Origin of the sequence: Actinoplanes sp. NPDC048988, from assembly GCF_043197815.1 — a bacterium.
Lineage (GTDB): Bacteria > Actinomycetota > Actinomycetes > Mycobacteriales > Micromonosporaceae > Actinoplanes.
This window is the reverse complement of the sequence record NZ_JBICTW010000001.1, coordinates 345926-403123: the sequence shown is the minus strand read 5'-3', so window position 1 is coordinate 403123 and position 57198 is coordinate 345926. Positions and strand designations below refer to the sequence as shown.

Annotated in this window: 51 protein-coding genes and 1 pseudogene (2 of these 52 only partly in view); 36 read left to right on the top strand and 16 right to left on the bottom strand. The window is 71.8% G+C overall.

All coding sequences use genetic code 11. From position 1 onward, the window contains the following. Positions 1–980, top strand: the 3' portion of a protein-coding gene (locus ACGFJ7_RS01945) for a SpoIIE family protein phosphatase (RefSeq protein ID WP_360243555.1). Its footprint begins 2527 nt before the window's first position; 980 of the gene's 3507 nt are visible here — the last part of the coding sequence; its start codon lies beyond the left edge, outside the window; it ends in the stop codon at positions 978–980. A 51-nt stretch (positions 981–1031) separates the two neighbouring features. Here ACGFJ7_RS01945 and ACGFJ7_RS01940 read toward each other — a convergent pair whose 3' ends face one another. Beyond that, a complete protein-coding gene (locus ACGFJ7_RS01940; RefSeq protein ID WP_360241878.1) occupies positions 1032–1346 on the bottom strand; it encodes an STAS domain-containing protein in 315 nt (104 codons plus the stop codon). Between the two features lie 121 nt (positions 1347–1467). On the opposite strand from ACGFJ7_RS01940, the gene map reads away from it, so the two are divergent. Then, positions 1468–2325 (top strand): type I methionyl aminopeptidase, encoded by an 858-nt coding sequence (gene map, locus ACGFJ7_RS01935; protein WP_360241875.1) that lies wholly within the window; start codon positions 1468–1470, stop codon positions 2323–2325. Here the strand turns inward: map and ACGFJ7_RS01930 are convergent. From ACGFJ7_RS01930 to ACGFJ7_RS01920, 3 genes are all read right to left on the bottom strand, one after another. Next, positions 2322–3029 carry a nucleotidyltransferase domain-containing protein gene (locus ACGFJ7_RS01930; RefSeq protein ID WP_392640262.1) on the bottom strand — a complete coding sequence of 236 codons (708 nt, stop codon included), beginning with the start codon at positions 3027–3029 and terminating at the stop codon, positions 2322–2324. The genes map and ACGFJ7_RS01930 overlap by 4 nt on opposite strands. 62 nt (positions 3030–3091) lie before the next feature. Beyond that, positions 3092–3517: a ferritin-like domain-containing protein gene (locus tag ACGFJ7_RS01925; RefSeq protein ID WP_392640259.1), complete on the bottom strand. Its 426-nt coding sequence runs from the start codon at positions 3515–3517 to the stop codon at positions 3092–3094. After that, positions 3514–4002: a hypothetical protein gene (locus ACGFJ7_RS01920; RefSeq protein WP_360241866.1), complete on the bottom strand. Its 489-nt coding sequence runs from the start codon at positions 4000–4002 to the stop codon at positions 3514–3516. The genes ACGFJ7_RS01925 and ACGFJ7_RS01920 overlap by 4 nt, the downstream gene beginning before the upstream one ends. A gap of 152 nt (positions 4003–4154) precedes the next feature. On the opposite strand from ACGFJ7_RS01920, the gene rimP reads away from it, so the two are divergent. From rimP to ACGFJ7_RS01830, 18 genes are all read left to right on the top strand, one after another. Continuing rightward, entirely contained in the window at positions 4155–4763 is a 609-nt protein-coding gene (gene rimP / locus ACGFJ7_RS01915; protein WP_360241863.1) for a ribosome maturation factor RimP, read from the top strand. Continuing rightward, positions 4760–5776: a transcription termination factor NusA gene (gene nusA / locus ACGFJ7_RS01910; protein ID WP_360241860.1), complete on the top strand. Its 1017-nt coding sequence runs from the start codon at positions 4760–4762 to the stop codon at positions 5774–5776. The genes rimP and nusA overlap by 4 nt, the downstream gene beginning before the upstream one ends. 40 nt (positions 5777–5816) lie before the next feature. Then, positions 5817–6125 carry a YlxR family protein gene (locus ACGFJ7_RS01905; RefSeq protein WP_392640254.1) on the top strand — a complete coding sequence of 103 codons (309 nt, stop codon included), beginning with the start codon at positions 5817–5819 and terminating at the stop codon, positions 6123–6125. A 119-nt stretch (positions 6126–6244) separates the two neighbouring features. Continuing rightward, complete coding sequence (gene infB, locus ACGFJ7_RS01900) at positions 6245–9334, top strand: translation initiation factor IF-2 (RefSeq protein ID WP_360241854.1); 3090 nt, start codon at positions 6245–6247, stop codon at positions 9332–9334. Positions 9335–9478: 144 nt separating this feature from the next. Further along, positions 9479–10501, top strand: a complete 1023-nt coding sequence (locus ACGFJ7_RS01895; RefSeq protein ID WP_392640251.1) for a TRM11 family SAM-dependent methyltransferase — start codon at positions 9479–9481, stop codon at positions 10499–10501. Positions 10502–10535: 34 nt separating this feature from the next. Then, on the top strand, positions 10536–10829 hold the full coding sequence (locus ACGFJ7_RS01890; protein WP_392640248.1) for a DUF503 domain-containing protein: 294 nt from the start codon (positions 10536–10538) through the stop codon (positions 10827–10829). An 84-nt stretch (positions 10830–10913) separates the two neighbouring features. Beyond that, a complete protein-coding gene (rbfA, locus tag ACGFJ7_RS01885) occupies positions 10914–11378 on the top strand; it encodes a 30S ribosome-binding factor RbfA (protein ID WP_097318531.1) in 465 nt (154 codons plus the stop codon). Further along, a complete protein-coding gene (locus ACGFJ7_RS01880; protein ID WP_392640245.1) occupies positions 11375–12529 on the top strand; it encodes a bifunctional oligoribonuclease/PAP phosphatase NrnA in 1155 nt (384 codons plus the stop codon). Before rbfA ends, ACGFJ7_RS01880 begins: the two co-directional genes overlap by 4 nt. A gap of 990 nt (positions 12530–13519) precedes the next feature. Beyond that, positions 13520–14803 (top strand): MATE family efflux transporter, encoded by a 1284-nt coding sequence (locus ACGFJ7_RS01875; protein ID WP_392640242.1) that lies wholly within the window; start codon positions 13520–13522, stop codon positions 14801–14803. A 527-nt stretch (positions 14804–15330) separates the two neighbouring features. Further along, a complete protein-coding gene (gene truB, locus ACGFJ7_RS01870; protein ID WP_360241841.1) occupies positions 15331–16212 on the top strand; it encodes a tRNA pseudouridine(55) synthase TruB in 882 nt (293 codons plus the stop codon). Between the two features lie 60 nt (positions 16213–16272). Then, entirely contained in the window at positions 16273–17199 is a 927-nt protein-coding gene (locus ACGFJ7_RS01865; protein WP_360241837.1) for a bifunctional riboflavin kinase/FAD synthetase, read from the top strand. Between the two features lie 113 nt (positions 17200–17312). After that, positions 17313–17582: a 30S ribosomal protein S15 gene (rpsO, locus tag ACGFJ7_RS01860; RefSeq protein WP_360241834.1), complete on the top strand. Its 270-nt coding sequence runs from the start codon at positions 17313–17315 to the stop codon at positions 17580–17582. A 199-nt stretch (positions 17583–17781) separates the two neighbouring features. Continuing rightward, positions 17782–20121, top strand: a complete 2340-nt coding sequence (locus ACGFJ7_RS01855; protein WP_360241831.1) for a polyribonucleotide nucleotidyltransferase — start codon at positions 17782–17784, stop codon at positions 20119–20121. 6 nt (positions 20122–20127) lie between these two features. Next, positions 20128–21462 carry a M16 family metallopeptidase gene (locus tag ACGFJ7_RS01850; RefSeq protein WP_392640236.1) on the top strand — a complete coding sequence of 445 codons (1335 nt, stop codon included), beginning with the start codon at positions 20128–20130 and terminating at the stop codon, positions 21460–21462. An 83-nt stretch (positions 21463–21545) separates the two neighbouring features. Continuing rightward, complete coding sequence (locus ACGFJ7_RS01845; RefSeq protein ID WP_392641270.1) at positions 21546–22421, top strand: phosphatase PAP2 family protein; 876 nt, start codon at positions 21546–21548, stop codon at positions 22419–22421. After that, positions 22409–23161, top strand: coding sequence for a 4-hydroxy-tetrahydrodipicolinate reductase (dapB, locus tag ACGFJ7_RS01840; protein WP_392641268.1), 753 nt, complete (start codon positions 22409–22411; stop codon positions 23159–23161). Before ACGFJ7_RS01845 ends, dapB begins: the two co-directional genes overlap by 13 nt. A gap of 4 nt (positions 23162–23165) precedes the next feature. Next, positions 23166–23609 carry a hypothetical protein gene (locus ACGFJ7_RS01835; RefSeq protein WP_360241829.1) on the top strand — a complete coding sequence of 148 codons (444 nt, stop codon included), beginning with the start codon at positions 23166–23168 and terminating at the stop codon, positions 23607–23609. Continuing rightward, complete coding sequence (locus ACGFJ7_RS01830; RefSeq protein ID WP_360241826.1) at positions 23606–24466, top strand: MFS transporter permease; 861 nt, start codon at positions 23606–23608, stop codon at positions 24464–24466. Before ACGFJ7_RS01835 ends, ACGFJ7_RS01830 begins: the two co-directional genes overlap by 4 nt. Here the strand turns inward: ACGFJ7_RS01830 and ACGFJ7_RS01825 are convergent. The 3 genes from ACGFJ7_RS01825 to ACGFJ7_RS01815 form a co-directional block, all read right to left on the bottom strand. After that, the gene (locus tag ACGFJ7_RS01825; protein ID WP_360241823.1) at positions 24463–25215 is read right to left on the bottom strand and encodes an LPXTG cell wall anchor domain-containing protein; all 753 of its coding nucleotides are present in this window, start codon (positions 25213–25215) and stop codon (positions 24463–24465) included. The two genes, ACGFJ7_RS01830 and ACGFJ7_RS01825, sit on opposite strands and share 4 nt — an antisense overlap. Before the next feature lie 130 nt (positions 25216–25345). After that, the gene (locus ACGFJ7_RS01820) at positions 25346–25756 is read right to left on the bottom strand and encodes a DUF393 domain-containing protein (RefSeq protein WP_360241820.1); all 411 of its coding nucleotides are present in this window, start codon (positions 25754–25756) and stop codon (positions 25346–25348) included. A 4-nt stretch (positions 25757–25760) separates the two neighbouring features. Continuing rightward, entirely contained in the window at positions 25761–26324 is a 564-nt protein-coding gene (locus tag ACGFJ7_RS01815) for a GNAT family N-acetyltransferase (RefSeq protein WP_360241818.1), read from the bottom strand. 56 nt (positions 26325–26380) lie between these two features. Between ACGFJ7_RS01815 and ACGFJ7_RS01810 the strand changes: the two genes are divergently transcribed. From ACGFJ7_RS01810 to ACGFJ7_RS01790, 5 genes are all read left to right on the top strand, one after another. Then, complete coding sequence (locus ACGFJ7_RS01810) at positions 26381–27601, top strand: DNA glycosylase AlkZ-like family protein (protein ID WP_360241815.1); 1221 nt, start codon at positions 26381–26383, stop codon at positions 27599–27601. A 5-nt stretch (positions 27602–27606) separates the two neighbouring features. Then, the gene (locus ACGFJ7_RS01805) at positions 27607–28131 is read left to right on the top strand and encodes a DUF2752 domain-containing protein (RefSeq protein ID WP_360241812.1); all 525 of its coding nucleotides are present in this window, start codon (positions 27607–27609) and stop codon (positions 28129–28131) included. 26 nt (positions 28132–28157) lie between these two features. Further along, positions 28158–29051, top strand: a complete 894-nt coding sequence (gene dapA / locus ACGFJ7_RS01800; RefSeq protein ID WP_360241809.1) for a 4-hydroxy-tetrahydrodipicolinate synthase — start codon at positions 28158–28160, stop codon at positions 29049–29051. 33 nt (positions 29052–29084) lie between these two features. Next, a complete protein-coding gene (locus ACGFJ7_RS01795) occupies positions 29085–30773 on the top strand; it encodes a ribonuclease J (RefSeq protein ID WP_360241806.1) in 1689 nt (562 codons plus the stop codon). Positions 30774–30862: 89 nt separating this feature from the next. Further along, positions 30863–32377, top strand: a complete 1515-nt coding sequence (locus tag ACGFJ7_RS01790; protein ID WP_360241803.1) for a S1 family peptidase — start codon at positions 30863–30865, stop codon at positions 32375–32377. A gap of 87 nt (positions 32378–32464) precedes the next feature. Here ACGFJ7_RS01790 and ACGFJ7_RS01785 read toward each other — a convergent pair whose 3' ends face one another. Beyond that, the gene (locus tag ACGFJ7_RS01785) at positions 32465–32860 is read right to left on the bottom strand and encodes a YbjN domain-containing protein (RefSeq protein WP_360243540.1); all 396 of its coding nucleotides are present in this window, start codon (positions 32858–32860) and stop codon (positions 32465–32467) included. An 88-nt stretch (positions 32861–32948) separates the two neighbouring features. On the opposite strand from ACGFJ7_RS01785, the gene ACGFJ7_RS01780 reads away from it, so the two are divergent. Continuing rightward, positions 32949–35510: a DNA translocase FtsK 4TM domain-containing protein gene (locus ACGFJ7_RS01780; RefSeq protein ID WP_392640228.1), complete on the top strand. Its 2562-nt coding sequence runs from the start codon at positions 32949–32951 to the stop codon at positions 35508–35510. 272 nt (positions 35511–35782) lie between these two features. Here the strand turns inward: ACGFJ7_RS01780 and ACGFJ7_RS01775 are convergent. Next, a pseudogene (locus ACGFJ7_RS01775) lies at positions 35783–36553 on the bottom strand (glycosyltransferase 87 family protein); the annotation flags it as partial. A gap of 210 nt (positions 36554–36763) precedes the next feature. On the opposite strand from ACGFJ7_RS01775, the gene rimO reads away from it, so the two are divergent. From rimO to ACGFJ7_RS01745, 6 genes are all read left to right on the top strand, one after another. Next, the gene (rimO, locus tag ACGFJ7_RS01770; RefSeq protein ID WP_360241794.1) at positions 36764–38233 is read left to right on the top strand and encodes a 30S ribosomal protein S12 methylthiotransferase RimO; all 1470 of its coding nucleotides are present in this window, start codon (positions 36764–36766) and stop codon (positions 38231–38233) included. Beyond that, positions 38230–38820: a CDP-diacylglycerol--glycerol-3-phosphate 3-phosphatidyltransferase gene (gene pgsA, locus ACGFJ7_RS01765; RefSeq protein ID WP_360241791.1), complete on the top strand. Its 591-nt coding sequence runs from the start codon at positions 38230–38232 to the stop codon at positions 38818–38820. The genes rimO and pgsA overlap by 4 nt, the downstream gene beginning before the upstream one ends. A gap of 9 nt (positions 38821–38829) precedes the next feature. Beyond that, entirely contained in the window at positions 38830–39324 is a 495-nt protein-coding gene (locus ACGFJ7_RS01760) for a CinA family protein (RefSeq protein WP_392640223.1), read from the top strand. A gap of 158 nt (positions 39325–39482) precedes the next feature. Further along, positions 39483–39854, top strand: coding sequence for a helix-turn-helix domain-containing protein (locus ACGFJ7_RS01755; protein WP_097318554.1), 372 nt, complete (start codon positions 39483–39485; stop codon positions 39852–39854). A gap of 258 nt (positions 39855–40112) precedes the next feature. Further along, positions 40113–40976 (top strand): PspA/IM30 family protein, encoded by an 864-nt coding sequence (locus ACGFJ7_RS01750; protein ID WP_360241783.1) that lies wholly within the window; start codon positions 40113–40115, stop codon positions 40974–40976. 21 nt (positions 40977–40997) lie between these two features. Beyond that, positions 40998–41777 carry a hypothetical protein gene (locus ACGFJ7_RS01745; RefSeq protein WP_360241780.1) on the top strand — a complete coding sequence of 260 codons (780 nt, stop codon included), beginning with the start codon at positions 40998–41000 and terminating at the stop codon, positions 41775–41777. On the opposite strand, the gene ACGFJ7_RS01740 is transcribed toward ACGFJ7_RS01745, so the two are convergent. Then, complete coding sequence (locus ACGFJ7_RS01740; RefSeq protein ID WP_392640220.1) at positions 41734–42528, bottom strand: DNA-formamidopyrimidine glycosylase family protein; 795 nt, start codon at positions 42526–42528, stop codon at positions 41734–41736. The two genes, ACGFJ7_RS01745 and ACGFJ7_RS01740, sit on opposite strands and share 44 nt — an antisense overlap. A 115-nt stretch (positions 42529–42643) precedes the next feature. Further along, positions 42644–43438, bottom strand: coding sequence for an SAM-dependent chlorinase/fluorinase (locus tag ACGFJ7_RS01735; protein WP_360241774.1), 795 nt, complete (start codon positions 43436–43438; stop codon positions 42644–42646). Positions 43439–43496: 58 nt separating this feature from the next. Here ACGFJ7_RS01735 and ACGFJ7_RS01730 point away from each other — a divergent pair, with 58 nt between their 5' ends. Beyond that, positions 43497–44423, top strand: coding sequence for a TIGR03560 family F420-dependent LLM class oxidoreductase (locus tag ACGFJ7_RS01730; protein WP_360241771.1), 927 nt, complete (start codon positions 43497–43499; stop codon positions 44421–44423). A gap of 12 nt (positions 44424–44435) precedes the next feature. Here ACGFJ7_RS01730 and ACGFJ7_RS01725 read toward each other — a convergent pair whose 3' ends face one another. The 5 genes from ACGFJ7_RS01725 to ACGFJ7_RS01705 all read right to left on the bottom strand — a co-directional run bounded on the left by ACGFJ7_RS01725 (position 44436) and on the right by ACGFJ7_RS01705 (position 53998). Beyond that, positions 44436–45623: a hypothetical protein gene (locus ACGFJ7_RS01725; RefSeq protein WP_360241768.1), complete on the bottom strand. Its 1188-nt coding sequence runs from the start codon at positions 45621–45623 to the stop codon at positions 44436–44438. A 9-nt stretch (positions 45624–45632) separates the two neighbouring features. Continuing rightward, positions 45633–46844 carry a hypothetical protein gene (locus ACGFJ7_RS01720; RefSeq protein WP_360241765.1) on the bottom strand — a complete coding sequence of 404 codons (1212 nt, stop codon included), beginning with the start codon at positions 46842–46844 and terminating at the stop codon, positions 45633–45635. Between the two features lie 70 nt (positions 46845–46914). Next, a complete protein-coding gene (locus ACGFJ7_RS01715) occupies positions 46915–48237 on the bottom strand; it encodes a hypothetical protein (RefSeq protein WP_392640217.1) in 1323 nt (440 codons plus the stop codon). A gap of 101 nt (positions 48238–48338) precedes the next feature. Beyond that, the gene (locus ACGFJ7_RS01710; RefSeq protein WP_360241759.1) at positions 48339–49382 is read right to left on the bottom strand and encodes a hypothetical protein; all 1044 of its coding nucleotides are present in this window, start codon (positions 49380–49382) and stop codon (positions 48339–48341) included. A 65-nt stretch (positions 49383–49447) separates the two neighbouring features. After that, positions 49448–53998, bottom strand: a complete 4551-nt coding sequence (locus ACGFJ7_RS01705) for an ATP-dependent helicase (protein ID WP_392640215.1) — start codon at positions 53996–53998, stop codon at positions 49448–49450. A gap of 92 nt (positions 53999–54090) precedes the next feature. Here ACGFJ7_RS01705 and ACGFJ7_RS01700 point away from each other — a divergent pair, with 92 nt between their 5' ends. From ACGFJ7_RS01700 to ACGFJ7_RS01690, 3 genes are all read left to right on the top strand, one after another. After that, entirely contained in the window at positions 54091–54921 is an 831-nt protein-coding gene (locus tag ACGFJ7_RS01700; RefSeq protein WP_360241753.1) for a DUF4397 domain-containing protein, read from the top strand. Positions 54922–56145: 1224 nt separating this feature from the next. Continuing rightward, complete coding sequence (locus tag ACGFJ7_RS01695; RefSeq protein ID WP_392640212.1) at positions 56146–56598, top strand: class F sortase; 453 nt, start codon at positions 56146–56148, stop codon at positions 56596–56598. 63 nt (positions 56599–56661) lie between these two features. Then, positions 56662–57198, top strand: the start of a protein-coding gene (locus ACGFJ7_RS01690; protein ID WP_360241747.1) for a serine/threonine-protein kinase. Its footprint extends 1140 nt past the window's final position; the window shows 537 of its 1677 coding nt (coding positions 1–537); the start codon lies at positions 56662–56664; its stop codon lies beyond the right edge, outside the window.

Genomic DNA, 57198 nt, shown 5'->3' with positions numbered 1-57198 from the left:
AGGTCGGCGGCGACTGGTACGACGTCATCGCCGCCCCCGGCGACCAGCTCTTCCTGGTGATCGGCGACGTGGTCGGCAAGGGCGTGCAGGCGGCCGCGGTGATGGGCCAACTGCGGAACGCCCTCCGCGCGTACATCCTGGAGGGTTTCGACTGTGGCGACGCCCTGACCAGGCTGAACCGTCTCGTGGACAACCTGGGCCGCCGTCAGTTCGCCACCGTCGTCTGTGTCCGGTACGACGTCGCGGCCCGCCGCCTGCACTACTCGTCGGCCGGGCATCCGTCGCCGGTGGTCGTCCGCCCGGGGCAGCTCGGCACGTTCCTGTACGCCACGGCGCTCGGCCCGCCGATCGGCGCCATGACCGAGGTCACCTATCCGACGCTGGAGACCGAGGTGGCGCCCGGCAGCCGGCTGCTGCTCTACACCGACGGGCTGGTCGAGGACCGGCGGCTCGGCATCGACAGCGGCCTGGCCGAGCTGACCGCCGACGCCGCCAAACCGGCCGAGCACGTCGAGGACCTGCTCGACGAGCTGCTGGCCAAGGCCGCCCGCCGGGACCGGCGCGACGACATCGCGCTGCTCGCCCTGCAGGTGACCGAGCCGAGCGAGTTCGTGCTGCGCCTGCCGGCCGACCCGGGCCGGCTCAGCGTGCTCCGCCGGCGGCTGGAGGACTTCCTGACCGGCAACAACGTGCCCGAGGACGACATCTTCGACCTGACCGTGGCGGTCTCCGAGGCGGCGGCCAACGCGATCGAGCACCCGGTCGAGCCGGCCGAGCCGGTGATCACAGTGGAGGCGGCGCTGGTGGACGACGCGGTCGTCATCACCGTGCGGGACACGGGAACCTGGCGTGACACCAGTTCGGCGGGTTTCCGCGGCCGGGGCCTGGCGCTGATCGGCGCGCTCTCCGAGCTGTCGGTGAGCCGGTCCGCGCACGGCACGTCGGTGACCCTGCGGCGGCCGCTGTCCAAAGCGGGCTGAGTCCTCGAGCGAGCCGGGCCTCAAGCGGGCTGGGCCTCGAGCGGGCTGGGTCTAAAGCGGGCTGAGCCAGGGCTGGGTCGACAGGCCCGAGATCTCCAGCACCCGGCGGACCTGGGCCGAGGGGTGCACCAGCAGCCCGGCGCCGAAACGGTCGGCCAACCGCAGCAGGGCGTGGATGGCGGCGGAGTCGAAGAACGTGACCTCGCGCAGGTCGAGCGTCGCCGCGCCGGCGCCGTCCACAGTCGCGGCGCGGAACATGGCGTCGGCGGTGGACATGTCCACCTCGCCGGTCACAGTCACGACCACCCGGTCCTCGGTCACCACGCCGGTCGCGGTGAAGTTCGGGTCGGCCCCCTCTTGATCCACGAACACACGATTACACAGCGCCGGAAACGCGGCAAGAACCGGTTGATAGAGGTCAACAGACCTGTTACCGGGCCGTGCCCGTGCCCGGCCGGTCCGCGCATCGCGGCGATAGGCTGGGGCTATGACCGTTCGTGCCCCATTGATGCCGGGAAAACAGTCGCCCTGGCGGGCGGTCCCGGCACAGATCGTCCGCCCGGAGTACGTGGGTAAGAAGCGCCCGAAAGAGTGGCGTGGATCCCACGTACAGACCGCCGAGACCATCGAGAAGATGCGGATCGCCGGGCGCCTGGCGGCGCGGGCCACCCAGCTCGCCGGCGAGCACTGCAAGCCCGGGGTGAGCACCGACGAGATCGACCGGGTGGTGCACGAGTTCCTGTGCGACCACGGCGCGTACCCGTCCACGCTGGGCTACAAGGGCTTCCCCAAGTCCTGCTGCACCTCGCTCAACGAGGTGATCTGCCACGGCATCCCCGACTCGACGGTGATCGAGGACGGCGACATCATCAACGTCGACGTGACGGCGTACGTCGACGGGGTGCACGGCGACACCGACGCGACGTTCTGCGTGGGCGAGGTCGGCGAACAGGCCCGCCTGCTGGTCGAGCGCACCCACGAGGCGATGATGCGCGGCATCCGGGCGGTCGCGCCGGGCCGGCCGATCAACGCGATCGGGCGGGTCATCGAGGCGTACGCCCGCCGGTTCGGTTACGGGGTCGTGCGCGACTTCACCGGTCACGGCATCGGCGAGACGTTTCATTCCGGGCTCTACATCCCGCATTACGACAATCCGCGCCTGGACACCGTGATGGAGGTCGGGATGACCTTCACCATCGAGCCGATGATCACGCTCGGCACCCACGAGTACGAGATCTGGAAGGACGGCTGGACGGTCGTCACCAAGGACCGCAAGTGGACCGCCCAGTTCGAGCACACGCTCGTGGTCACCGAGGACGGCTCGGAAATCCTCACCCTGCCCTAAGACAAGAGCTCCCGGAGGCTGCCGTCGACCGGGCAGCCGCGCGCGGTCAGGTCCTCGGCCTGCGCCTTGAGCACCGAGGACAGTTCCTGCACGTCGGCGCCGGCCAGGCCGGTGCGCTTGACCGCGTCGGCCGTGTTGCGGAAATAGGTGCGGCTGAGCAGGCCGGCGACCAGCGCCGCGTGCAACCGGGCCTCGGCGATCATCACCAGGGCGGCGTCGGTCTCGTACCACTCGGCCAGCCGGACGGCGCGCTCGTGCGCGGCCGCCGCCACCTCCCAGTCGTGCCGGGCCGCGCCGGTGAACTCCGGCGGCCGGGCCTCGGCCAGCCGGGCCAGGTGGGCGTCGCGCTGGGCGCCGAACCAGCCGCGCGGGTCGAGCAGCGGCCGGGTGCTCACCAGCCGGTCGGCCACCAGCGGCCAGCGCGGCGTCACCTCGCGTGCCCGGCGCATGCCCTCCTCGCCGGTGGTCACCCGCAGGTCGACCAGGATGCCGTCGACCCGGCGCAGGACCGGTTTCGGGCCGGCGCCCGGGCGATAGGTGACCACCTGCACGTTGACGTCGCTGCCGTCGCGGTCGTCGCCGTGCGCGAGTGATCCGTACACGCCGATGGCCTGAACCTCGGCCGGCCACCGCCGTTCGATGACGTCGTGCAACCGCTCGGCCAGCCGCCCGCGCGGCGACGTGAGATCGATCTCGTCCAGCACCCCGTCATTCTGTGGGATGAATGTGTACGCGAAAGGTCTACGCCGCGTAGCGGTTAAACGGACTAATCGGGGCGTCCCGGCCAGGGCATCGTGGCCGGCGCCACCTCGGCCAGCCGGCGCCAGCGGGTGGCCCGTACCGCGGCCTCGGTCATCGCGGCCAGGGCGGTGGCCCGCTCGGCGCCCTCGGTCACCGGCAGCACCGGGCGCCAGCCCTGGGCCACACCGTCCTCGACCTGGATGGCGAGCTTCAGGGCGGTCGCCCGGTCGATCACCTCGTACGGCAGTTCGTAGCCGGCCGGCGAGGGCGCCGCGCTCGCCTTGAGCTGCGACAACCGGCCGACCAGGTAGTCGCGTTTCTGCCGGTGGGCCTGTTCGGCGGCCCGGGCCTCGGCCACGTCGCCGTCGCTGTCGAGATGGACGCCGATGACCCCGTACGCGTAAATCGCCGCTTCCTCGCCCGCGAGGGCGGCGCCCAGCTGCTCGTTCATCGCAGGGCCTCGGCGTGCGTGGCGCGGCTGGCGGCGATGGAGCCGACCAGGCCGGCCCGGTCGGGCGCGGCCACCTTGCACGCCGCCACCGCCGTCTTCTGGGCGGCCTGCTCGGCCTGGCGCAGGGCGGCCACGGTGGTCGCCGGCCCGGCACTCGCGCTCGCCACGGGCGCGGAGGCCAGGGGCCGGCCGATCAGGCGGGACATCTCGGCCGCGTGCGTCCGGTGATCCTCGGCCAGCGGGGCCAGGCGGGTGCGCAGCCCGGGCTGGCTGACGACCGCTTGGTCGTACGCCGTGGCCAGCGCGAGGGCTTCGGCGAGCAGCGGTTCGAGCGGATCGGGGGCCTTCGGCGGCTCCGGCTCGTCGTCGTCGAGAAGCCCGCACCCGGTGAGGGCGGCCGCGCCCACCGCCGACGCCGTGCCCAGCACCCACCGGCGGCTGTGTCCGATCTCCCATTTCTCCCGCACGGCGCCAGTCAACACCATGCGGTACAGCCGGTGACCTGCGGATGGCGCGGAATCGGAGCGGCGCCGAACCGTCGACGCGACCGGCGCGTTACGCTCTGCGTCAGCCGCGGGGCTCATCGCCCGGCGGCATACAGTCGTTTCTTGGTTGTTCAACGAAAGGTCGAGGCCCGATGACGCAGCGTGGTCGCGCCGGTGCCCGGCCTGGTGGCCGTAAGAGGCAGCAGGCGGAGGAGCGGGTTCCCGCTCCGGCCCGTGTCGACCTCGTGGCGGCCAAGGCGCGGGTCCGCGCCGTGATCGAGCCGGTGGTCGCCGAGGCCGGGTACGACCTGGAGGACGTCAGCGTCGCCCGTGCCGGTCGCCGGCACGTGGTCCGCGTCCTGGTCGACACCGACTCCGGCATCAGCCTGGATGACGTGGCCGTCGTCTCCCGTGCCATCTCGGAGGCGCTCGACGCCGCCGAGGAGCGCGGTGACGAGGTCCTCGCGGGGGAGTACCAACTGGAGGTCGGCTCGCCGGGCGTGGACCGGCCGCTGACCGCGCCGCGCCACTGGCGGCGCAACCGGGGCCGGCTGGTCGCCGTGAACGGCATGACCGGCCGCGTGATCGACGCCGGCGACGAGGGCATCGTGCTCGACGTCGACGGCACACCGCACGAGCTGAAGTACCCGGAACTCGGCGCCGGCAAGGTGCAGATCGAGTTCAAACGGCTCGACGAGGCCGACTTCGGCGACGAGGACGACGACGACATCGACACCGACGATAGGGAGGGCGAGGAGTGAACATCGACCTCGCGGCGCTGCGCGCCCTGGAGCGCGAGCGGGAGATCCCGTTCGAGACGATTCTGGCGGCCATCGAGACCGCCCTGCTCACCGCGTACCGGCACACGGAGGGCGCGCAGAGCCACGCCCGCGTGGAGATCGACCGCAAGTCCGGCGTCGCCTCGGTGCTGGCGCAGGAGCTGGACGCCGACGGCACCGTGGTGCGCGAGTGGGACGACACTCCGCACGACTTCGGCCGCATCGCGGCGATGACCGCCAAGCAGGTCATCCTGCAGCGGCTGCGCGAGGCCACCGACGAGCAGCACTTCGGTGAGTACGCGGGGCGCGACGGCGACCTGGTCACCGGCATCGTGCAGGCAGACGCCGCGCGGGCCGAGAAGGGCATCGTCATCGTCGACCTCGGCAAGATCGAGGCGGTGCTGCCGCAGTCCGAGCAGGTGCCCGGCGAGCCCTACGACCACGGCTCGCGCATTCGCGCGATCGTGGTGCACGTGGCCAAGGGCTTCCGCGGTCCGCAGGTGACGCTCTCCCGGTCGCACCCGGCGCTGGTCAAGAAGCTGTTCGCGCTCGAGGTGCCGGAGATCGCCGACGGCACCGTCGAGATCGCCGCGATCGCGCGTGAGGCAGGTCACCGTACGAAGATCGCGGTGCATTCGACGGTGCCGGGCGTGAACGCCAAGGGCGCCTGTATCGGCCCGATGGGCCAGCGGGTCCGGGCCGTGATGAGCGAGTTGCACGGCGAGAAGATCGACATCATCGACTTCTCGGAGGACCCGGCCCAGTTCGTCGGGAATGCGCTCTCACCGGCCAAGGCGCTGCGGGTCGAGGTGGTCGACGCGGCCAGCCGGACGGCCCGGGTCACCGTGCCCGATTTCCAGCTCTCGCTGGCGATCGGCCGGGAGGGACAGAACGCGCGGCTCGCGGCCCGGCTCACCGGGTGGCGCATCGACATCCGGCCGGACAACGAGCCGGCTTCCGCCCCCGACCGCGATGCGGCCGAGGCGGGAAGCTGACCGGATACGCGTTCCGGACGTCTGAGGAGTAGACTTTCACGTGGCCGGTCCGACACGAACCTGTGTTGGCTGTCGCAAGCGTGCGCCGGCCACCGATTTGATTCGGTTCGTCGCGGCCGGTTCCGGGGAAGATCTCCGGCTCCAGCCCGATCCGGACCGCCGACTGCCGGGCCGGGGAGCACATTTGCATCCCGATCCGGCTTGCTTCGCGCTGGCGGAGCGGCGTCGCGCTTTTGGGCGCGCGCTGCGTCTCACCGGTGTTGCTGACTCCGGATTGCTAGCCGAGCACATCCGTACGGCCTTGCCGTGCGGAACGACAGATGGCACGGCCGCTGTGGCCGCGTCATGACCCAGCAAGGTAGGACGACCCAGATGAGCACACGATGAAGTCCCTGAAATGAACAGGCTTCTAGTGCACGAGTGAGGTCGTTGCGGGTGCGCTCGCACGACCTCGAAGTGAGGAGTGCAGTGCCAGGAAAGGCCCGCGTACACGAGCTCGCCAAAGAGCTCGGGGTCGACAGCAAGACCGTTCTCGCCAAGCTCAAGGAGATGGGCGAGTTCGTCAAATCCGCATCCAGCACCGTCGAGGCCCCGGTGGCCCGACGGCTGCGTGGTGCCCTCGAGGCAGGTTCCGCTCCGGCGGCCCCGGCCCCGTCCGCACCCGCCGCCAGCAGTGCTGCGCCCAGCGCGCCGTCCGCGGCTCGCCCGGCTCCGCCCGCCGCGCGTCCCCAGCCGCCGCGCCGGCCCGGCCCGACTACCGGTGGCGCTCCCAGCGCCCCGACGTCGCCGGCCCCGTCGCCCGGCTCCTTCGCGCGTCCCAAGCCGCCGGTTCCCGGCCGTCCGGGCCCCACGCCCGGCCCGGTCACCAAGCCGGCCAGCGCCCACGACATCGAGGTCGCGGCGGCCGAGGCCCGTGCCTCGGCCCTCAAGGCCGAGCAGGAGGCCGCGGTCAAGGCCGCTCAGGCCGCCCGCACCCGTGACGCCGAGCGCCGGGCGCAGCAGCCCCCGGCCGACAGCGGCGCGCCTCGTGGTTCCGGCCCGCGTCCCGGCCCCGGCTCGGTTCCGCCGCGCCCGGGTTCGCCCGCGGCCCGCCCCGCCCCGCAGGGTGGCGGCGGCGCTCCGGCCGGCCCGCGTCCCGGCCCCGCCGGTGGCAACACCCCGCGTCCGCCGTCGCGCGGCCCGGGCAACAACCCGTTCGGCGTCTCGGGTGGCAACGCCGCCCGTCCCTCGCCGGCCTCCATGCCCCGGCCCAACCAGCCGGGCATGCCCCCGCGGCCCAGTCCCGCGTCGATGCCCCCGCGGCCCAGCCCCGCGTCCATGCCCGCGCAGCGTCCGGCCGGCCCCGGCCGTCCGGGTGGCGGCGCCGGTGGCCGTGGCGGTCCCGGTGGTGGCGGCGGCGGTCGTGGCGGCGCCGGTGGCGGCTTCCGTCCCGGTGGCGGCGGCGGCGCCGGTGGCGGCTTCCGTCCCGGTGGCGGTGGTGGCGCCGGTGGTGGCGGCTACCGCGGTGGCCCCGGTGGTGGCGGCGGTGGCGGTGGCTACCGCGGCGGCCCCGGTGGTGGCGGCGGTGCTCCGGCCGGTGCCGGTGCTCCGGGTCGTCCCGGTGGTGGCGGTCGCGGTCGTGGCGGCGGTGCCGCGGGTGCCTTCGGGCGTCCGGGTGGCCGGCCGACCCGCGGTCGCAAGTCGAAGAAGCAGCGGCGTCAAGAGTTCGACAACCTGTCCGCCCCGCAGATGAGCTCCGGCGCTCCGCGGGGTCAGGGTCAGGAGATCCGGCTCTCCCGCGGCGCGTCGCTCTCCGACTTCGCCGACAAGATCAACGCGAACCCCGGCTCGCTGGTCCAGGAGATGTTCAACCTGGGCGAGATGGTGACGGCGACGCAGTCGTGCTCCGACGACACGTTGCTGCTGCTCGGTGAGCACCTGGGCTTCAACGTGCAGATCGTCAGCCCCGAGGACGAGGACCGTGAGCTGCTCGCGCAGTTCAACATCGACCTCGACGCCGAGGTGGCGGAGGACCGTCTGGTCACCCGTCCGCCGGTCGTGACCGTCATGGGTCACGTCGACCACGGTAAGACGAAGCTGCTCGACGCGATCCGCAAGACCAACGTGGTCGCCGGCGAGGCGGGTGGCATCACCCAGCACATCGGCGCCTACCAGGTGTCGTACGAGCACAACGGCGAGGACCGGGCGATCACGTTCCTGGACACCCCGGGTCACGAGGCGTTCACCGCCATGCGTGCCCGCGGCGCCCAGGTCACCGACATCGTCATCCTGGTCGTGGCGGCCGACGACGGCGTCATGCCGCAGACGGTCGAGGCGCTCAACCACGCCAAGGCGGCCGAGGTGCCGATCGTGGTCGCGGTGAACAAGGTCGACAAGCCCGACGCCAACCCCGAGAAGGTGCGTCAGCAGCTGGCCGACTACGGCCTGCTGGCCGAGGAGTACGGCGGCGACACGATGTTCGTCAACGTCGCGGCCAAGCCCGGCATCGGCATCGACGACCTGCTCGAGGCCGTCCTGCTGACCGCCGACGCGTCGCTGGAGCTGACCGCTCCGGTCGACGGTTCGGCGCAGGGCGCGATCGTGGAGTCGCACCTCGACAAGGGCCGCGGCGCCGTCGCGACCGTCCTGGTGCAGAAGGGCACCCTGCGTGCCGGCGACTCGATCGTGGCGGGCGGCGCGCACGGCCGCGTCCGCGCCATGCTCGACGAGAACGGCAACGTGGTCGCCGAGGCTCTGCCGGCCCGTCCGGTCCTGGTCCTCGGTCTCACCTCGGTGCCCGGCGCGGGCGACACGTTCCTCGCCGGCGAGGACGACCGCACCGTTCGGCAGATCGCCGAGCAGCGGCAGGCCCGCCGCCGTGCGGCGAGCTTCGCCAACTCGCGCACCAAGGCGACTCTCGAGACGCTCATGGAGCAGCTCAAGGAGGGCGAGAAGACCTCGCTCACCCTGGTCATCAAGGGCGACTCGTCCGGTTCGGTCGAGGCCCTCGAGGACGCGCTGTTCAAGATCGAGATTCCGGACGAGATCCAGCTCAAGGTCATCCACCGCGGCGTCGGTGCGATCACCGAGAGCGACGTGAACCTGGCGAGCGCCTCCTCGGAAGCGACCGCCACGATCATCGGCTTCAACGTCCGGGCCTCGAACAAGGTCAAGGAGATGGCCGACCGGGCGAACGTGGAGATCCGCTACTACAGCGTGATCTACCAGGCCATCGAGGAGATCGAGGCCGCGCTCAAGGGTCTGCTCAAGCCGGAGTACGAAGAGGTCGAGCAGGGCACGGCGGAGATCCGCGAGGTCTTCCGCTCGTCCAAGATCGGACTCATCGCCGGCTGTCTGGTCCGCAGCGGTCTCATCCGCCGCAACGCCAAGGCCCGCATCCTGCGGGACGGCGTCGTGGTGGCCGAGAACGTCACGGTCAGCTCGCTGCGCCGCTTCAAGGACGACGCCACCGAGGTCCGCGAGGGCTTCGAGTGTGGTCTGACCCTGAGTGGCTTCGGCTCCCCGCAGGTCGGCGACGTGATCGAGACCTTCGAGATGCGCGAGAAGCCCCGCGCCTGAGTCGCTGGGAGCCCCCTGTCCGCGGAAAGCGCGGACCGGGGGCTCCTTTGCGTCATGCCTGCTATGGGGGCCGAGCCCCCAAACCCCCACGGTGCGGTGGTTGCGCCTGCTGCGCCTGTCACGCCGCCTGCCAAGATGTAGCGCATGTCCCGGTACGCCCTGCTCCTCGCTCCGTCCGCCAATCGTGTCTACGCCGATCAGGCCTCTCGTCTCGCGCTGGCCGAGGTGGCCGCCTTTGGAAAGGTGCTGTCGTCCGATATTTCGGACATTGGCGTGGCGACACTCGGTGGTGTGGAGTATCTGACCTTCACCGGCGCTCTCTCCGAGCGGGACATTTCGTACTTGTCGAATCTGTCGTCGGCGTATGCGCTGTTCGAGCAGGTGGACGAGCTGCTGCGGCCGATCATGATGACGCCGCTGGCGACGTATGACAGCGACCTGATCACGATTCCGAAGTACGCGGGCAAGACCAACGAGCAGTTCACCAAGCTGGTGCTCAACCTGACCCTGCTCGCCTCGGCCTCGGCCGGGCGGATGCTCGACGGGCACCTGACCGTGCTCGACCCGCTCTGCGGCCGGGGGACGACCCTCAACCAGGCCCTCATGTACGGCTACGACGGGGTCGGCGTGGAGATCGACGGCAAGGACGTCGAGGCGTACAAACTCTTCCTCCAGACCTGGCTCAAGCGCAAACGCCTCAAGCACACCGCCGAGCTCGTCCCCGTACGGCGCCAGGGCAAGCGCGCCGCGCGCCGGCTCGAGGTCACCATGGCCGCCAGCAAGGAAGACCACAAGGCCGGCGCGGTGCAGAAGGTCACCGTCCTGCAGGCCGACACCACCCAGCTCGAGGGCCTGATCCGAGCCGGCGTGGCCGACGTCCTGGTGGCCGACCTGCCGTACGGCGTGGCCCACGGCAGCTACGACGACGAGGGCGGCATCTCCCGGCGCCCGCTCGACCTGCTGGAGCGCGCGGTGCCGCAGTGGCTGCCCCTGCTGCGCCCGGGCGGCGCCCTCGGCCTGTCCTGGAACACCAAGGTCGCCCGGCGTGAGCTGGCCGAGGACATCCTGCTGGCACACAACCTGGAACTCGTCGACCAGCTGCCCCTGGACCACCGCGTCGACCAGGGCATAGAGCGCGACGTCCTGGTCGCCCGGAAAACCAACTGAGAACTGTCATGCCCCGGCGGTAGTCTCACCGCTGATGTATACGGAAACCGCAGTGTTCGACCTGCTCCTGCCCGGCGACTCCCAGTCGCTCAAGCAGAAGCGCTCCTACGTCCGCCCGATCCTCGCGATGCTGAAGAAATACGAGGTCAGCGCCGCCGAGGTCGGCTTCCACGACCTGCACGGCCGGGCCCAGCTCGGGGTGGCGGTGGTTGCCGCCGAGCCGGCTCAGGCCCGCGCGGTCATCGACACCTGTGAGAACCAGGTGGCCGGTCGCCCCGAGATCGAGTTGCTCTCGGTCAAGCGCCGCCTCTACGGGGAGGACGACTAGTTCGGCCCATAGGCGGGCTGGGTACGCTTCAGCAGTTGGGCGGGGGTAGTGAGACCCGCGGGATCACAGTCGGAGGTGGGCGATATGTCGGACCCGGCCAAGACGCGCCGTCATGCGGAGCGCGTACGGGAGCTGGTGGCATCGCTGGTACGTGAGATCAAGGATCCCCGGCTCGGCATGGTGACCATCACGGACGCGCGGATCACCGGTGATCTGCGCGAGGCGACCGTCTACTACACGGTGCTCGGCGACCCGACCGAGCAGGCGGCCACCAAGGCCGCGCTGGAGAGCGCCAAGGGCATGTTGCGCAGCCGCGTCGGTCACGCCCTGGGCCTGCGGCACTCGCCGAGCCTGGCGTTCGTGCTCGACAACGTGCAGGACCAGGCCAAGGAGATCGACCACCTGCTGGCCGAGGCGCGCCTGCGCGACCAGGAAGTGCAGCGGCTCGCCGCCGGCAAGCAGTACGCGGGCGACCCCGACCCGTACAAGGCCGACGAGGACGACGAGGACGAGGACGAGCGGGTCGGAGCTCGCGAGGACCAGGGGTGAGAACGGTCTCCAGCATCCCCGGGGGCATGGCTCCCGGGGGCGTGCCCCGGCCGGCCGGGGCCGGCGCTCCCCGCCCCGCCTGGGCCCTCGGCGGTGCGTCCGCCACGGTCTCCGGTGACGGGGCGAGTGGTCCGGCCGTGATCGGGGGAGTGGCCGACCTCGAGTGGGTGGCCGCTGTGGACGCGATCCGTGCGCTCGGTCCCGACGACGAGGTCCAGCTCATCTGCCACGTGAACCCGGACGGGGACGCGCTCGGCAGCATGCTCGGCTTCGGGCTGGGGCTGCGCCGGCTCGGTGTCACCCGGCTGCGGGCCACGTTCCCGGGCCGCTTCGAGGTGCCGGTGCCCTACCGTGAGCTGCCCGGCAGCGAGCTTCTGGTGGCCGACGAGGACGCGTACCGGAACCCGGCTTTGATCATGATTTTCGACGTGGCGGCGGAGTCGCGCCTCGGTGATCTGGTGAGTCTGCTGCCCAGCGCGCCGGCCGTGATCGTCCTGGACCACCACGCCTCGAACACGGGCTTCGGTGGCATCAATCTCGTGGCTCCGCGGGCCGCCGCGACCTCGGTCGTGGCCGAGGCGCTGCTGAGCCGGCTCGGGGTGCCGCTCGACGCCGAGATCGCCGAGTGCCTCTACGTGGCGCTGTCGACCGACACCGGCTCGTTCAAGTTCGACCTGACCACCCCCGAGGTGCATCAGCTCGCGGCCCGGCTGATCGCGACGGGCATCAGCCCGGCCGAGATCTCGCGGCGGATCTTCGACACCCGCCCCTTCGGGGCGATGAAACTCTCCGGCGAGGTGCTGGGCCGGGCCCGTCTCGACGTCACGGCGGCGGGTGGGCGCGGTGTGGTCTGGACGTACGCGACCACGGCCGACCTGGAGAAATACGACCAGAAGCCGTACGTGCTGGAATCGCTCATCGACCCGGTCCGCAGTGTCGCCGAGGCGGACGTGGCGGTGCTCGTGAAAGAGATGACGGCCGGGGAGTGGGCGGTGTCGCTGCGCTCCAAGGGCGCGGTCGACGTCAGCGCCGTGGCGGTGGCGCTCGGCGGCGGCGGTCATCGTCTGGCGGCCGGTTTCACCGGCCGGGGCACGCCCGAGGAGATCGTCCAGCAGGTCAAGGATCTCCTGGACGTCAATCTCACGAAGTAGTAAGGATCGGCTTCCGGCCGGTGTCGCTTCGGCGACACCGGCTTTTTTCGTGTCCCGCTTCGTGGGAAGCACCCGTACCGCGGCCGAACTGAACGATAGTTTGGGTCCTGAACGGTGATTAGGTTTTGCGCGGTCGTGACCACTGCCCGCCGCGAGACCTCGAGCCACCCGGGCCCACCCGCCCGGGCAGCGTCGCCCTCGCCAGACGTCCGGCGATCCCGGACCGGCCCCGCGGCGCTCCGCTCGACCAAACCTCAGGCGCGTCGCGCCTTCACCCACCGTGGAAGGACCACGATCATGGCCACCAAGCCGAAGCCCCCCACCACCGACGAAGCCCGCGAGGCCGCGCGCCGCGCCCTGCAGACGTCGATGGACACCCGCCAGTAAGCACTCGTAGCGTTTGCACTCCTTACGGCCGGGCGGGCATCATGACAACCCATGAGCCCGTTCGACCGGCCGAACCCACCCGCGCCCAACGACGGCCCCGCTGACGCCCCCGGCCCCGCCGACTCCTTCGGTCCCGCCTTTTCCTCCGGCCCGGCCGACTCCTCCGGCGTCTATCCACCCCCTGGCCGACTCGGCCCGGACGCGGGAAGCGACCGCGCCGGCGCTGATCGGGCGGACGGTCTCGCGGGCGTTGATGCGGCGGGTGATCTCCCGCGTGTAGACCCGACGGGTAATTCCGCCGGCGTCGACCCGGCTCGCCCCAGCGCTGGTTCCGACTCGGCGCTCGCCTGGGCTGGTTCTGGCCCGGAGCTCGGCGGTGCCGGTTCTGGTGCGGCGCTTGGCGGTGCTGGTTCGGGCGCGGCCCGTGGCGGCGTCGGTTCTGACCCGGCGCCTGGTGGTGCTGGGTCTGGCGCGGCGCCTGGTGGTGCTGGGTCTGGCGCGGCGCCTGGTGGTGCTGGGTCTGGCGCGGCGCCTGGTGGTGCTGGGTCTGGCGCGGTATCCAGTGGGTCGCCGGCTTCGGCGCGGCGGATTGCGGCGCTCGCCTTGCCGGCGCTTGTGGTGCTGGCGGCGGAGCCGCTCTACGTGCTCGTCGACACGGCCGTCGTGGGACATCTCGGTGCCGTGCCGCTCGCCGCCGTGGCGGTCAGCGGAACTGTCATGTCGGTGGCCGCCTGGTTCGGCGCGCTCATGGCCTACGGGACCACCGGGCGGGCCGCCCGCCGCTTCGGCGCCGGTGACCGGGCCGCGGCTGTCGCCGAGGGCGTACAGGCGTCCTGGCTCGCCCTGGCCCTGAGCCTGCTCCTGGTGCTGCTGGCCCAGATCGGCGCCGACCCGCTGGCCCACGCGCTGGCCGGCAACGCCGAGACGGCCGGCGCGGCCGCCCAGTGGCTGCGCATCGCTTCCTTCGGCATTCCCGGCCTGCTGCTCGCCGCCGCCGGCAACGGCTGGATGCGTGGCGTCCAGGACACCCGCCGGCCGCTCTTCTTCGTGCTCGGCGCGAACGTCCTCTCGGCGATCCTCTGCCCACTGCTCGTCTACCCGGCCGGCTGGGGCCTGAACGGCTCCGCCGTCGCCAACGTGGCCGCGCAGACCGTTTCCGGCGGCCTGTTCCTGGCCGCCCTAGTCCGGGAGACCCGAGCGCTGCGGCCGGTACCGGCGGTCATCGTGCAGCAGATCGTCCTCGGCCGCGACCTACTGATCCGCGGCGCCTCGTTCCAGGCCTGCTTCCTGTCCGCCACCGCCGTCGCCAGCCGCTTCGGGGTGGCCGCGGTCGGCGCCCACCAGATCGCCCTCCAGCTCTGGTTCTTCAGCGCGCTCGCCCTCGACGCGGTCGCCATCGCCGCCCAGTCCCTGGTCGGCGCGACCCTGGGCGCCGGCGACGCCCAGGCGGCCCAGGACGTCGCCAAACGGGTGACCGTCGCCGGCGGCCTGGCCGGGATCGCCTTCGCCGCGCTGGCCGCGGCCGGCGCCGGCGTCATCCCCGGCTGGTTCACCCCCGACCCGGCGGTGCACGACCAGGCGGCCGTCGTCTGGCCGTGGTTCATCGCGCTGATGCCGTTCGCCGGCATCGTCTACGCCCTCGACGGCGTACTGATCGGCGCCGGCGACGTCCGCTTCCTGCGCGACATCACACTGGCCGCGACCTTGCTCGGCTTCCTGCCCGCCATCTGGATCGCCTACTGGCTGAACCTCGGCCTGGGCGGCGTCTGGGCCGGCCTGGCCCTGCTCATCGCGATCCGCTTCGCCGGCACGGTCTGGCGCTGGCGTTCGTCCCGCTGGGCGGTCGTGGGAGCCGAACTGAAAGCGCCGAACCCCAAGACCGCCTGACCCACAGCCGCGCCCGCCCTCCCAGGGGGACCCCCGCCTCTGGGCTCATTCTCACCACGAACGCCACGATCGCGCTCAACCGCTGTGGACAACTCCGATCCTGTGGACAACGGCCCACCCGCATTGAGAACTGGCAGGGTTAGGACCTGCACAGTTTGCGGGCGGAAGGCTGGGCCAGGCTGAGGGCCGGGTTGAGGGCTGGGCGGGCTGAGGGCCGGGCGGGCGGGCGGCCGGGCGGGCTGAGGGCTGGGCGGGCGGAAGGCTGGGCTGAGGGCTGGGCGGCCTGAGGGCTGGGCTGAGGGCGGCCGGGCGGACGGCCGGGCGGGCGGCCGGGCGGGCGGGCGGCCGGGCGGGCGGGCGGCCGGGCGGGCGGGCGGCTGGGCGGGCTGAGGGCCGGGCGGGCGGGCGGACGGCCGGGCGGACCGAGGGCTGGGCGGGCGGAAGGCCGGGCGAGCGGAAGGCTGGGCGGGCTGAGGGCTGGGCGGGCTGAGGGCTGGGCGGCGGATGGCGGACCCTAAGGTGGGCGGGTGAGTGCGGACGGACTGATCGTGGTGGACAAGCCGGCGGGGATGACCTCGCACGATGTTGTGAGCCGGATTCGGCGGCTGGCCAAGACCCGGCGGGTCGGGCATGGCGGCACGCTTGATCCGATGGCTACCGGGGTGCTCATCATCGGTGTGAACAGGGCGACACGCCTGCTGACGTACGTCATCGGGTCGGAGAAGAGCTACTCGGCGACCATCCGCCTCGGGCAGTCGACGATCACCGATGACGCCGAGGGGGAGGTCACCGCCACCACGCCGGCCGGTCATGTCGCCGACGAGGCGATTCGTGGGGGACTGGCGGAGCAGCGGGGCGAGATCGATCAGGTGCCCAGTGCTGTGAGCGCCATCAAAATCAACGGGCAGCGGGCTTACAAGCGGGTTCGCGACGGCGAGGACGTCGAGATTCCGGCGCGGCGGGTCACGATTTCGAAGCTGGATGTTCTCGACATCCGGCGGGTGGGTGACTTCGTCGATGTGGATGTCGATGTGACCTGTTCTTCCGGCACCTACATCCGGTCGATCGCCCGCGATCTCGGTGCGGGGCTCGGCGTCGGCGGTCATCTCACGGCCCTTCGCCGTACGGCGGTGGGTGGCTTGACGCTCGGCGAGGCGCTCACCCTCGACCAGTTGGCCGAGCGGGAGCCCGATGTCGTGACGCTGCCGATGTCCGAGGCCGCGCGGCAGGCGTTCCCGCAGCGGGAGGCGACCGCGGAGGAGGCGCGTGTGCTCAGCCATGGTGGCCCGCTGGACCCGGTCGGCATTTCGGGGCCGTACGCCGTCTTCTCCCCGGAGGGTGACGTGCTGGCCATCGTCTCCGAGCGTGCGGGCCGGGCCCGGGCCGAGATCGTCCTGGCCCCGGCGTGACCTACGCCGCCCGATACGCTGAGAACCGCTAACTGGCGAACACCGAAGGGGTACGCGGACATGCAGCGGTGGCGGGGCTTCGAATCGGTGCCGGGGGGCTGGGGCCGGTCGGTCGTCACGATCGGCGTCTTCGACGGTGTGCACCGGGGCCACCAGGCGATCATCGGGCATGCCGTGCAGCGCGCCCATGAGCTGGGGCTGCGGTCGGTTGTGGTGACCTTCGACCCGCATCCGGCCGAGGTGGTGCGGCCCGGTTCCCACCCGGCCGTGCTGACCGAGCCGGTGCGCAAGGCCGAGCTGATCGAGCAGCTGGGCGCCGACGCCCTGTGCGTGGTGCCCTTCACCAGGGAGTTCTCGCAGCTCTCGCCCGAGGCTTTCGTGCACGACGTGCTGGTCGAGTCGTTGCACGCGGCGGCCGTGGTGGTGGGCGACAACTTCCGGTTCGGGCACAAGGCGGCCGGTGACGCGGCCTTGCTGGAGCGGCTGGGCACCTCGTTCGGGTTCACCGTCGAGGACGCCCCGCTGGTCTCCGAGGACGGGCTGGTCTTCTCGTCGACGTACATCCGCAGTTGTGTCGACGCCGGCGACGTGCGGGCCGCGTCGGACGCGCTCGGCCGGCCCCACCAGGTGAGTGGGGTCGTGGTCCGCGGTGATCAGCGCGGGCGTGAGCTGGGTTTCCCGACCGCCAACCTGATGACGCATCGGTACGCGGCCATTCCGGCCGACGGCGTGTATGCCGGCTACTTCCTGCGCGCGGACGGCAAACCGCTGCCCACCAGCATCTCGGTCGGCACCAACCCGACTTTCGAGGGCCGCGAGCGCCGGGTCGAGGCGTACGTGCTGGACTTCGACGGTGATCTCTACGGCGAGCGGGTCAGCCTCGACTTCGTCGCCCATCTGCGCGGACAGGTGACCTACACGACCGTCGAGGCGTTGATCGACCAGATCCGGGCCGACGTGGAACAGACCCGAGTGTTGCTTCGGTGACTGCCTGGTAGGGTTGAGGCGCGGCTGGCTTATCCAGCCAACGGCTCCGCGTGCCTGCCCGACGCCGCGGGTGCGGATCCCGAGATCACCGGCAACACAGAAGTTCGGAGAACATGGCGCTCGATCAAGAGACCAAGCACAAGATCATCGACGAGTACAAGTCGAAGGACAGCGACACCGGATCCCCCGAGGTCCAGGTTGCGATGCTGACCAAGCGGATCGCCGACCTGACCGAGCACCTGAAGGTGCACAAGCACGACCACCACAGCCGTCGTGGTCTGCTGCTGCTGGTCGGCCGTCGCCGCCGTCTGCTCAACTACGTTCAGAAGAAGGACATCGCGCGCTACCGGACGCTCATCGAGCGCCTCGGCCTGCGCCGATAGCTTGACCTCCGGGGGAGTGGCCACAGGGCCGCTCCCCCGAGCAATACCCACGGACCCGCGCGGTACGCAGGCAAAGCCACCGGTCCTCGGTAGTGGTTCCCAGGCCTTGATTCCTGGGCACTTCGATCGAAGACCGGCAGCCTGAAGTCAACCGCGCTGTGTAGACCGCCGGGTCCTCGACGAAGGAGTACCGCACCACATGACAGAGCAGAACGCTCTCGGCACCGAATCTCGCACCGCCGTCATCGACAACGGGTCGTTCGGCACCCGCGAGGTGACTTTCTCCACCGGCCGGCTGGCCAAGCAGGCCGCCGGCTCGGTCATCGTCCAGCTGGGCGACACCACCGTCCTGTCCGCGACCACGGCCAGCAAGCAGCCGAAGGAGCACTTCGACTTCTTCCCGCTGACCGTCGACGTCGAGGAGCGGATGTACGCCGCGGGCCGCATCCCCGGCTCGTTCTTCCGCCGTGAGGGCCGCCCGAGCGAGGACGCGATCCTCACCTGCCGCCTGATCGACCGTCCGCTGCGCCCCTCGTTCACCAAGGGCCTGCGCAACGAGGTCCAGGTCGTCGAGACCGTGCTGGCCCTCGACCCGGCCCACCCGTACGACGTGGTCGCCATGAACGGCGCCTCGCTGTCGACCAAGCTGTCCGGCCTGCCCTTCAGCGGCCCGATCGGCTCGACCCGGGTCGCGCACATCGACGGCCAGTGGGTCGCCTTCCCGACCATCGAGGAGCTCGAGCGGGCCACCTTCGACATGGTGGTCGCCGGTCGCGTCCTGGCCGACGGTGACGTCGCCATCATGATGGTCGAGGCCGAGGCCACGCCGAACGCGGTCAAGCTGATCGCCGGTGGCGCCACCGCCCCGACCGAGGAGGTCGTGGCGAGCGGTCTCGAGGCCGCCAAGCCGGCCATCCGCGAGCTGTGCCGCGCGCAGAGCGAGCTGGCCGAGATCGCCTCGAAGCCGGCCGTCGAGTTCCCGGTGTTCCTGGACTACCAGGACGACGTCTACACCGCTGTGGTCGAGGCCGTCCGCGCCGAGACCGCCGAGGCGCTCAAGATCGCCGCCAAGCAGGAGCGCGAGGAGGCTCTCGACCTGGTCAAGGCCAAGGCGCACGAGCTTCTCGACGAGCGATTCGAGGGCCGCGAGAAGGAGATCAGCGCGGCCTTCCGCTCGGTCACCAAGTCCGAGGTGCGCCAGCGCGTGCTGCGCGACCAGGTCCGCATCGACGGCCGTGGCCCGCGCGACATCCGTCCGCTGTCGGCCCAGATCGGTGTGCTGCCCCGCGTGCACGGCTCGGCCCTGTTCGAGCGCGGCGAGACCCAGATCCTGGGCGTGACCACGCTGAACATGCTCCGCATGGAGCAGGCGCTGGACACCCTGGCGCCGGAGAAGTCCAAGCGCTACATGCACAACTACAACTTCCCGCCCTACTCGACCGGTGAGACCGGCCGGGTGGGTTCGCCGAAGCGCCGCGAGATCGGCCACGGTGCGCTGGCCGAGCGGGCCCTGGTGCCCGTGCTGCCGACGCGTGAGGAGTTCCCGTACGCGATCCGGCAGGTCTCCGAGGCTCTGGGCTCGAACGGCTCGACCTCGATGGGCTCGGTCTGCGCCTCGACGCTGTCGCTGCTCAGCGCCGGTGTGCCGCTGAAGGCGCCGGTCGCCGGCATCGCGATGGGCCTGATCTCGGACGAGGTCGACGGCAAGACGCAGTACGTCGCGCTGACCGACATCCTGGGCGCCGAGGACGCGTTCGGCGACATGGACTTCAAGGTCGCCGGTACGAGCGAGTTCGTCACCGCCCTGCAGCTGGACACCAAGCTCGACGGCATCCCGTCGGACGTGCTGGCCGGCGCTCTGCAGCAGGCCCACGAGGCTCGCGCCACGATCCTCGGGGTCATGGAGCAGGCGATCAACGCTCCGGCCGAGATGTCGGAGTACGCGCCGCGGGTCACCTCGGTGAAGATCCCGGTCGACAAGATCGGCATGGTCATCGGCCCCAAGGGCCAGACGATCAACGCGATCCAGGACGAGACCGGCGCCGACATCTCGATCGAGGACGACGGCACGATCTACGTGGGCGCCACCAACGGCCCGTCGGCCGACGCCGCGGTCGAGCGGATCAACGCGATCGCCAACCCGACGCTGCCGAAGGTCGGCGACAAGTTCCTCGGCACCGTGGTGAAGACGGCCGCGTTCGGCGCGTTCATCTCGCTGCTGCCGGGCCGCGACGGCCTGCTGCACATCTCCAAGGTGGGCGACGGCAAGCGGGTCGAGAAGGTCGAGGACTTCCTCAACGTCGGCGACAAGGTCGAGGTGTCCATCGCGGACATCGACGCCCGCGGCAAGATCTACCTGGACAAGGTCCGCCCCGAGGGCGAGGAGGCCCCCGCGGCCGCTCCCGCCGCGTCGGGTTCGGGCGAGCGCGAGAGCCGTCCGCCGCGTGAGCCGCGCGGTGACCGTGGTGGCGAGGGTGGTGGCGAGCCCCGCCGTCGCCGTCAGCGCTCCGGTGGCGACCGCGGCGAGCGCCGCGAGTAATCACCAGTGACAACGAGCAACAACCGCGGGCCGGCCGGAAGGCCGGCCCGCGTTACTACCAAGACCCTGCAGGACGGCGTCAAGAGGACCGTCCTGCCCAGTGGTCTGCGCATCGTCACCGAAGCGATTCCCACGACCCGGAGCGCCTCGCTCGGCGTCTGGGTGGGCATCGGCTCGCGTGACGAGACGCCGGGCATGTCCGGCGCCTCCCACTTCCTCGAGCACCTGCTCTTCAAGGGCACCCACAAGCGCACGGCGCTGCAGATCTCGGCCGAGATCGAGGCCGTCGGCGGCGAGACCAACGCCTTCACCACGAAGGAGTACACGTGCTACTACGCACGGGTGCTCGACGCCGATCTGGCGCTCGCGGTGGACGTGATGTGCGACGCCGTGGCCGACTCGATCATCGACCCGGCCGACGTGGAGACCGAGCGCGGCGTGATCCTCGAAGAGATCGCCATGCATGAGGACGAGCCCGGCGACGAGGTGCACGACGTCTTCACCGAGGCGATCTTCGGCGACCACCCGCTGGGCCGGCTGATCTCGGGGACCGAGGAATCGATCACCCCGATGACCCGCAACCAGATCAACAGCTTCTACAAGCGCCGCTACACGCCGCCGAACATCGTGATCGCGGCGGCCGGCAACCTCGACCACGCCACCGTCGTCCGGCTCGTGCGCAAGGCCCTGGCCGGCACGGCGCTGGACACCGGAACGGCCGATCCGGCCGGACCGCGTACGGGGTCGAAGCGCGTGCCCACCCAGCGCCCGCACACGGTCGTCCGCAACCGGGACACCGAGCAGGCGCACGTGGTCCTCGGCGGCGTCGGCATCGGCCGCCGCGACGAGCGCCGCTTCGCCCTGGGCGTGCTCAACAACGTCCTCGGCGGCGGCATGTCCAGCCGCCTCTTCCAGGAGATCCGCGAGAAACGGGGCCTGGCCTACTCGGTCTACTCGTACGCCAGCCAGTACGCCGACGCCGGCCTGTTCGGCGTCTACGCCGGCTGCGCGCCCGGCAAGGTCGAGGAGGTTCTCGACCTGACCCGGGCCGAGCTGGAGCGGGTGTCGGCCAAGGGGGTCGACGCCGAGGAGATCGCCCGCGGCAAGGGCATGGTCAAGGGCGCCTTCGTGCTGGGCCTGGAGGACACCGGCTCGCGGATGAGCCGGCTGGCCAAGTCGGAGCTGCTGTACGGCGATCTGATGTCGGTCGACGAGCTGCTCGGCCGGGTCGACGCGGTCACCGCCGACGAGGTCAACGCGATCGCGGCCGGCCTGCTGGCCCAGCCGATGTCGCTGGCCGTGGTGGGGCCGTTCGACGAGGCCGACTTCTCCGGTCGCTAACCTTGGGCCCCGTGACAACGCTGGAGAAGCCGCCGCCCTCGCCCGAGATCACCCCGGAGCAGCGCCGCCGCCGGGTCATCGGCATGTTGATCTGGGCGGCGGCCTTCGCCGTCTTCGTGACCCTGGTGGGCGTGCCCACCAGCGACGTGCTCCTCGCGTTCGGCTGGCTCTGGCTGGCCACCATCGCCTGGCGCAGCTACCTGCCGTGGCGTGAGCACCTGCTGTTCCTGCGCGACTGGCTGCCGGTCGTGTTGCTGCTGGTCTTCTACAACGTGTCGCGCGGCTCGGCCGACAAGCTCTTCGATCCGCACGTCTACCCCATGATCGACGCGGACAAGGCGCTGTTCGGCGGCCACATCCCCACCGTCTGGCTCCAGGAACACCTCTACACGAAGGACCACGTGCCGTGGTGGGAGGTGGTGACCAGCCTGGTCTACATCTCGCACTTCCTGGCCGTGCCGACGGTCGCGGTCATTCTGTGGGTACGCAGCCGCAAACTCTCGTACCGGTTCATGCGCCGGTGGATCTTCCTCAGCATGGCCGGCCTGATCACGTACTTCCTCTATCCGGCGGCGCCGCCCTGGTGGGCCTCTCAGTACCACTACATCCCCGAGCACGTCGTGCGCTTCTCGCTCCGCGGCCTGGAGGTGCTGGGCCTGCACGGCGCCGGCAACACTCTCAACGCGCTGCAGGTCGAGCAGTCCAACCCGGTCGCGGCGATGCCTTCCCTGCACACCGCGTACGCGATGATGGCGGTCGCCTTCTTCCTGCCGATGGTCCGCAAGCGCTGGTGGCCGCTGCTGTTCGCCTACCCGCTGGCGATGACCTTCACGCTGGTCTACACCGGCGAGCACTACGTGATCGACGTGCTGGTCGGCTGGATCTACGTCGCGCTGACGTTCCTGGTCGTGGGACTGCTGGAACGCTGGTGGCGCAACCGGGCTAAATTGACGCCGTGACTGAACCGATCCGTGTGGGCGTCCTCGGCGCCAAGGGCCGCATGGGCTCCGAGGCCGTCAAGGCCGTCGAGGCGGCGGCCGACCTCGAGCTGGTGGCGGCGCTCGGCCGCGGCGACGACCTCGAGGCCGCCGCGAACGCCCAGGTGCTCGTCGACCTGACCAATCCCGGCGCGGTGATGGACAACCTGCGCTGGGGCCTCGAGCGGGGCAAGAGCTTCGTGGTCGGCACCAGCGGCTTCACCGACCAGCGGCACGAGCAGATCCGCTCCTGGCTGGCCGGCCGGCCGTCGGCCGGTGTGCTGATCGCCCCGAACTTCGGCATCGGCGCGGTCCTGATGATGCAGTTCGCGGCCAAGGCGGCCCGCTACTTCGACTCGGCCGAGATCATCGAGCAGCACCACCCGCGCAAGCTGGACGCGCCGAGCGGCACGGCCACGCACACGGCCAAGCTGATCGCCTCCGCGCGCGCCGAGGCCGGTCGGGGCCCGATGCCGGACGCGACCAAGGAGGAGGTGCCGGGCGCCCGCGGGGCCGACCTCGACGGGGTACGGGTCCACGCGATCCGCGCGGCCGGGCTCGTGGCCCACCAGGAGGTCCTGTTCGGCAGCCTGGGCGAGACCCTGACCATCCGGCACGACTCGCTCGACCGGGTCTCGTTCATGCCCGGCGTCCTGCTCGGCGTACGGAAAATCCTGTCTCGTCCCGGCCTGACAGTGGGTCTCGACAGCTTTCTGGACTGAGCCGATGGCTGCGAATGAGCTGACCGTGCGGGGCCGTCGTGTGCGGGTCGTCGCCACCCTGGTCGCCGGGGCGCTGCTGCTCGCCGGCACGTTCTGGGGCGTCGACGACGACTTTCCGTTCGGCCCGTTCCGGATGTACTCCACGGCGCCCGATCCCAACGGGGACGCCAAGGACACCCGGGTCGAGGGCGTCGACACGGCCGGGCGGACGGTTGCGATCACCGAGGGCAACAGCGGCATCCGGCGGGCCGAGATCGAGGGGCAGCAGTCCGCGTACGAGTCGGATCCGGCCCGCCTCAGCCAGATCGCCGACGCCTACGCGTCGCACTCGCCGGGCGCCGCGCCGCTGCGTACCGTCAAGATCGTGATCCGCTGGCACGGCATCGAGCACGCCCGGCCCACCGGCGACTACCGCGACGAGGTCGTCGCCGAATGGACGCGCCCATGAGGTGGCTCTTCGCTCCCGTGCCGCTCGGCCGGGTCGCCGCCTTCCGCACGCTGGTCTACGCCTTCGTGGCCCTGGACCTGACCGTCTTCACGCCGTGGGTGCGCTCGCACGCCAACACTCCCGGCGACCTCTACCAGCCGCTGCTGGTCGGCCGGATCCTGCACCTGCCGACGCCGACGCCGCTGCTCGTCTGGACGGTGTTCTGGGCCCTGCTCGTGCTGGCCGTGGCCGCCGCCACCGGCCGCGCTCCGCGCGCGCTCGGCTGGGCGGTCTTCGCCCTGTACTTCGAGTGGATGATCATCGCGATGAGCTACGGCAAGGTCGACCACGACCGCGTCGGCCTGCTCGTCGCCCTGGCCGTCCTGCCCACGGTCGGCCGCGCCCGCCACGGCGACCTCTCGCTGTCGGAGAGGGCCGGCTGGGCGCTGCGGGTCACCCAGATCGCGGTGATCTGCACGTACTTCCTGGCCGCCCTGGCGAAGCTCCGCTTCGGCGGCATCGACTGGCTGACCAGCGCCGTGCTGGCCCAGGCCATCATCCGCCGCGGCACCTGGCTGGCCGACCACATCGCGGTGGTGCCCGGCCTGCTGATCGCCGCCCAGTTCGGGATCATCCTGTTCGAGCTGCTCAGCCCGCTGATCTGGGTGATACCGCAGAAGTGGCGGAACTGGGGCGTCGCCTTCTTCTACTCGTTCCACGTGATGACGTTCTCGATGATCACCATCTCGTTCGCGCCGCACCTGGCCGCGATGGCGAGCTTCCTGCCGCTGGAGAAGGTCCGCCCGATCGAGTGGGTACGCCGCCGCTCTCCGCGCCCGGCCCGGCTCTCACCGAGCCGGGCGCGACGGGCCGGTTAGGCCACGAAGCGGGAACGGCGCCGGCGGCCGATGACGTAGCCGGCCGCGCCGAGCAGCAGGAGCACGCCCCCGACGGCGGCCACGAGGCCGGTGGCGGAGCCGGTCACGGGCAGGCCGCCACCCGCACCGCCGGTGTCGCCCGAGCCGGCGGCCGGAGTGGTGCCGGGGGCGCTGCTCGAACTGGTGGAGGACGTGGGAACCGGCGAGGCGGTCGTCGTGGCGCTGGGGGTGACGGTCGGCGTCACGGTCGGCGTGGGTGTGGGTTTGGACGCGCAGTCGAGCGCCCGTGCGGCGTACACGCCCTCGTTCAGGTAAGTCAGGTAGTCGTCGTACGACTCGCCGTCGAGCACCTTGTTCGCGGCTTGTCGCACGTTGGGACCCGCGTCCGTCATGGTCCGGCCGATCGAGATCCGCAGATCCGCCGTCCAGGCCGCCTGCCAGCCCTTCTTGAGGAAGGCCCGCAGGTCCTCCGAGGTGCCCTTCAGCCTCTCCTCCAGCGCGGGAGGCAGAACCGGCAGCGACTGGCCCTCGGTCGCGGCCAGGATCTGATAGGCCAGCCGCCGGACCTCAGCCTCGTTGGCGGTGTCCACATCGATGGTCAGGAGCGGGCGGATGTCCTTGAACACCTTGGGCTCGACCGTCTGGCAATCCGCGCCGAGCACGGGCGTCGCGGCCTGAGCCATCGCCGGAGCCGCCGGGATCAGCAGGGCCAGCGCCACGAGAACGCCGGCTGCCATCTTCCCTCGCATGCGTTACTTCCTCCCCGTTACGTATCGAAGCAAGGGGATGTTACAGAAGCTTTCGTGGCAGGACAGCCCGGCACCGGCGGCAGAGGGGGTGACCACCGGATCAGCGCGGCTGTGGAAGCGGCGCCTTTCGCTAATCCCGTACCTCTGCGGTCTTGCCGTAAAGAAGATCGCGCTGGGCCTGCGGGAGGGAGCAGGCCGCCGTCCCGCCGGGCAGAAGGTGGCGATGCTCGGCGACCCAGCGGTAGGCCGGCCAGGCGGCCAGGCGGACCGGGCCGATCTGCAGAGCGCCGCCGGCGACCTGCCAGAGGCGGCCGGCGTCGCGCAGCATCAGGGCGATCGCGTCCGGGCCCGAGGCGCGCTCGCCGTCCGGGCCGACCCACTGGACCGCTTCCTCGCACTCCTCGGTGGTGAGCCCGAGCTGGTCGAGGTCGGCGAACTGCCAGGGGATCACCCGGGCGTGGGTGGGGATGCGGCGCTCGATGAACTCGGCGCACGTCGTGCAGAAGGAGCAGTCGCCGTCGTAGACGAAGGTCGCGGTCACCCTTCTATTCTTCCGCGACCGCGACGTGCAGCCGCACCTGGGGGACGAGCATGTCGTCCACGTCGAGGGCCCGGCCGGCGCCGTCGGGCTCCCAGCCGGCCGAGGCCAGGAACTTCCGCATGGCCTCGTCCTGCTCATAGGCCCAGGCCACCGCGCGCTCGAAGCCGTCGTCGCGCCAGTGGGTGACAGCGGCGCTGAGCAGGCGGCTGCCGTGGCCCCGGCGGCCCCAGCGCGGCTCGACCAGCAGGTCGGTGACGGCGGCCGTCGTCTCACCCAGCGGCGGCTCCTCCGGGGCGAGGGCCTGCTCGTCGGCCGGCCCGGCGGCGGCGAAGCCGACCACCTGGGTCGCGGTGTCGCTCTGCTCGACCGCGATGAGCACCCGGTGTCTCGCCGAGGGCGGCTCCTCGATCGCGGCCTGCCAGCCGCGGGTCAGATAGTCGAGGTCCAGGTTGGCCAGTACGTGTGCCGGGAACATCCGCCGGTACGCGGTGCGCCACGTGGTGAGCTGGACCCGGGCGATCTCGGGGGCGTCGCCGGGGCGCGCGGGACGGACGAAGCCGATTGCCATGCCGGGCAGCCTACCGAGGCGGATTTTTGTCACACCCCTCGTCTACCGTTCGCGTCGTGGCACTTCCCGAGACTCTCTCCGTGGCGCAGGCCCGGCGCATCGCGCTGGCGGCCCAAGGCTTCACCGACGCCAGGCCCGGCGGCGCCACCGACATGCGCCACCTGCGGCGGGTGCTGCGCCGGGTCCACCTCATCCAGATGGACTCGGTGAACGTTCTTCAGCGGGCGCATTTCATGCCTCTGTACAGCCGCCTGGGCCCCTATCCGGTCGAACTGCTCGAGCGGGCGGCCTACCGCAAGCCGCGCGAGCTGTTCGAGTACTGGGGTCATGAGGCGTCGCTGGTCACGACCGATCTCCAGCCGCTGTTCCGGTGGCGGATGGAGGGCGCCGTCGACTACGCGTGGGGTGGCATGGTCCGCATGGCCCGCGAGCGACCCGAGCTGATCGAGCGGGTGCTGGGCGTCGTCCGCGACCGCGGCCCGATCACCGCGGCGGAGATCGAGCACGATGAGCCGCGGCGGACCGACCACTGGGGATGGAACTGGTCGTCGGTCAAGCAAGCGCTGGAGTGGTTGTTCTACACCGGCCAGGTGACCGCGGCCGAGCGCACCACCTCGTTCGCCCGGCGCTACGACCTGCCCGAGCGCGTGCTGCCGTACGCGGTGCTCAACGCGCCCACGCCCCATCCGCAGGACGCCTTCCGGGCCCTGGTCGAGCTGTCCGCGCGGTCGGTGGGAGTGGGGGCGGAGGCCGAGCTGCGCGACTACTTCCGGCTTCCGGTCGCCGGCTTCAAGCAGGCCGTGGCCGAGCTCATCGAGGACCGGGTGCTGCTGCCGGTCCAGGTCAAGGGCTGGAAGGGCCCGGTCTATCTGCATCACGAGGCCAAGCTGCCGCGGCGGGTCACGGCCGCGACGCTGATCAGCCCGTTCGATCCGCTGGTGTGGGAGCGCAACCGCACCGAGCGGCTGTTCGGCATGAACTACCGGATCGAGATCTACGTGCCGGCCGCGCAGCGGCTCTACGGCTACTACGTGCTGCCTTTCCTGCTCGGCGACGAACTGGTGGCCCGGGTCGACCTCAAAGCCGACCGCAAGGCGGGGGAGCTGCTGGTCCCGGCGGCCTGGCTCGAGCCCGGCGCCGACCAGGAGGAGACCGCGGCCGCTCTCGCCGCCGAGCTGCACCGGCTGGCCGGCTGGCTGGGCCTCGAGCGCGTCGCGGCACCCGAGCGGGGCGACTTCGCGGGCCCGCTGGCCGCGGCGCTCAAAGGTGTACCGTGACGGCCATGAGCGCGCTGGACCAACAGCCGGTGCAGGGTCCCCCGGTGCCGCCCGAGTGGCTCGACTACTACGCCCAGCCGCGGCCGGACCGGGTCACCCGCTTCGTGCAGCGGGTCTGGACGAGGTCACCCGTCTGGGCCGCGCCGTTCGCCCTTCTGGCCTGCATGGGCGGTGCGGTCGGCTACACCTTGGCCACCCATCCCGCCGAGGCCGCCGCCGGTGAGCCGCCGACCTGCCTGCTCAAATACACGACCGGGTTCGTCTGCCCGGGCTGCGGCGGCACCCGCGCCGCGTGGTACCTGCTTCACGGAGATCTTCCGGCCGCGGCCCGGCACCACGCGATCTTCACCTTCGCCGTGCCCTTCCTGCTGTACATGTATGTGGCCTGGGCCGGGAAAAGGCTGTTCAACTGGAAGCTCCCGCAGCTCACCCCGAGCCCGGCGGTCCTGATCACTTTTGTCGCGGTGTGGGCCGTCTGGAGCGTGCTGCGCAACCTGCCCTGGGCCCCGTTCACCGCGCTCTACGTCTGAGCGGGGAGTCCGATAGGTTGGTGGGTATGACGCACGACCCGCGACCCTTCGGACGGCTCCTGACCGCCATGGTCACCCCGTTCGCCCCGGACGGCTCCCTCGACGTCGAGGGCGCGGCGAAACTGGCCACCTACCTCGTCGACGAGCAGCGCAACGACGCGCTCGTCGTCAGCGGCACCACGGGCGAGTCCCCGACGACGACCGACACCGAGAAGGAGACTCTTCTCCGCGCCGTCGTCGACGCGGTCGGTGACCGGGCCCGGATCGTCGCCGGAGTGGGCACCAACAACACGGCCCACACGATCGAGTTGGCGCACGCGGCGGAGAAGGCCGGCGCCCACGGCCTGCTGGTCGTGACGCCGTACTACAACAAGCCGCCGCAGGCCGGCGTCGCTCAGCACTTCCTGACCGTGGCCGACGCGGTCGGCCTGCCGATCATGGTCTACGACATCCCGCACCGGGCCGGCACGGCGATCGCCACCGAGACGATGTGCCGCGTCGCCGAGCACGAGCGGATCGTGGCGGTCAAGGACGCCAAGGGCGATCTGACCGCTTCCTCCTGGGTGCTCAGCCGCACCGACCTGGCCTACTACTCGGGTGACGACGCCGCCACCCTGCCGCTGCTGTCGATCGGCGGGGTCGGCCTGGTCGGCACGTCGACCCACTTCACCGGCGTTCTCGCCAAGGACATGATCGAGGCGTTCGAGCGCGGCGACAACGCCGCCGCCCTCGCCCTGCACCGCCGGGCGATGCCGCTGTTCACCGGCATCTTCCGGGCGCCGGGGACCATGCTGGTCAAGGCGGGCCTCAACGCGTCGGGCCGCCCGGCCGGCCCGGTCCGCTCGCCGCTGGTCGAGGCGACCGCCGAGGAGTTGGCCCAGCTGCGTACGGATGCCGCCGCGGCCGGCATCGGCCTGTAGAAGAGCCCGTAGAAGAGAGATAGAAACAAGCGAATGAGTCAAGCGCACGAGGAGCTGGACACGCCACCGCCGCTGCCGGAGGGCGCCCTGCGCGTCATCCCGCTCGGCGGGCTCGGCGCGATCGGCCGCAACATGACGGTCCTGGAGTTCGACGGCAAGCTGCTGGTCATCGACTGCGGTGTGCTCTTCCCCGACGTGGAGCAACCGGGCGTCGATCTGATCCTGCCCGACTTCACGCCGATCCTGGACCGGCTCGACGACATTCAGGCCATCGTGCTCACCCACGGCCACGAGGACCACATCGGGGCCGTGCCCTACCTGCTCGCCCACAAGGCGGACATCCCGCTGGTCGGCTCGGAGTTCACGCTCGCGCTGGTCGAGGCCAAGCTGGCCGAGCGGCGCCTGGACCCGTACACGCTGACCGTGCGCGAGGGCCAGACCGAGCGGCTGGGGCCGTTCGACTGCGAGTTCTTCGCGGTCAACCACTCCATTCCGGACGCGCTGGCGGTGGCCGTGCGCACGCCGGCCGGCCTGATCCTGCACACCGGCGACTTCAAGATGGACCAGGTGCCGCTCGACGGCCGCATCACCGACCTGGCCGGCTTCGCCCGCCTCGGCGCCGAGGGCGTCGACCTGCTGCTCTCCGACTCGACGAACGCCGAGGTGCCCGGCTTCGTGGCCCCCGAGCGCGACATCGGCCCGGTGCTCAGCGCCATCTTCGGCAAGGCCAAGGGCCGCATCATCGTGGCCAGCTTCGCCTCCCACGTGCACCGCGTCCAGCAGGTCATGGACGCCGCCTGGGAGTACGACCGCAAGGTCGCGCTGATCGGCCGCTCGATGGTGCGCAACATGGGCATCGCCCGCGACCTGGGCCTGCTCAACATCCCGGACGGCCTGCTGGTCAGCCTGGACGAGGCGACCCACCTGCCCGGCGACGAGATCGTCTTCATGTCGACCGGCTCGCAGGGCGAGCCGATGAGCGCGCTCGGCCGCATGTCGACCGGCGACCACCGGCACATCACGATCGCCCCCGGCGACACCGTGGTGCTGGCCAGCTCACTGGTGCCGGGCAACGAGACCTCGGTCTACCGGGTGATCAACCAGCTGTCCCGGGCCGGCGCCACGGTCGTGCACAAAGAGACGGCCAAGGTGCACGTCTCCGGCCACGCCCCGGCCGGTGAGCTGCGCTACCTGCTGAACGTGGTACGCCCCAGCAACCTGATGCCGGTGCACGGCGAGTGGCGTCACCTGCGCGCCCACGCCCAGCTCGGCATCGAGACCGGGGTGGCCCCCGACCGGGTGGTGCTCTGCGAGGACGGCGACGTGGTCGACCTCGTCGAGGGCCACGCCCGTCACGTGGGCCGGGTCAAGAACAGGTACGTGTACGTGGACGGCCTGGCGGTCGGCGACGTCAGCGAGTCGCTGCTCACCGAGCGGCGGATCCTCGGCGACGGCGGCTTCATCTCGGCCACCGTGGTGATCGACTCGGTGACCGGCAAGGTCGTCGGCGAACCCAACATCTCGGCCAAGGGCTTCTCCGAGGACCCGGACGCCTTCAACCCGGTCATCCCGCTGCTGACCGCGGCCCTGCACCGCTCGGCCGAGGACGGCATCACCGACACCCACCAGCTGCAGCAGGTCGTGCGGCGCACGGTCGGCCGGTGGGTGAACGACGCGTACCGTCGCCGGCCGATGATCGTGCCAACGGTCGTGGAAGTCTGAGGCGTTTTTCAACCTTTCGCTGCGCTCGTCCGTACCTCAAGTCACCGGTGCCGCCCCCACGGCACCGCTGGCGAGGGGAGTTCCTCAAGATGCAGCGCAGACGGATCGCCGTGGCGGCGGCGGTCGTGGTGGCAGCCGGGGCAGCGGTGGCCTTCACCCTGCCCTCCATGGCCGGCACCACGCCGTCCGGCGACAAACCCGCGGCCAAGAGCGGCGGCACGGCCCGGATCCTCGAGGCCATGCGGCGCGACCTCGGCCTGAGCGGTGACCAGGCGACGGCTCGCCTGCAGCGGTCGAACTGGGCGAGCAAGGTCTCGGCGCGGCTGGCCGCGCAGACCGGCTCCGACTTCGGCGGCGCCTGGCTCGCGACCGACGGCACCACCCTCAAGGTGGCTGTGACCGACAAGGCGGCCGAGGCCGCGGTCCGCAAGGCCGGGGCCGAGCCGGTGCTGGTCGAGCGGAGCGAACAGGCCCTGGTCACGGCCAAGGAGAAGCTGGACAACGCCGACGCCAGTGCGAACGGCCTGACCGGCTGGTACGTGGACGTCGCCACGAACAAGCTGGTCGTGGTGGCCCAGCCCGGCGCCCAGGCGGCCGCGAAGAAGCTGGCCCGGGCGGCCGGCGTCGGGTCCGGCACCTACCGGGTGATCACCAGCACGGCCAAGCCGAAACCCCTCTTCGACGTACGCGGCGCCGACCCGTACTTCATCGCCGTCGACGGCGGCACGGCCCGCTGCTCGATCGGCTTCTCGGTCGAGGGCGGCTTCGTGACGGCCGGGCACTGCGGCGCGGTCGGCGACACCACGACCGGCTTCAACCAGCAGGCGCAGGGCACGGTACGGGCCTCCACCTTCCCCGGCGACGCCGACATGGGCTTCGTCGAGGTGAACGGCAACTGGACGCCGCGCGCGGTGGTGAACGACTTCGAGGGCAACGAGCTCCCGGTGGCCGGCAACGCCGAGGCCCCGGTCGGGGCGGCGGTCTGCCGCTCGGGCTCGACCACGGGCACCCGCTGCGGCACGATCCTGGCCAAGAACCAGACGGTGGTCTACCCGGAGGGCGCGGTCACCGGCCTGACCCGCACCGACGTCTGCGCCGAGGGCGGCGACTCCGGCGGCCCGTGGCTCTCCGGCGACCAGGCCCAGGGCCTCACCTCGGGCGGCTCCGGCGACTGCACGGTCGGCGGCGAGACGTTCTTCCAGCCGGTGAACGAGATCCTGGCGGCGGAGAACCTGACCCTGGTCACGAGCGGCGGCGGCGCCGAGGCCCCGGAGGCTCCGCCGGCCGAGGCGGCGGGCGCGTGTGCGGACCAGGCGGTCCAGCGCAGCGGCACGCTCCGGGAGCGCACGGCACAGGCCCAGCCCAACGGCGGGGCGTTCCGAGCGAACGCGGGCCGGCAGACGGCGTGCCTGAGCGCGGCCGACGGCACCGACTTCGACCTGGTGCTCCAGCGGCTGACCAACCGGGGCTTCCGCACGGTCGCCACGGCCACCGGCGACGAGGTGAAGTCGCTGACCTTCAACGGGCGTTCCGGCACCTACCGGTACGTCGTCGCGGCCTCCGCGGGCGCCGGCGACTACACGCTCGGGTTCAGCACCCCGTAAGCGCGCGCCGCCACCCACCCTGCCGGGTTCGGCGGATCGCACCGATGCCGGAGGAGCCGTTCGGCTCCTCCGGCTCTTTTTTGTGTCTCAGTCGCTGGTTTCGCGGAGGGCGCCGACGGCGTCGGCCAGCTGGCAGCCCGTGGCGATGCCGCAGATCACGACCTGGTCGAGCTGTTCGGGGGTCACCCCGCGCTCCCAGTCGGCGATGACCTCGCCGACCACGTTCACGGTGCCGTCGTCCGAGATGTGCACGTACGCCTTCGGCCAGAGCTGGTCGTGGTTCCAGGCGTTGCAGAACTCGTAGAGGCGTACCACGTCCTCCATGCCGAAGACGTGCCGCACCATGGCCCTGATCTGGATCATTTCCTGCTGCTCGCCGATGCGGAAGAAGTAGATCAGGTTGCCCTGGAAGTTACCGCCGATGTCGCCGTCGGCGTCGGTGAAGTAGGTGAAGCCGCGCTCGTCGAGGGCGGCGGTGATCATTTCTTGGGTGAGCGGCTGCACTTGTCGATCTTAGTTCGTCCCGGTGCGCCTCCGGGATTCATGAGCGTCGCGGCGTTACGGTGTGACCATGGCGGGCCGCTCCTCTCCGGCGAGCCGGGGTCGCGCCGCGTCCACGTCGCGCGGCGCCGCGACCAGCCGTGCCCGGCAACCGGCGGCGCGGCAGCCGGCCAAGCAGCCCGCCCGCCAACCGGCCCGCAAGTCGACCCGCCCCGCCGCCGCGCGGGCCCGGACGGCGGCCCGCGCCCGTCCCACGCTGGGCGCGGCCATCGCCACCGGCCTCGGCCGGGGTCTGGGCGCGCTCTGGATGGGCGCCGCGCACGGTGTCGGCTGGGCCGCCCGCGGTGTCGGCCGGCAGGCCGCCACCGCCAAGGACATCGACCCGGAGCATCGCCGCGACGGCGCCGGCCTGCTCATGCTGGGCCTGGCGATCCTGATCAGCGTCGCGGTCTGGGCCAACGGCGCCGGCCCGGTCGGCCGCTGGCTGGCCGACTCGGTGCACCTGTTCTTCGGCGGACTGGCCGTGCTGCTGCCGTTGCTGCTGCTCTACGGCGCTGTCCGGCTGATGCGCCAGCCGGCCGACCCCGAGCACCGGGGCCGTTCGCTGGTCGGCTGGAGCGCGATCATCATCGCGACCGCCGCCCTGCTGCACATCTCCGAGCATCCGAGCGACGACGTCACGATCTCCCGCGCGGGTGGCCTGCTCGGCTTCGCGTTCGGCGCCCTGCTCGAGCGGGCGGTGACCGCCTGGGTCGCCGTACCGCTGCTGGTCCTGCTCTTCGTCTTCGGTCTTCTGGTGATCACGGCGACGCCGATCAACAAGATCCCGGAGCGGATGATGCTGCTCGTCGACATCCTGACCGGCCGTTCGACCGCGCGCGACCCGCTGCCCACGCCCGACCTGCCCGAGCTCGACGACGACGAGGAGCCGGCCGAGGAGGCGCCGAAGAAGCGCCGCCCCTCCCGCCGCCGGCAGGGCTCGCTGGCCGACATCGGCCTGGCCGACCCGGCCGACGAGCCGGAGGTGCAGGAGGACGACTTCCTGCTGCACGACACGGTCGTGGTGCCCAAGGTGCCGGCCAGCCGCAAGAAGCCGGAGCCGCCGGAGCACACCCCCGACCCGCCGACCCGGGCCGAGCAGCTCGAGATCACCTCGGTCGAGGGCGACTACCGCCTGCCGCCGCCGTCGCTGCTGGGCAAGGGCGCGCCGGCCAAGTCACGCAGCCGGGCCAACGACGAGATCATGGCCGCCCTCACCGGGGTCTTCGAGCAGTTCAACGTCGACGCCGTGGTCACCGGCTTCACCCGCGGCCCGACGGTCACGCGGTACGAGGTCGAGGTCGGCCCGGGCGTCAAGGTCGAGCGGATCACGCAGCTGTCGCGCAACATCGCGTACGCGGTCAAGTCGCCCGATGTGCGCATCCTGAGCCCGATCCCCGGCAAGAGCGCGGTCGGTGTCGAGATCCCGAACACCGACCCCGAGAACGTGTCGCTGGGCGACGTGCTGCGCTCGCGGGCCGCCACCGCCGACCATCACCCGATGCTGGTCGCCCTGGGCAAGGACATCGAGGGCGGCTTCGTGGTGGCCAACCTGGCCAAGATGCCGCACATCCTGATCGCCGGCGCCACCGGTGCCGGCAAGAGCTCGTGCCTCAACTCGCTGCTGGTGTCGCTGCTGACCCGGTCGACGCCGGACGAGGTACGGCTTCTGCTGGTCGACCCCAAGCGGGTGGAGATGACCGCGTACGAGGGAATCCCGCACCTCGTCACGCCGATCATCACGAACCCGAAGAAGGCGGCCGACGCCCTCGAGTGGGTCGTGCGCGAGATGGACATGCGCTACGACGACCTCGCGGCGAACGGCGTGCGCCACATCGACGACTTCAACCGCAAGGTGCGCAGCGGCGAGATCACGGCACCGCCGGGCAGCGAGCGCGTGATGAAGCCGTACCCCTATCTCCTGGTGATCATCGACGAGCTGGCCGACCTGATGATGGTCGCCCCGCGCGACGTCGAGGACTCGGTCGTCCGCATCACCCAGCTCGCCCGGGCCGCCGGCATCCACCTGGTGCTGGCCACCCAGCGGCCCTCGGTCGACGTGGTCACCGGCCTGATCAAGGCGAACGTGCCGTCCCGGCTCGCCTTCGCCACGTCGTCGCTGGCCGACAGCCGGGTCATCCTCGACCAGCCGGGCGCGGAGAAACTGCTCGGCCGCGGTGACGGTCTCTTCCTGCCGATGGGCGCGTCGAAGCCGGTCCGCATCCAGGGCGCGTGGGTCGACGAGAAAGAGATCCACGACGTCGTCAAGTTCTGCAAGGATCAGCGCGAGCCGGAGTTCCGCGAGGACGTCACCGAGGCCCCGGTCAGCAAGAAGAAGCAGATCGACGAGGAGATCGGCGACGACCTGGAGCTGCTGATCCAGGCCATCGAGCTGGTCGTGACCTCGCAGTTCGGGTCGACCTCGATGCTTCAGCGCAAGCTGCGGGTCGGTTTCGCCAAGGCCGGCCGCCTCATGGACCTCATGGAGACCCGCGGGATCGTGGGCCCGTCCGAGGGCAGCAAGGCCCGCGACGTCCTGATCAAGCCGGACGAGCTCGAGGAAGCTCTGGCCTCCCTGCGCCTAGATGATTGAACGGCCGGTTCCGGTACGAAGGCCTCGCTGAGCAGGCGGTAGCCGACGATGATCAGGGCGGCCAGCATCAGGGCGGCCGGGATCACGTCGGGGAGCATCAGCGGGTTGCGGCCGAACAGATAGGGCTCGTACGACAACAGGGAGCTCGCCTGCACCAGCAGGGGCACGTACCAGAGGCGCGGGCGGTAGACGGCCAGCACCAGCGTCATCACGTCGGCCAGGTAGAAGTAGCGCTCGTGCATGCCCGGCAGCGCGAACGGAACCAGGATCGAGAACAGCGCCGCCGCCGTCACCACCCGCTCCGGTGTCATCGCGGCGGCCTTGGCGACCAGGACGTAGACGACTCCCACGACCAGGGCCGCACAGAACAGATACCCCAGCATCCGTACGGTGTCCTCGCGCGTCGTGGCCGGAATGAACGCGAAGACGTTGGGGGCCCGCAGGCTCAGCGCGGGTACGTTGCGCGCCTGCCGGCCCATGTCGTAGATCGTGAGCAGCTCGATCGGGTTGCGGCCGAACGCGATCGCCGGGAGATCGAGGACCAGGAAGGCGGCGGGTGCGGCCAGGAGCGTACGCCAGGGAATGCGCCCGGACATCACCAGCAGCAGGACCAGCGGCAGGATGAAGACGCCCTGCGGCTTGATCGCGACCGCCACCCCGCAGAGGGCGACACCCCACCAGGGTTTGCCGCGCAGCAGGAAGTAGACGCCGCCCAGGGCGGCGCCGGCCCACGCGGCGTCCATCTGCCCGTAGAAGGACGCGTTGATGGCCACGGTCGGCAGCAGCACCATCACCAGCGCCGCCGCGACGGCCCGGCGGCTGCCCGGCCAGCGCAGGGCGACCGTCTTGTAGGTGAAGAAGGCCAGGATGACGTCGAAGACGATCCACAGGGCCTTGACCTTGAAGATGAGCGGCCCCGGCAGGTAGTACGCGATCGCCAGCAGGTAGATGAACGGCGCGTTGTAGTTGCCGATCTCGGTGCCGATGCCACGCCAGCCGCCGGCCCGGCCGAGCTGGTTGTGCCACTGGCGGAAGATGTTCATGTCGTTCGTCATCTCGGGCAGCGACACCCAGCGGATGACGACGGCGAGCACGACGAGGGCCGCGAGGAGCAGTGCTTCGGCCTGTGGCGTGGGCTTTTGGGCTTTAGGCATGGTGCTGGGGGGTACGGTCGCCGGGTGAACGCAGGGTTAACGCCAGGTGAACGAAAGTGGGGCCGACCGGAGCGCCCGGGCGCCCGGTAACCTTGTCGGGTGTCGGTAACTCCTTCCCCCTCCCGCCGTGTCGCCCTGCTCACCCTCGGATGTGCCCGTAACGAGGTCGACTCGGAAGAGCTGGCCGCGCGCCTCGATGCCGGCGGCTGGGAGATCAGCACGGACGCCGACGGCGCCGACGTGGTGCTCGTCAACACGTGCGGCTTCGTCGAGAAAGCCAAGCAGGACTCCATCGAGACGCTGCTCGCCGCGGCGGACACCGGGGCCAAGGTGGTGGCCGCCGGCTGCATGGCCGAGCGGTACGGGCGCGAGCTGGCCGAAAGCCTGCCCGAGGCCCAGGCCGTGCTCGGCTTCGACGACTACACCGACATCGCGGCCCGCCTCGACGGCGTGCTCGCCGGTGAGCGCTTCGACGCGCACACCCCGCGCGACCGCCGCGAGCTGCTGCCGATCACGCCGGTGCAGCGCCAGTCGGCCAAGGTGGTCGTCCCCGGTCACGCCACCGTCGACGAGCACACCCCGGCTCACCTGCGCAAGGTGCTGCGCCGCCGGCTCGACAGCGGCCCGGTGGCCAGTCTCAAGCTGGCCAGCGGCTGCGACCGCCGGTGCTCGTTCTGCGCCATCCCGGCTTTCCGCGGCGCCTTCGTCTCCCGTGACCCGCAGGAGCTGCTGGCCGAGGCGGAGTGGCTGGCCAAGTCCGGCGTGCGCGAGCTGGTGCTGGTGAGTGAGAACAGCACGTCGTACGGGAAAGACCTGGGCGACCCCCGCGCCCTCGAGAAGCTTCTGCCGCAGCTGGCCGCGGTCGACGGCATCGTCCGGGTCCGCGCGAGCTACCTCCAGCCCGCCGAGACCCGCCCCGGCCTGGTCGAGGTGATCGCCACGACGCCGGGCGTCGCGCCCTACTACGACCTCTCGTTCCAGCACTCGAGCGAGCCGGTGCTGCGCCGCATGCGCCGTTTTGGCTCCACCGAGAAATTCCTCGACCTGCTGGCCGCGGCCCGCAAGCTCGCGCCCGAGGCCGGCGCCCGCAGCAACTTCATCGTCGGTTTCCCCGGCGAGACCAAGAAAGACGTCGACGAGCTGGTTCGCTTCCTCACCGAGGCCCGGCTCGACGCGATCGGCGTCTTCGACTACAGCGACGAGGACGGCACCGAGGCGGCCGCCTTCGACGACAAGATCAAGGTCAAGGAAGACACCATCAAGCGGCGGTACGACCGGCTGCTCACCCTGGCCGACGAGCTGTGCAACCAGCGAGCCGAGGAACGCCTGGGCTCGACCGTCGAGGTGCTGGTCGACGCGATCGTGGACGGCGAGGTCGAGGGCCGCGCCGAGCACCAGGCGCCTGAGGTCGACGGCTCCACCACCCTGGTCGCCGGCGACGAGGGGGTCGACCTGGCCGCGCTCAAGCCCGGCGACTTCGTGCGTGCCCGGGTGACCGGCACCGAGGGCGTCGACCTCGTGGCCGTGCCGGTCGAGATGATCTCCGCGGCGCCGGTGTCACAGCGGTGACCGACGAGCCGGTTCCGGCGGCCGCGCCGCGGGTGGTGTCGCTCTACAACCCGGCGAACATCCTGACGGTCGTCCGGATCGTGCTCGTACCGGTCTTCGTGGCCATCGTCGTCGCCTCCGACCTGACCGGCACCGGTCAGCGGATCGCCGCCTGCCTGGTCTTCTGCGTGGCCTCGGCGACCGACTTCGTGGACGGGTGGATCGCCCGGCGCTGGTCGCTGGTCACCTCGTTCGGCAAGATCGCCGATCCGATCGCCGACAAGGCCCTGACCGGTACGGCGCTGGTCCTGCTCTCCGTCTACGACCGGCTCCCGTGGTGGGTCACGCTGCTCATCCTCATCCGCGAGTGGGGCATCACGGCGCTGCGGTTCTGGGTGATCCGGTACGGCATCATCCCGGCCAGCCGGGGCGGCAAGCTCAAGACGGCCCTGCAGATCGCCGCCATCGCCTGGTACCTGTGGCCGGTGCCCGAGCCGTTCGACATCGTCGGCGTCTGGCTGATGGGCGCGGCGCTCATCGTGACGGTCGTGACCGGTGGGGACTACGTGCTGGCCGCTCTGCGCCTGCGCCGGGAGGCCCGATCATAGAATCCATTTGTGGACACTCCTGACGTAGCGGCCGCGGCGGCCGTGCACCGGCTGGTCGACCGGCGCGAGACCCTGGCCACCGCCGAATCGCTGACCGGCGGCCTGGTCGCCGCGACCGTCGTGGAGATTCCCGGCGTGAGCTCGGTCTACCGGGGCGGCCTGGTGGTCTACGCCACCGACCTCAAGCACGCGCTGGCCGGCGTCGCCCAGGACCTGCTCGACGAGCGCGGCCCGGTCGACCCCGACGTGGCCGCCGGACTGGCCCGCGGCGCCCGCGAGCGCTGCTCGGCCGACTGGGGCCTGGCCACCACCGGCGTGGCCGGTCCCGAGCCGCAGGACGGCAAACCGGTCGGGCTGGTCTACGTCGCCTGCGCCGGCCCGTGGGGCGAGACGGTCCGCGAGCTGAAACTCGGCGGAAACCGGGCCGCCATCCGGACCGAAAGTGTGACGAGCGCACTACTGCTGCTCGCAGACTGTCTGAGGGAGGCCCCGGCGCGGTCCTGAGCTGGGGAATGTTTCATCGATCTCGAAAGTTGCACGAGTGTCCCGCTGCGGGGCTGTCCCGGAATTCGGCGGGGCGGTATGTCGGCCTGGCCGGCAGCGGGTACGGTTGCGGGAAGCCTCCGGCGTGTGCCGGCGGCCCCGCCGCAGGAGGAGGTGCCATGGTCCTGCTACGCCGGGTTATCGGCGACGCACTGAGGGCGCGCCGGCAGGGGCAGCACCGCACGCTGCGCGAGGTGTCCACCGCCGCGAACGTCAGTCTCGGCTACTTGTCCGAGATCGAGCGCGGTCAGAAGGAAGCCTCCAGCGAGCTGCTCGCCGCCATCTGTGACGCGCTGGGTGCGCGTCTCTCCGAGCTCCTGAGCGAGGTCAGCGGCACGCTGTCGCTCGCCGAGGGCATGGAGGGTGTGCTCGTGCCGGTCGACGAAGAGAAGCAGAAGGCGCTGTCCGTGTCGGTTCGCCACGAGACGCCGCTCAAAGCGACTCTGCGGACGACCAGAAAACCCAAGCGCGACGTCGTGTACGCCGCCTGATCAACTCACAAATAAAACCGGGCCGGACTACCCACGCGGGTGGTCCGGCTCTTCCTGTTCCAGGGTCCCCCTCCGGGATCGACCCCGACCCGCGGGTGCGCGTAGCCTCGAACCGTGGGGGAGACCCTGAGATCCCCCCGAGGTCACGTGACGCCGGTGGCGTCGAGCTGTCACGATGGCATTCAACGCCATCGCGACAGCTCCTCGATCTGCGTCGGTGGCGGACCCGACTGAGCGACATTGAGGGGATACCGCGAGATGGCGAATCCGTTCGTCAAGGGCTGGCGTTACATGATGGCGCTCTTCGGCGCGAAAATCGACGAATATGCCGACCCGAAGGTCCAGATCCAGCAGGCCATCGAGGACGCGCAACGGCAACACCAGGCCCTTGTGCAGCAGGCCGCGGCGGTGATCGGCAACCAGCGCCAGCTGGAGATGAAGCTGTCGCGCCAGATGGGTGAGGTCGAGAAGCTGCAGGGCATGGCGCGTCAGGCGCTGGTCCTGGCCGACCGCGCCCGGGCCGGCGGCGACGAGGCCGAGGCCCAGAAATACGAGTCCACGGCGCAGACGCTGGCCACCCAGCTGGTCTCCGGCGAGCAGTCGATGGAGGACCTGAAGACCCTGCACGACCAGGCGCTCTCCGCGGCCGGCCAGGCGCGCAAGGCGGTCGAGAACAACGCGATGGTGCTCCAGCAGCGCATCGCCGAGCGCTCGCGCCTGCTCAGCCAGCTCGAGCAGGCCAAGATGCAGGAGACCGTGGCCAAGTCGCTCGAGTCGATGTCGTCGCTGGCCGCGCCCGGCAACACGCCGTCGCTCGACGAGGTCCGCGACAAGATCGAGCGCCGGTACGCGGACGCCATGGGCCGGGCCGAGCTCGCGTCCAACTCGGTCGAGGGCCGCATGCTCGAGGTGCAGAAGAGCAGCCTCGACATGGCCGGCTCGTCGCGGCTCGAGCAGATCCGGGCCAGCATGGCGGGCGAGAAGCTCGCCGGCGCGGGCTCGCAGCCGGCGGTCGAGCAGGCGGCCGCGCAGCCGGCGGCCGACCCGGCCAGCGTCGCCCGCCTCGACGAGATCCGGGCCAGCATGAACCAGAAGCGCGGAGACACGACCGCCGCCGGATAGCAGCACCAGGGGAGGACGACGGTGGACGAGCGGAGCAAGTACTTCCGCCGGCTCAAGCGACTTCGTAACTCGGCACGCCGCTGGAGCGTGCTCGGTGGCGGCCTCGCCGCGGCCACCGCCGTCCTCACCCCGTATTCCGGCATCGGTGTCGTCGACGCCGTCTGGGCCGGCGCCGCCGGCGGCTCGGTCGCCCTGGCCTGGTGGCGGTGGAGTGACCACCGCGCGCTGGCCGCGACCCCGGCGCCTCCGGCGCCCGACCCGGCCCTGCCCGGTCAGCGGCTTACGGCCGCGATCGAGCGCTTCCCGGCCGGCCGCACGGTCCTGCACGAGGTCCGGCGGCAGAAGAACCGGTACGCGCTGCGCGGCTCGGCCATCACCCAGGCCTGGGACCGGCTCGACCGGGCATCGTCCACTCTCGCCGGCCTCTCCGGCCGGCTCACCGGGCCCGGTGAGGGCGCTGTGCTCGAGGCCGCGGTCTCCGAGCAGTGGCTGCGCGACCTCGGCCAGCGGGTGGCGAGCGTGGAGCGGGCGCTTCCGCTGACCCCGCCCGGCCAGCGGGCCGGCCTCGAGGAGTCCCACGCCTCGCTGGCCCGGCAGTTCACCGAGGGCGTCGACGCGTACGAGCGGATGGTCGCGGCCGCCGCGGCCTACGTGGCCGAGGACGGCCACCCGGTCACCGAGGGCTCACACCCGGCGTTCACGTCGCTGATCGACGCCACCGACCGGCTCCGCGGCCTGGCCGAGGGCCTGTCCGAGCTCAAGCGCCCGACTTCTTTTGGCAGCGCGGGCACCAGTACGTGATCCGCTCGCCCTTCTCGTCCTTCTGAATGGCGGCGCCACACCGGCGGCACGGCTGCGCGCGGCGTCCGTACACAAAGCTGGTCTCGCCGCGCCGCAGCGAACCGGTAGTGGTCTGCGTCCAGCGCCCCCGGTTCGAGGCGACCAGCTTCTGGGCCAGCGCGACCGTCCCGTCCAGGTCCTTCACCTCGGCGACCGGCGTCCACGGCCACAGTCCACGCAGGAACAGCGTCTCGGCCTTGTAGAGGTTGCCGACACCGGCCAGGTTCCGCTGGTCGAGCAGCGCCTCGGCGATGGTCCGCTCCGGCTGGGCGGCGATACGGCGTACCGCCTCGGCCTCGTCCCAATCGGTCCCCAGCAGGTCGGGCCCGAGATGCCCGAGCTGCCGCTCCTCTTCAGCGGTCGGCCACAACGCGACCTCGTGCAAGTGATAGCCGACGGCGACCGCCCGCGCGGTCTTCAGAACCACGCGGATCAGGTGCGCTGGGCGTCCGGTCCAGCGTTCCCCCGGTTTGTACGCCCGCCACGCCCCCTCCATGCGCAGGTGCGAGTGCAGGGTGAGCGGCTTCTGCCCGTCCCGGGTCAGCCGCAGCAGCAGATGTTTGCCGCGACTGGCCGACTCGGCGACCGTCCAGCCGCTCAGATCGGTGGTGGCCAGCTGCGGCACCCGAAAGTCCGACCCGGTCAGCACCTCCCCGCCGATCGCACGCTCGACCACCCGCGCGGTGTTCCAGACGGTGTCGCCTTCAGGCATGCCTCAATCCTGCCCCGCCACCGCCCGTTCATGCCGGACCCGCATCAACTCGATCATCCCGCTCTCGTCCAGCGGCTGCCGGCGTACGTACGCCAAGGAGCGGCGATATCGTCCGTCAGGCCTGACGCGCGGCCACCCGGACGATGTCGCCGGGCTGGACCGAGAGCACGACCACGGCCCGCCCGTTGTTCACGGCGATGGCCACGCGCCCGGCCGAGTCCTCGAAGACCAGCAGGTCGCCCTGGCCGACGTCGGCGAAGGTGGCGCCCCGGCGGGCGTTCACCGTGCCGTTGACGACCAGGTCGCCGCTGAGGCCGCGCAGCGCGTCGCCCTCGGCCGCGAGCTGCACGTTGCCGAAGCGGTCGACGGTCATCACCTCGGCCTCGAGCCAGCCGTCGCCGACCGAGACGACCGGGGCGGGCAGCCGGATGAGCGTGTCCGGGTCGACGGCCGCGCCGGCGTCGGCCAGCGGGGCGCCGGCGGCGATCCGGGCGGCGGCCGGGGAGAACAGGTCACGGCCGTGGAAGGTGCGGGAGACGTCGCCGAGGAACCAGTCCTTGTTGGTCAGCTCGTACGCCGACTCGACGCCCCCGAGCGCCTCGGCCGCCCAGATCAGCAGGCCGTTGTCGGGGCCGACGAGGGCGCCGTTGGGAGTACCGAGGGCGACGCCGCGCCGGGCCGTGCCGACGCCGGGGTCGACCACCGCGAGGTGCACGCTGGGCGGCAGGTGCGGCGCGGTCTGCGCGAGCACGGCGGCGCCGCGGGCCACGTCGGCCGGCGGCACATGGTGTGTCACGTCGATGACGCGCACGTCAGGGGCGATGCGCGCGATCGATCCGTGGCACGCCGCGACGAAGCCGTCGAACGTCCCGTAGTCGGTGGTGAAGCTGATCCATCCATACCCGGCCATGGTGGGAAACGTTACTGCCCCGGCCCGGATCGTTGGTGGATCTGGCAGGGTTGGATTCATGCGTCTCGTGATCTTCACCGAGCCCCAGCAGGGGGCAAGCTACGACGATCTCCGGAAGGTCGCGCAAACCGCCGAGGCGAGCGGCTTCGACGGCTTCTTCCGCTCCGATCACTTCCTCACCATGGGCGGCGACGGCCGGCCCGGCCCGACCGACGCCTGGCTGACGCTGGCCGCGCTGGCGGTGCAGACCTCCACCATCCGGCTGGGCACGCTCGTCACGTCGGCGACGTTCCGGCTGCCCGGCCCGCTGGCCATCGCGGTGGCCCAGGCCGACGCGATGAGCGGCGGCCGCATCGAGTTCGGTCTCGGCGGCGGCTGGTTCGAGGCCGAGCACAAGGCGTACGGAATTCCGTTCCCGCCCGTGGGCGAGCGTTTCGACCGGCTCGAGGAGCAGCTCGAGATCATCACCGGCCTGTGGGGGACACCCGAGGGCCAGACGTTCGACTTCGACGGCAAGCACTACCAGGTCTCCGGCTCGCCCGGCCTGCCCAAGCCGGTGCAGTCGCCGCGCCCGCCGGTCATCATCGGCGGCCACGGCAAGAAGCGCACGCCGGCGCTGGCGGCCCGCTTCGCCGACGAGTTCAACGTCCCGTTCTCCAAGATCTCCGATGTGGCGCCGGTCTTCGACCGCGTCCGTGCCGCCTGTGAGTCGATCGGCCGGACGTCGCTTCCGGCCTTCTCGGCGGCGGCCGTGCTGTGCGTGGGCCGCGACGACGCCGAGGTGAAGCGCCGGGCCGCGGCCATCGGCCGTGAGGTGGGCGAGATGCGCGAGAACGGCGGCATCGTCGGCACGCCGGACGAGGCCGTCGAGACCATCAAGCGGTACGAGGCGGCGGGCGCTTCCCGCCTGTTCCTCCAGGCGCTCGACCTCAGCGACCTCGACCACGTCGAGCTGGTCGCCTCGGCGGTGGCCCCGCAGCTCTGAGTCGCCGGCCTCTCACCCGGCGATGGACGGCCGGCGGCGGCCGGCGCGCAGGAAGGCCACGCCGAGGGCGATCAGCAGGCCGCCCGCGAGAGCGGTCCCGGCGGCGGGGGCCCCGGTGATCGGGAGTCCACCGCCCTCCCCGCCGCCGGTGCCGCCCGTGCCGGCTCCGGGCTCGTGGTAGCCCCCGCCGCCGGTCGCGGCCGGCTTGGCCTTCACCGTCGCCGGCGGCGTCGCGAAGTAGGCCTTGGCCTCCTGATCGGCGGTGCGGGCGACCGGGGGAGCGACCACCCGGTAGTCGCGAGTGCCAGGGGAGTTCACGTCGAAGCTGAACGTGCCGTCGGCGCCGGCCCGGGTGGTGGCCACCGTCCGCCAGGCCGCCCTGGCGTTCGCGCGCGCCTGGAGGCGGAGCAGCCGCCCGGCGCCGTCGCTCTCCTCGCCCCAGCAGACTCCCGGGTCGCATTGCCGGGTCAGGTGAACGGCCTTACCGGTCACCGTCAGCTTCCCGCCGGCGGTGACCTTCTTCGGGATCGTGGCGGTGACGCGGGTGCCGTCCACGGGCGCCGATTCGCCGTTGAACGCCCACTCGTTCGGCGTGGTGCGCACGCCCACGCGGCTCGGCTTCGCCCGGTCGGGCACCACGAACGACGTCGCGGCGACCGGCGCCGAGGTCAGCGCCTCGAAGTCGTTGAGGCTGGAGTAGGCGACGAACGGCGTGAACCGCACCGGGGTACCGGCCGGCACGTCGAGCGGATCGCCGGGCGTCGTGTCCGTCTCGGTGCCCGGCCGCCAGCTGAACGCGACCGTGCCGTCCTCGCGCGGCGTGACCTTCTCGATGATCGGCTGCGCCGGCGCGTTGGTGTCGAAGACCGGTGACAGCCCTTTCTCGCTGACGACCTGGCCGTCCTCGTCGACCACCGACACCGCGACCCGCAGATCGAAGTTGTGGATCGTGCCGAAGCCCGGCAACGGGCTCCGATTCGGCTGGTCCGCCTCCACGGTCAGTCCGGCCACCCCGGAGGGTGACCCGTCCGCGTTCACGAGCTCGACCCGGTTCCGTACGTCTCCCGTCTCGTCCCAGGTGACCACCACGGCGTCATGGGCGTCCGACGTCCACGCCACTGTCACGTTCGCCGGAGCCGGTTGCGTCGCTACGCTGACCGGCACTGCCAGCGCGAGCGCGGCGACAAGGTTCCCCATCATGGCCGCACCTTAGTGCTCAAACCGGGCGTTTCCGCGCATTTCGATCGCTCGCCGGCGAGCGCTGCGACGGCGGCCCGTCAGGAGGAGAGCCGCGCCGAAGGCGACGAGCAGGCTGCCTCCCAGAGTGGTTCCGGCGACCGACGACCCGGTGATCGGCAGGCCCCCGCCGCCGCCGGTGCCGCCCGTGTCGCCGCCGGCGGTGGGCGGGGTCTCCTTCGTTCTGGTCACGGGCGTCGCGAAGTAGGCCTTGGCGTCCCGGTTCGCCGCGCGCGCGACCGGGGGAGCGACCACCCGGTAGTCGCGGGAGCCCGGCGATTTCACGCTGAGTGTGAACTTGCCGTCGGCACGGGCCCGCGCCGTGGCCACGTTCTGCCAGGCCGCGCCCTCGCCCGTGCGCGCCTGAAGCCGGAGCAGCCGGCCGGCGTCGTCGTTCTCGATCGACCAGCACGGGCCGGGATCGCAGGCCCGGGTCAGGTAGAGCGCCCGGCCGGTGACGGTCAGCCGGCCGCCGGGCGCGACCTTCTTCGGGATCGTCGCGGTGACCCGCGTGCCGTCCACGGGCGCCGAGACACCGTTGAAGGTCCATTCGTTCGGTGCGGTGCGCACCCCCACGTTGTACGGCGTGTCCCGGGCCGGCACCACGAACGACGTCGCGGTGATCGGCTCAGCGGCCAGCACCTCGTAGTCGTTGAAATTGGAGTACGACGCGACGGGCACGAATCGCGCCGGAACCGGGGCGGGCAGGTCGAGCGGATCGTTCGGGGTGGTGTCCACCTCGACCCCGGACCGCCAGGTGAAGGCGACGGTGCCGTCCTCGCGGGGCACGACCGTCTCGATCACCGGCTGCGGTGGCCCGTTGGTGTCGAACACCGGCGACAGCCCCGGCTCGCTGATCACCTGGTCGTTCTCGTCGACCACGGTCACGGCGACCCGCAGGTCGTGGTAGTGGGAGCCGCCGTAGTCGGGCAGCGGCAGCCGGTTGGGCTGCCCGGCCTCGACGAGCCGCCAGGCCACTCCCGAGGGGGAGCCGTCCGGATTGACGACTTCTACGCCGTTCCGGACGTCTCCCGTCTCATCCCAGGTGACCACGACCTCCGAATGATCCGGAGCCCAGGCCACCGTCACGTTCGTGGGCGCGGGCTCCGCCGGCGCGAGCGGCACCGACGGCACGCCGGCGACCGGCCCGGCCAGCGCCAGCGCGGCAACCAAGTTCCCCACCATGGGCGCCAACCCTAGTGGCCCAGGTCACATCGGGTTGCCCGGTTCCGCAGAAAGCACAAACACCCGTCTCTTACTCGGCCGTGAAGGTCGTGTGACGGCGGCGCAGGCGCCCGGTGAGGAAGAACGCCGCACCGAGGACGAGGAGCAGGCCGCCGGCCACGGAGATCCAGACGATCGGGGTGCCGGTGACCGGAAGTCCGCCGCCCTCGCCGCCGGTGCCGGGCTCCGAACCCCCGCCCGGCTGCTCGCCCTGGCCCGGCTGTTCGCCCTGGCCCGGCTGTTCTCCCTGGCCCGGCTGTTCGCCCTGGCCCGGCTGCGCGCCGCCGCCGGTGGCCGCGCCGGCCTTCGTCGTGGTGGCGGCGGTGGCGAAGGGGGCCTTGGCCAGCTTCTCGCTGTCGCCGACGACCACCGGGGCCACCACGCGGTAGTCACGGGTTCCGGGGAAGGTGACGCTGACCTTGAACTTGCCGGCCGCGTCGGTGGTGGCGGTGCCCACGGTCTGCCAGGCCGCGTTCGCGCCGGTGCGCGCCTCGAGACGGAGCACCCGGCCGGCGTCCTCGAACTCGTCGATCCAGCAGCGTCCGCCCCTGTCGCAGATCTTGCGCGGCGAGGTCGCCGTGCCCGTCACGGTGAGCTTCCCGCCGGTCGTGGCGGTCTTGGGGATCGTCGCCACGACGCGGGAGCCCGACACGTCGCCGAAGGCCATGCTCGTAGCGAATCCGAAGATGTCGAAGATCGACCAGCCGTTCGCGGTGTGCGCGCCGACGGAGGCGTACGCCGTGGGCGGCCCGTCGAAAACGTAGGACGTGGCCGTGCTCGCCGGGGCCATGGACTGCGGGTCGCCGCCGTAGATCGCGGTGGGGGTGAACACCGCCGCGTCGCCGGTGGTGTCGAGCGGATCGCCCGGCGTGGTGTCCGCCTTGGCCTTGCCGGCGGCCCAGGACGCCTTGGTCCGGCCGTCCGGCAGCGGCTCCACGCTCGTGATCACCGGGGCCGGTGGCGTGTTCGTGTCGAACGCCGGCGAGCGCCCGAGCTCACTCGCCGCGGCGCCGGAGGCGTCGACGGCGGCCACGCTGAACTGGTAGTCCTGATTGATCTCGAATCTGACCTGGCCCTCGTCGGGGAACCAGCCGACCGGGACCACGAGCCGGTTGGGCTGACCGGCCTCGACCACCTTTCCGACGGGCTTGCCGGCTGCCCCGGGCGTTCCCAGGTAGACCTGGTTGCGAGTGTCACCCGTCTCGTCCCAGGTGATGACGATGGACTTCTGGGCGTCGGACGCCCAGGCCATGGTCACGTTGGTCGGAGCGGGTTCGGCGGGCGCCTTGAGCGCCACCGGCGCGCCGACGACTGGCGTGGCCAGCGCGACTGCCGCGAGTAGGTTTCCCAGCACGGCCGCAGACGATAGCCACCGAAGGTGAACGATGCTGCCCCACCGCGCAAATCGCCCGAAGTGGGCGGCCCCGCACGACGTGCGGGGCCGCGATGGAGGGCTTACGAGCTGGGCCGGACCCGGCCGGCAGCCGTCGTGAAGGGCGCTTGAGCGAGCTTGTCGCCGTTGCCGACGACCACCGGCGCGACCACGCGATACTCCCCGATGCCGGGGAAGGTCGCGCCGAGCGAGTACTTGCCGTCCGCGCCGGCCTTGGTGGTTGCCACGGTCCGCCACGCCGCCCCCGCGCCGGTGCGGTACTCGAGACGAAGCAACCGCCCCGCGTCGTCGTACTCATAGGTGTCGCATCGCAGGCCGCTGTCGCAGAAGGAGCGGATCATGATCGCCTTGCCGGTGACGGTCAGCTTCCTTCCCACGGGCGCGGTCCTCGGAACGGTGGCGGTGACGCGGGTGCCGGCCACCTGGCCGTAGCTCGCGCTCGCCCGCCAGCCGAGGTAGCCGTTGACGGTCCACTCGTTCACGGTGTGCACGCCGACCGCGGTGATCGCGGCGGCCGGTCCCGGGAACACGAAGGACGTCGCCGGTGACGGCGCGGAAAGCTCCCTCGGGTCGGTGATGAGCTCGACCGGCACGAACAGCGGCGGGTCCACGGCGGGCACGTCGAGCGGGTCGCCCGGGGTGACGTCCGCCCGGGGCCGGACGGGCGTCCAGTTCACCGTGATCGTGCCGTCGGCGTGCGGCTCCACGCTGGTGAGCACCGGGGCCGGCGGCATGTCGGTGTCGAAGATCGGCGACAGTCCCGGATCGCTGGCCGGCTCGCTGGCCGGGCCGGCCACCGTGACGGCGATCCGCACATCGCCGCCCTCGCCGGCGGCCACCGAGAACTTGTCCACCTCGATCCGGTTGGGCCGACCGGCCTCCGCCCACAGCGGATAGTTCGCCGGGGACCCGTCGGCGTACACCGACTGGATCCGGTTCCGGACGTCACCGGTCTCGTCCCAGGTGATGACCACGTTGCGGTGGTCGGGTGAAGCCCACGCGACCGTCACGTTCGCCGGAGCGGGTTCGGTGGGCTCTTCGCGTGTCACTGGCGTGCCAGTGACCGGCGCGGCCAAGGCCAGCGCCGTCATCAGGTGTCCTAACATGCCTATCGACGCTAACCGGCGGCGTCCCGTGCCGTTGTCCCACCTCGTATAGCGCGCATATCAAACTATCCGCGCAAACGCAACCCTCGAGGCGTGGCGCGGAAGCCGGCGGCGGTCAGCGCGTCCCGCAACGGGGACGCGTGGACCGACTCGCCGTCGGCGCGCTCGACCGACATCACGCCCAGCGCGCCCGAGCGCACCGACGCGGCCAGGGCCTGACCGGCGGCGATGAGCTGCTCCGGGTCGTCCAGGAAGGACAGCAGGGTGCGGCCGCCCCGCTCGACGTACAGGACCAGCTCGCCGCCGACCAGCACGACCAGCGCCCCCGCCTTGCGGCCGGGCCGGTGGCCGGCTTTCGCGCCCGGCTCGCCGTCACCACTGTCGACGACCCGTTCCGGCCAGGGCAGGGCGGCGCCGTACGGGTTGGCCGGATCGGTCGCGGCCAGCACCAGCGCCGCCGGGCCGGTCCGTTTGGCCAGCTCGGCCGGCTCGGCCAGGGCACGCAGCCGGTCGACCGCGCCCGGCACGGCGAACTGGGCCGCGCCCAGCCCCTCGACGAAGTACCCGCGCCGGGCGGCGCCTCGCTCCTCGAGGGCGCCCAGCACCGGATAGACCGCGGCGAAACCACCGGTCACGCCCTCGGTCATGACCGCGCCCCGGGTGACCACGCCGTGCCGCTCGAGCAGCAGGTCGGCCAGGGCGGCCGCGCGCCGGGTCGGATCGAGGTCACGCTCGGGCAGGCGGGACCAGCGGCCGGCCATGTTCGGCGGCCCGCCCCGGGCCGGCATCGACGGGCGGCCCGGACGCCGGTAGCGGGTACGGGCCGGGGCCGCCTTGGCCTTGTGGGCGCCGCTGCCGCCGAGCAGCGCCCGCAGCGGGGCGAGCGTGTCGTTGGTGAGCTGCCCGGCCCACACAAGATCCCAGACGGCCGAGGCCAGCGCCTGGTCGTCGGTGGACCGTACGCGGTCGGAAAGAGACCGGAAGAACAACGCCTGGCCGTCACCCAGCGCCTCCAGCACCTCCTGGTGCAGCGGCGTCAGCGCGAGCTCCTCGTCGGCCGGTGGCAGCAGGAGCGGAGCGCTGTCGGCGTAGACCAGCGAGACCCAGCCGTCGTGGCCGCCGATCGAGCCGGACCCGGCCCACAGCACCTCGCCGCTGGCGCACAGCTCGTCGAGCTGCGGCGGGGCGTAGTCGGCGACCCGGGCCGGCAGCACCAGCCGTTCCCAGGCCGAGGCCGGCACCGCGACGCCCTGCAACTGCTCGATCGACGCGGCCAGCGCGTCGATGCCCCGGGCGTTGCCGCCGATCTGATGCCAGCGCGGCAGGAACGCGGCCAGCACCCGCGGCGGCACCGGCTCGATCTCGCGGCGCAGCGCGGCCAGCGACCGCCGGCGCAGCATGCGCAGCACCTCGGCGTCGCACCACTCGGTGCCGGCGCCGCCGGGGGAGAACTCGCCCGAGGACACCCGGCCGGTGGCGCTCAGCCGTTTCAGCGCCTGCTCGACCACGAACACGCCCAGCCCGAACCGGGCCGCGCAGGTGGCGGCGGCGAACGGCCCGTGGGTACGCGCGTAGCGGGCGACCAGATCGCCGAGCGGGTCGGCCACCGACGCCAGATACGCCTCGGGCAGGCCGACCGGCAGCGCCACACCGAGCGCGTCGCGGTAGCGGCCGGCGTCGTCGATGCCGATCCAGCGCTCCTCGCCCGCGATCCGGACGCGGATCGCCCGGCGAGCCGTCTCCAGTGTGGACAGCCACGACTCCTCGACGCCGCGCACGGCCAGCTCGGCCGGCGCCAGGTCGCCGAGCAGCCGAAGCAGCTCGGCCGCGTCCTCGGCGTCGCGCGGCTGCCGCTGGCTGGTCAGCCACTGCAGCTGCGCCTCGGTCTCGCCGACCACCTCGGGGTCGAGCAGTTCCCGCAGGTCGACCCGGCCCAGCAGCTCGCCGAGCAGGGTGGAGTCGAGCGCCAGGGCGGCGGCCCGCCGCTCGGCCAGGGGCGCGTCACCCTCGTACAGGAAAGCGCCCACATATCCGAAGAGCAGCGACCGCGCGAACGGTGACGGGCGCGGGGTCTCGACCTCGACGAGCCGGACCTTGCGGCCGGCCACCTCGCGCATCAGCCCGACCAGGCCGGGCACGTCGAAGACGTCCTGAAGGCACTCGCGCGCGGCCTCGAGCGTCACCGGGAAGTCGGCGAACTCGCGGGCCACGTCGAGCAGCTGGGCCGAACGCTGCCGCTGCTGCCAGAGCGGCTGCCGCCGCCGCGGGTCACGCCGGGGCAGCAGCAGCGACCGGGCCGCGCACTCGCGGAACCGGGACGCGAACAGCGCCGACGTGCCGACCGACTCCTCGACCAGCTGGGCGATCTCCTCGGGGTCGAACGCCACCAGGTCGGCCCCGGGCGGCTCCTCGGCGGTGTCGGGCAGCCGCACCACGATGCCGTCGTCGGACGGCATGACGGCGCCGTCCACCCCGTACCTCTCGGAAAGCCGCCGCCCGATCGCCAGCGCCCAGGGCGCGTTGACCTTGGCACCGAGCACACAGTGGACCGTCATCCGCCAGTCGCCGAGTTCGTCGCGGAAGCGCTCGACCACGATGGTGCGGTCGTCGGGCAGGTTGCGGGTGGCCTCGCGCTGCTCGCGCAGGTAGGCCAGCAGGTTGTTGGCGGCCCACTCGTCGAGACCGGTCTCCCGCAGGGTGGCGGTGGCCTTGTCGTCGTCGGCCCGGGTCAGCGTGCGCAGCTGCGCCCCGATGGCCCGGCCCAGCTCGATCGGGCGGCCCGGCGAGTCGCCCTTCCAGAACGGCATCCGGGCCGGCGCCCCGGGCGCGGGGGAGACCAGCACCCGGTCGGGGGTGATGTCCTCGATCCGCCAGGAGGTGGAGCCGAGCAGGAACACGTCGCCGACCCGCGACTCGTACACCATCTCCTCGTCGAGCTCGCCGACCCGCGACGCCCGCTCCGAGCCGGCCAGGAAGACGCCGAACATGCCCCGGTCGGGAATGGTGCCGCCGCTGGTGACGGCGAGGCGCTGGGCGCCGGGCCGGCCGGTCAGCTCGTCGGTGCCCCGGTCCCAGACCAGGCGAGGGCGCAGCTCGGCGAACGCGGTCGACGGGTACCGCCCGGAAAGCATGTCGAGCACCGCGTGCAGGGCCGAGTCGGGCAGCTCGGCGAAAGGCGCGGCCCGCCGGATCAGAGCCGCGAGCTCGTCGACCTGCCACGCGTCGAGCGCGACCATGGCCACGATCTGCTGGGCCAGCACGTCGAGCGGGTTACGCGGGTAGCGCAGCTCCTCGATCGCGCCGGCGCTCATCCGGTCGGCCACCACCGCGCACGACACCAGATCGCCGCGGTGTTTCGGGAAGACGACGCCGCGCGAGACGGCGCCCACCTGGTGGCCGGCCCGGCCGATGCGCTGCAGACCGGCCGCGACCGACGGCGGCGCCTCGATCTGCACCACCAGGTCGACCGCGCCCATGTCGATGCCGAGCTCGAGGCTGGACGTGGCGACCACGGCGGGCAGCACGCCCGATTTCAGCGCCTCCTCGATCTGTTTGCGCTCCTCGCGCGAGACACTGCCGTGGTGAGCCCGGGCCACGACGGGCGGGGCGCCGCCGGCCTGTCCCGATTGGGCCATCACTTCCGCCGGCGGCTTGGCCGGCGCCGGCACAGGTTCGCCCGCCCGCTCGGCGGCCAGCTCGTTGATCCGGGCGCAGAGCCGCTCGGCGCCGCGCCGCGAGTTGGTGAAGACGATCGTCGAGCGGTGGGCCTCGATGAGGTCGAGCACCCGCTCCTCGACGGCGGGCCAGATGGACGGCGTGTGGCGACCGGCGCCCGGATCGTCGAGATCGGTGTCGGGCACCTCGTCGAGCCGCGTCATGTCCTCGACCGGCACCTCGACCGCGACCTCGATGGTCTTGGCGGCCGGCGGCTGGACGATCTCGACATCCTGCGCGCCGCCGAGGAAGCGCGCGGTCTCGTCGATCGGCCGGACCGTGGCCGACAGCCCGATCCGCTGCGCCGGGCGCTCGAGCAGCCCGTCGAGCCGCTCGAGCGAGAGCGCCAGATGGGCCCCCCGCTTGGTGGCGGCGACCGCGTGCACCTCATCGATGATCACCGTCTCGACACCGCGCAGCGAATCCCGCGCGGCCGAAGTGAGCAGCAGGAACAGTGACTCCGGGGTGGTGATCAGGATGTCGGGCGGGGTCCGCTGGAAGAGCCGCCGCTCGTCGGCCGGGGTGTCGCCCGTGCGCATGCCGACGGTGATGTCGGGCGGCGGAACCCCGAGCCGGCCGGCGGCCTGCCGGATGCCGGTCAGGGGCGCGCGGAGGTTGCGCTCGACGTCCACCGCGAGCGCCTTGAGCGGGCTCACGTAAAGGACCCGGCAGCGCCGCCGTGGATCGTCCGGGACCGCCTCGTGGGCCAGCCGGTCGAGCGACCAGAGGAAGGCGGCCAGCGTCTTGCCGGAACCGGTCGGCGCGACCACGAGGGCGTTGCGGCCGGCACCGACCGCCCGCCACGCGCCGGCCTGGGCGGAGGTGGGCGCGGCGAAGGCCGCCGTGAACCACTCACGCGTGGCCGGCCCGAACTGCTCCAGGACTTCTTTCACAGCACCCATGCTGCCTCGGGGGTACGACAAAAACGCGCCGGACGATGGCGTAGGTCACCAACCGAGGGATATATATGGACGCCAGTCGAAGAGGAGGCCCCGTGTCCCGACTCGCGCGCCTCGCCGCGGCAGCGGCCGTGCTGGCCACGACCATGCTCGGCGCGACCCCCGCGACAGCCGCTCCCACCAGCGGTTATGTCCGCCTGGCCCACCTCTCGCCGGACACGCCGGCGGTCGATGTCTACCTCAAATCGGACTCGGGGGCGGTCGCCCCGCAGACATTCCGCGCGGTGGCGTACGGCGACATGTCGCAATATCTCCGTCTGCCGACCGGGACCTACCAGGTGGCGATGCGCAAAGCCGGCGCGCCGGCGACGGAAAACCCGGTGATCACGACCGAGGTCGGCGTCGAAAATGGTGGTGCCTACACGGTCGCCGGCGTGGGCCGCTTCGCCGACCTGGGCCTGCGCATCATCGAAGACGACCTCCAACTCCCCGACGCCGGCAAGTCCAAGGTCCGCGTCATCCAGGCCTCGGTGAAGGCCCCCGTCCTCGACGTGGCGGGCCGGAACGGCGCCACAATCGCCGACGGCGTCGAGTTCGCCACCACCACGGCCTACAAAGAGGTGAACCCCGGCAGCTGGAGCGTCCGGGTGGTCCCGACCGGCGGCGGCCGCACCAGCGAGCTACCGTGCACGCTGGGCGCCGGCAGCGTCTACTCCCTGATCGTCCTGGACGACCAGAACGGCGGCCTGAAACCCCAGCTCCACGTCGACGCCGAGCGCCAGGGCACGGTCCCCTTGGGCGGCGTCGCCACCGGCGCGGGCGGCACGGCCCCACGATCCCCACTGCCGGGCGCGCTGCTGGCCGCCGGCTTCGCCGCCTTGGCCATCGGCACACTGACGGCCGCCCTCCGCCGCCGGCCCCATTAGGCGTACGAGGTGACCCCCACCGACCCACCAACCCCCGACCCGAACGCCGCCCCCACCGACCTCGGTGCCGCTACGCCGGGCGCCACCGGCCCGGACCTCGGCCGGCCTGACGCTTCCATGCCCGGCGCCACCGGCCCGGACCTCGGCCGGCCTGACGCTTCCACGCCCGGCGCTGCAGGGCTCGACCTCGCCCGGCCCGACTCCGCTGCGTCCAGCGTCACCAGGCCCGACTCCGCCCGGTCCGACTCCGCCCGGCCCGACTCCGCCCGGCCCGACTCCGCCCGGCCCGACTCCGCCCGGCCCGACTCCGCCCGGCCCGACTCCGCCCGGCCCGACTCCGCCCGGCCCGGTGCCTGTGCCGGTGCGTCTGGCGGCGTCAAGCCTCATCCCGCCGGGCTTGGCGCCTCTGCGCCCGAGCCCACCCAACCTGGGGCGGTTCGGCCTGGCGTCGTCGAGCTCGCCGCGACCAAGCCCGGGGGCGCCTTTCGAGGTTCGGCGGCGGTCGGTAAGCCGGACGTTGCCAGGGGCTTTGCCACGGTGCCGGGAGCGCTCTCCGTCCCTCGCCCTCGGTCGAGCCCTTCCAAGGCGGCCACGCCCTTTTCCCGCCGGGTCCTTCCGAAAGGTGCGGCGGCCGAGGTGCCGGGTTCGCCCGCTTCGGGGGCGCTTGTCGTTTCTCCGCCTTTGCGGGCGGCGACTCCCGCGTCAGCGATGCCGGCCGGGAGCGACGTCGTCGGGCCTGTCACCGGCCCGGCCGGCCCGGGCGAACGTGGGAACACGCCGGAGGGCCCTGGTGGAGGCGGCAACGGCCCCGGTGAGGCGAGTGGATCGGTGCCCGCGTCTGCGGTTGGGGGTCTTGCTCGTCGCGTACCAGATAGGAAAGCGCGACTCGCCCTGCCCGCGCTGGCCGCGACGGTGGCCGCGCTTCTGGCCGGCGGCGGATATCTCGCCGTGAGTGACCGGGCGCCGAAGGCGGATGACGGTCGATCCGTGCTCGCTGACGCGCCCGGCTCCGCCGGATTGGCAGATCCCGCGAATTCCGGCGACCGCCGAGCCGACGGCACGGCCGGGCCCGCCGAGGCCGCCGAGCCCGGTGCCGCTGAGCCTGACGCCGGGCCTGATGCTGGGTCTGCGGGTGCTGGTTCCGTGGGCGCCGGTTCTGTGGGGGCCGGTTCTGTGGGGGCCGGGTCTGGTGACGGTCGCCCACCCGGTGATCCGTTTGGGGCGGTGGCTGGGCTGGCGAGCGGGCAACCCACCCGGCTGCGGGTTGCGGCGATCGGGGTCGACACGCCGCTCGAGACGCTCGGGCTGGGTGCCGATGGCGCTCTGCGGCCGCCGGAGAGCTTTGGCCAGGCCGGGTGGTACGCGGAGGGGACGGCGCCCGGAGACACCGGCCCCGCGGTGATCGCCGGGCATGTCGACTCGAAGGCCGGGCCGGCTGTCTTCTACCGGCTGCGTGAGGTGAAGGCCGGCGACCGGATCGATGTCGTGCGCGGCGGCCGGATCGTGCGGTTCACTGTCACGTCGTCACGGTGGTACCCGAAATCTGATTTTCCGACCCGTGAAGTCTATGGACCGACACCCGATCGGCAGCTGAGGCTGATCACGTGTGGCGGGGTCTTCGATCGGTCGCTGCGGTCCTACCGGGACAACCTGGTGGTCTACGCGGTGGCCGGGTGATCGTCATTCCGCCGGTGGCTGGTGGCTGTCTATGGTGGAGATCGGTCGACGGCAGGGGGCGGGATGGCGGTCGAACGCATGCTCGTCGCCGGTCGGTATCGCCTGGGCGAGCCGGTCGGCGCCGGTGGCATGGGCCGCGTCTGGCGGGCCCGCGACGAGATGCTGGACCGGGATGTCGCCGTCAAGGAATTCGTGCCGCCCGAGTGGATGAGCGACGAGGAACGGGTCCGGCTCCGCGACCGTACGCTGCGTGAGGCGCGCAGCGCCGGACGGCTCAACCACCCGCATGTCGTGCGGATCTACGACGTGGTGCACGCCGACGGCCTGCCCTGGATCGTCATGGAGTATGTGCCTTCGCGCTCGCTCTACCAGGTCATCCAGGACGACGGTCCGTATTCGCCGGCGACCGCGGCGCGTATCGGGCTGGCCGTGCTCGACGCGCTCACCGCCGCGCACCGGGCCGGGGTGCTGCACCGCGATGTGAAGCCCCACAACGTGCTCATCGGCCACGACGGTCGCATCGTGTTGACCGATTTCGGTCTGGCCACGTTCATGGACGACGGGTCGGTGACCGGGCCCGGCCTGATAGTCGGCTCGCCG

Coding starts and splice junctions, on each gene's coding strand:
- map (WP_360241875.1), top strand. CDS start 1,468: ATGACCGTTCGTGCCCCATTGATGCCGGGAAAACAGTCGCCCTGGCGG.
- ACGFJ7_RS01925 (WP_392640259.1), bottom strand. CDS start 3,517: ATGAACGAGCAGCTGGGCGCCGCCCTCGCGGGCGAGGAAGCGGCGATT.
- ACGFJ7_RS01920 (WP_360241866.1), bottom strand. CDS start 4,002: ATGGTGTTGACTGGCGCCGTGCGGGAGAAATGGGAGATCGGACACAGC.
- rimP (WP_360241863.1), top strand. CDS start 4,155: ATGACGCAGCGTGGTCGCGCCGGTGCCCGGCCTGGTGGCCGTAAGAGG.
- ACGFJ7_RS01895 (WP_392640251.1), top strand. CDS start 9,479: ATGTCCCGGTACGCCCTGCTCCTCGCTCCGTCCGCCAATCGTGTCTAC.
- ACGFJ7_RS01890 (WP_392640248.1), top strand. CDS start 10,536: ATGTATACGGAAACCGCAGTGTTCGACCTGCTCCTGCCCGGCGACTCC.
- rbfA (WP_097318531.1), top strand. CDS start 10,914: ATGTCGGACCCGGCCAAGACGCGCCGTCATGCGGAGCGCGTACGGGAG.
- ACGFJ7_RS01865 (WP_360241837.1), top strand. CDS start 16,273: ATGCAGCGGTGGCGGGGCTTCGAATCGGTGCCGGGGGGCTGGGGCCGG.
- rpsO (WP_360241834.1), top strand. CDS start 17,313: ATGGCGCTCGATCAAGAGACCAAGCACAAGATCATCGACGAGTACAAG.
- ACGFJ7_RS01855 (WP_360241831.1), top strand. CDS start 17,782: ATGACAGAGCAGAACGCTCTCGGCACCGAATCTCGCACCGCCGTCATC.
- ACGFJ7_RS01845 (WP_392641270.1), top strand. CDS start 21,546: ATGTTGATCTGGGCGGCGGCCTTCGCCGTCTTCGTGACCCTGGTGGGC.
- ACGFJ7_RS01835 (WP_360241829.1), top strand. CDS start 23,166: ATGGCTGCGAATGAGCTGACCGTGCGGGGCCGTCGTGTGCGGGTCGTC.
- ACGFJ7_RS01830 (WP_360241826.1), top strand. CDS start 23,606: ATGAGGTGGCTCTTCGCTCCCGTGCCGCTCGGCCGGGTCGCCGCCTTC.
- ACGFJ7_RS01825 (WP_360241823.1), bottom strand. CDS start 25,215: ATGCGAGGGAAGATGGCAGCCGGCGTTCTCGTGGCGCTGGCCCTGCTG.
- ACGFJ7_RS01815 (WP_360241818.1), bottom strand. CDS start 26,324: ATGGCAATCGGCTTCGTCCGTCCCGCGCGCCCCGGCGACGCCCCCGAG.
- ACGFJ7_RS01805 (WP_360241812.1), top strand. CDS start 27,607: ATGAGCGCGCTGGACCAACAGCCGGTGCAGGGTCCCCCGGTGCCGCCC.
- dapA (WP_360241809.1), top strand. CDS start 28,158: ATGACGCACGACCCGCGACCCTTCGGACGGCTCCTGACCGCCATGGTC.
- ACGFJ7_RS01795 (WP_360241806.1), top strand. CDS start 29,085: ATGAGTCAAGCGCACGAGGAGCTGGACACGCCACCGCCGCTGCCGGAG.
- ACGFJ7_RS01790 (WP_360241803.1), top strand. CDS start 30,863: ATGCAGCGCAGACGGATCGCCGTGGCGGCGGCGGTCGTGGTGGCAGCC.
- ACGFJ7_RS01785 (WP_360243540.1), bottom strand. CDS start 32,860: ATGATCACCGCCGCCCTCGACGAGCGCGGCTTCACCTACTTCACCGAC.
- ACGFJ7_RS01780 (WP_392640228.1), top strand. CDS start 32,949: ATGGCGGGCCGCTCCTCTCCGGCGAGCCGGGGTCGCGCCGCGTCCACG.
- ACGFJ7_RS01755 (WP_097318554.1), top strand. CDS start 39,483: ATGGTCCTGCTACGCCGGGTTATCGGCGACGCACTGAGGGCGCGCCGG.
- ACGFJ7_RS01750 (WP_360241783.1), top strand. CDS start 40,113: ATGGCGAATCCGTTCGTCAAGGGCTGGCGTTACATGATGGCGCTCTTC.
- ACGFJ7_RS01740 (WP_392640220.1), bottom strand. CDS start 42,528: ATGCCTGAAGGCGACACCGTCTGGAACACCGCGCGGGTGGTCGAGCGT.
- ACGFJ7_RS01735 (WP_360241774.1), bottom strand. CDS start 43,438: ATGGCCGGGTATGGATGGATCAGCTTCACCACCGACTACGGGACGTTC.
- ACGFJ7_RS01730 (WP_360241771.1), top strand. CDS start 43,497: ATGCGTCTCGTGATCTTCACCGAGCCCCAGCAGGGGGCAAGCTACGAC.
- ACGFJ7_RS01725 (WP_360241768.1), bottom strand. CDS start 45,623: ATGATGGGGAACCTTGTCGCCGCGCTCGCGCTGGCAGTGCCGGTCAGC.
- ACGFJ7_RS01720 (WP_360241765.1), bottom strand. CDS start 46,844: ATGGTGGGGAACTTGGTTGCCGCGCTGGCGCTGGCCGGGCCGGTCGCC.
- ACGFJ7_RS01710 (WP_360241759.1), bottom strand. CDS start 49,382: ATGTTAGGACACCTGATGACGGCGCTGGCCTTGGCCGCGCCGGTCACT.
- ACGFJ7_RS01705 (WP_392640215.1), bottom strand. CDS start 53,998: ATGGGTGCTGTGAAAGAAGTCCTGGAGCAGTTCGGGCCGGCCACGCGT.